Source organism: Mycobacterium sp. NGS17 (genome assembly GCF_059813205.1).
Genome location: NZ_JCALED010000004.1, coordinates 447,661 through 492,748 on the forward strand (window position 1 = coordinate 447,661; position 45,088 = coordinate 492,748).

Annotated in this window: 44 protein-coding genes and 2 pseudogenes (1 of these 46 cut by a window edge); 12 read left to right on the top strand and 34 right to left on the bottom strand. The window is 68.7% G+C overall.

The window, feature by feature from the left end:
* Positions 1 to 585 carry the 5' portion of a carboxyl transferase domain-containing protein gene (locus AC5Y7E_RS12310; RefSeq protein WP_499949131.1) on the bottom strand. It extends 2,652 nt beyond the left edge of the window, so the window shows 585 of its 3,237 coding nt (coding positions 1-585); the start codon lies at positions 583 to 585; its stop codon lies off the left edge, out of view.
* Positions 582 to 2,114: a class I adenylate-forming enzyme family protein gene (locus AC5Y7E_RS12315; protein WP_499949133.1), complete on the bottom strand. Its 1,533-nt coding sequence runs from the start codon at positions 2,112 to 2,114 to the stop codon at positions 582 to 584. The genes AC5Y7E_RS12310 and AC5Y7E_RS12315 overlap by 4 nt, the downstream gene beginning before the upstream one ends.
* 44 nt (positions 2,115 to 2,158) lie before the next feature.
* On the opposite strand from AC5Y7E_RS12315, the gene AC5Y7E_RS12320 reads away from it, so the two are divergent.
* Both AC5Y7E_RS12320 and AC5Y7E_RS12325 read left to right on the top strand, forming a co-directional pair.
* Entirely contained in the window at positions 2,159 to 2,992 is an 834-nt protein-coding gene (locus tag AC5Y7E_RS12320) for an acyl-CoA thioesterase domain-containing protein (protein ID WP_499919305.1), read from the top strand.
* 45 nt (positions 2,993 to 3,037) lie between these two features.
* Positions 3,038 to 3,529 carry a hypothetical protein gene (locus AC5Y7E_RS12325; protein WP_499949135.1) on the top strand — a complete coding sequence of 164 codons (492 nt, stop codon included), beginning with the start codon at positions 3,038 to 3,040 and terminating at the stop codon, positions 3,527 to 3,529.
* On the opposite strand, the gene AC5Y7E_RS12330 is transcribed toward AC5Y7E_RS12325, so the two are convergent.
* The 4 genes from AC5Y7E_RS12330 to AC5Y7E_RS12345 all read right to left on the bottom strand — a co-directional run bounded on the left by AC5Y7E_RS12330 (position 3,526) and on the right by AC5Y7E_RS12345 (position 5,815).
* Positions 3,526 to 3,981 (bottom strand): flavodoxin family protein, encoded by a 456-nt coding sequence (locus AC5Y7E_RS12330; RefSeq protein ID WP_499949136.1) that lies wholly within the window; start codon positions 3,979 to 3,981, stop codon positions 3,526 to 3,528. The genes AC5Y7E_RS12325 and AC5Y7E_RS12330 overlap by 4 nt on opposite strands.
* Positions 3,978 to 4,442: a tetratricopeptide repeat protein gene (locus AC5Y7E_RS12335; RefSeq protein WP_499949138.1), complete on the bottom strand. Its 465-nt coding sequence runs from the start codon at positions 4,440 to 4,442 to the stop codon at positions 3,978 to 3,980. The genes AC5Y7E_RS12330 and AC5Y7E_RS12335 overlap by 4 nt, the downstream gene beginning before the upstream one ends.
* The gene (gene dapB, locus AC5Y7E_RS12340; protein ID WP_499949140.1) at positions 4,439 to 5,176 is read right to left on the bottom strand and encodes a 4-hydroxy-tetrahydrodipicolinate reductase; all 738 of its coding nucleotides are present in this window, start codon (positions 5,174 to 5,176) and stop codon (positions 4,439 to 4,441) included. Before dapB ends, AC5Y7E_RS12335 begins: the two co-directional genes overlap by 4 nt.
* 81 nt (positions 5,177 to 5,257) lie before the next feature.
* A complete protein-coding gene (locus AC5Y7E_RS12345) occupies positions 5,258 to 5,815 on the bottom strand; it encodes a hypothetical protein (RefSeq protein WP_499949142.1) in 558 nt (185 codons plus the stop codon).
* Between AC5Y7E_RS12345 and AC5Y7E_RS12350 the strand changes: the two genes are divergently transcribed.
* Positions 5,769 to 5,915: a hypothetical protein gene (locus tag AC5Y7E_RS12350; protein WP_499949201.1), complete on the top strand. Its 147-nt coding sequence runs from the start codon at positions 5,769 to 5,771 to the stop codon at positions 5,913 to 5,915. The genes AC5Y7E_RS12345 and AC5Y7E_RS12350 overlap by 47 nt on opposite strands.
* 128 nt (positions 5,916 to 6,043) lie before the next feature.
* On the top strand, positions 6,044 to 7,408 hold the full coding sequence (locus tag AC5Y7E_RS12355; RefSeq protein ID WP_499949144.1) for an HNH endonuclease signature motif containing protein: 1,365 nt from the start codon (positions 6,044 to 6,046) through the stop codon (positions 7,406 to 7,408).
* On the opposite strand, the gene AC5Y7E_RS12360 is transcribed toward AC5Y7E_RS12355, so the two are convergent.
* Positions 7,376 to 8,458, bottom strand: coding sequence for an NAD(P)H-dependent amine dehydrogenase family protein (locus tag AC5Y7E_RS12360; protein WP_499919296.1), 1,083 nt, complete (start codon positions 8,456 to 8,458; stop codon positions 7,376 to 7,378). The two genes, AC5Y7E_RS12355 and AC5Y7E_RS12360, sit on opposite strands and share 33 nt — an antisense overlap.
* Positions 8,455 to 9,462 (bottom strand): aromatic ring-hydroxylating dioxygenase subunit alpha, encoded by a 1,008-nt coding sequence (locus tag AC5Y7E_RS12365; RefSeq protein WP_499949146.1) that lies wholly within the window; start codon positions 9,460 to 9,462, stop codon positions 8,455 to 8,457. Before AC5Y7E_RS12365 ends, AC5Y7E_RS12360 begins: the two co-directional genes overlap by 4 nt.
* Positions 9,463 to 9,579: 117 nt before the next feature.
* Between AC5Y7E_RS12365 and AC5Y7E_RS12370 the strand changes: the two genes are divergently transcribed.
* Positions 9,580 to 10,230, top strand: coding sequence for a TetR/AcrR family transcriptional regulator (locus AC5Y7E_RS12370; RefSeq protein ID WP_499919294.1), 651 nt, complete (start codon positions 9,580 to 9,582; stop codon positions 10,228 to 10,230).
* A 2-nt stretch (positions 10,231 to 10,232) separates the two neighbouring features.
* On the opposite strand, the pseudogene AC5Y7E_RS12375 reads toward AC5Y7E_RS12370, so the two are convergent.
* The 5 genes and pseudogenes from AC5Y7E_RS12375 to AC5Y7E_RS12395 form a co-directional block, all read right to left on the bottom strand.
* Positions 10,233 to 11,308: pseudogene (locus AC5Y7E_RS12375) on the bottom strand (PDR/VanB family oxidoreductase).
* A 12-nt stretch (positions 11,309 to 11,320) separates the two neighbouring features.
* Positions 11,321 to 13,078 carry an SDR family oxidoreductase gene (locus AC5Y7E_RS12380; protein ID WP_499949147.1) on the bottom strand — a complete coding sequence of 586 codons (1,758 nt, stop codon included), beginning with the start codon at positions 13,076 to 13,078 and terminating at the stop codon, positions 11,321 to 11,323.
* Complete coding sequence (locus AC5Y7E_RS12385) at positions 13,078 to 13,986, bottom strand: metal-dependent hydrolase (protein ID WP_499919291.1); 909 nt, start codon at positions 13,984 to 13,986, stop codon at positions 13,078 to 13,080. The genes AC5Y7E_RS12380 and AC5Y7E_RS12385 overlap by 1 nt, the downstream gene beginning before the upstream one ends.
* A gap of 139 nt (positions 13,987 to 14,125) precedes the next feature.
* On the bottom strand, positions 14,126 to 15,589 hold the full coding sequence (locus AC5Y7E_RS12390) for a flavin-containing monooxygenase (protein WP_499919290.1): 1,464 nt from the start codon (positions 15,587 to 15,589) through the stop codon (positions 14,126 to 14,128).
* Positions 15,590 to 15,611: 22 nt separating this feature from the next.
* Positions 15,612 to 16,073, bottom strand: coding sequence for an SRPBCC family protein (locus AC5Y7E_RS12395; RefSeq protein ID WP_499919288.1), 462 nt, complete (start codon positions 16,071 to 16,073; stop codon positions 15,612 to 15,614).
* A 90-nt stretch (positions 16,074 to 16,163) separates the two neighbouring features.
* Between AC5Y7E_RS12395 and ald the strand changes: the two genes are divergently transcribed.
* Positions 16,164 to 17,279, top strand: coding sequence for an alanine dehydrogenase (gene ald, locus AC5Y7E_RS12400; protein WP_499949149.1), 1,116 nt, complete (start codon positions 16,164 to 16,166; stop codon positions 17,277 to 17,279).
* An 8-nt stretch (positions 17,280 to 17,287) separates the two neighbouring features.
* On the opposite strand, the gene AC5Y7E_RS12405 is transcribed toward ald, so the two are convergent.
* The 5 genes from AC5Y7E_RS12405 to AC5Y7E_RS12425 form a co-directional block, all read right to left on the bottom strand.
* On the bottom strand, positions 17,288 to 18,313 hold the full coding sequence (locus AC5Y7E_RS12405) for a nitronate monooxygenase (protein ID WP_499919818.1): 1,026 nt from the start codon (positions 18,311 to 18,313) through the stop codon (positions 17,288 to 17,290).
* A gap of 75 nt (positions 18,314 to 18,388) precedes the next feature.
* On the bottom strand, positions 18,389 to 19,771 hold the full coding sequence (locus AC5Y7E_RS12410; protein WP_499949150.1) for a M16 family metallopeptidase: 1,383 nt from the start codon (positions 19,769 to 19,771) through the stop codon (positions 18,389 to 18,391).
* Entirely contained in the window at positions 19,749 to 22,013 is a 2,265-nt protein-coding gene (locus AC5Y7E_RS12415) for a polyribonucleotide nucleotidyltransferase (protein ID WP_499919285.1), read from the bottom strand. The genes AC5Y7E_RS12410 and AC5Y7E_RS12415 overlap by 23 nt, the downstream gene beginning before the upstream one ends.
* Positions 22,014 to 22,368: 355 nt before the next feature.
* Entirely contained in the window at positions 22,369 to 22,638 is a 270-nt protein-coding gene (gene rpsO, locus AC5Y7E_RS12420) for a 30S ribosomal protein S15 (protein WP_007775081.1), read from the bottom strand.
* A 144-nt stretch (positions 22,639 to 22,782) separates the two neighbouring features.
* Positions 22,783 to 23,757, bottom strand: a complete 975-nt coding sequence (locus AC5Y7E_RS12425; protein WP_499919283.1) for a bifunctional riboflavin kinase/FAD synthetase — start codon at positions 23,755 to 23,757, stop codon at positions 22,783 to 22,785.
* Positions 23,758 to 23,871: 114 nt separating this feature from the next.
* On the opposite strand from AC5Y7E_RS12425, the gene mntR reads away from it, so the two are divergent.
* Entirely contained in the window at positions 23,872 to 24,564 is a 693-nt protein-coding gene (gene mntR, locus AC5Y7E_RS12430; protein ID WP_067127210.1) for a manganese-binding transcriptional regulator MntR, read from the top strand.
* An 81-nt stretch (positions 24,565 to 24,645) separates the two neighbouring features.
* Here mntR and AC5Y7E_RS12435 read toward each other — a convergent pair whose 3' ends face one another.
* The 5 genes from AC5Y7E_RS12435 to pptH form a co-directional block, all read right to left on the bottom strand.
* A complete protein-coding gene (locus tag AC5Y7E_RS12435; RefSeq protein WP_499949151.1) occupies positions 24,646 to 25,893 on the bottom strand; it encodes an acyl-CoA dehydrogenase family protein in 1,248 nt (415 codons plus the stop codon).
* A gap of 7 nt (positions 25,894 to 25,900) precedes the next feature.
* On the bottom strand, positions 25,901 to 27,091 hold the full coding sequence (locus AC5Y7E_RS12440) for a lipid-transfer protein (RefSeq protein WP_499949153.1): 1,191 nt from the start codon (positions 27,089 to 27,091) through the stop codon (positions 25,901 to 25,903).
* Positions 27,092 to 27,165: 74 nt separating this feature from the next.
* Positions 27,166 to 28,062 (bottom strand): tRNA pseudouridine(55) synthase TruB, encoded by an 897-nt coding sequence (gene truB, locus AC5Y7E_RS12445; RefSeq protein WP_499949154.1) that lies wholly within the window; start codon positions 28,060 to 28,062, stop codon positions 27,166 to 27,168.
* Positions 28,059 to 28,739: a 4'-phosphopantetheinyl transferase PptT gene (gene pptT, locus AC5Y7E_RS12450; RefSeq protein ID WP_499949156.1), complete on the bottom strand. Its 681-nt coding sequence runs from the start codon at positions 28,737 to 28,739 to the stop codon at positions 28,059 to 28,061. The genes truB and pptT overlap by 4 nt, the downstream gene beginning before the upstream one ends.
* The gene (pptH, locus tag AC5Y7E_RS12455; RefSeq protein ID WP_499919278.1) at positions 28,736 to 29,713 is read right to left on the bottom strand and encodes an ACP phosphodiesterase PptH; all 978 of its coding nucleotides are present in this window, start codon (positions 29,711 to 29,713) and stop codon (positions 28,736 to 28,738) included. Before pptH ends, pptT begins: the two co-directional genes overlap by 4 nt.
* Positions 29,714 to 29,873: 160 nt before the next feature.
* Here pptH and AC5Y7E_RS12460 point away from each other — a divergent pair, with 160 nt between their 5' ends.
* Positions 29,874 to 30,461, top strand: a complete 588-nt coding sequence (locus AC5Y7E_RS12460; RefSeq protein ID WP_499949158.1) for a DUF3558 domain-containing protein — start codon at positions 29,874 to 29,876, stop codon at positions 30,459 to 30,461.
* 28 nt (positions 30,462 to 30,489) lie between these two features.
* Here the strand turns inward: AC5Y7E_RS12460 and AC5Y7E_RS12465 are convergent, their stop codons facing one another.
* Positions 30,490 to 31,050 carry a DUF1802 family protein gene (locus tag AC5Y7E_RS12465; RefSeq protein ID WP_499949160.1) on the bottom strand — a complete coding sequence of 187 codons (561 nt, stop codon included), beginning with the start codon at positions 31,048 to 31,050 and terminating at the stop codon, positions 30,490 to 30,492.
* The gene (locus tag AC5Y7E_RS12470; RefSeq protein ID WP_499949161.1) at positions 31,047 to 31,316 is read right to left on the bottom strand and encodes a DUF2277 domain-containing protein; all 270 of its coding nucleotides are present in this window, start codon (positions 31,314 to 31,316) and stop codon (positions 31,047 to 31,049) included. Before AC5Y7E_RS12470 ends, AC5Y7E_RS12465 begins: the two co-directional genes overlap by 4 nt.
* Positions 31,317 to 31,418: 102 nt before the next feature.
* Here AC5Y7E_RS12470 and AC5Y7E_RS12475 point away from each other — a divergent pair, with 102 nt between their 5' ends.
* Together AC5Y7E_RS12475 and AC5Y7E_RS12480 are read left to right on the top strand one after the other, a co-directional pair.
* Positions 31,419 to 32,168 (top strand): enoyl-CoA hydratase, encoded by a 750-nt coding sequence (locus AC5Y7E_RS12475; protein WP_499949163.1) that lies wholly within the window; start codon positions 31,419 to 31,421, stop codon positions 32,166 to 32,168.
* A 57-nt stretch (positions 32,169 to 32,225) separates the two neighbouring features.
* Positions 32,226 to 32,807, top strand: a complete 582-nt coding sequence (locus AC5Y7E_RS12480; RefSeq protein WP_499949165.1) for a hypothetical protein — start codon at positions 32,226 to 32,228, stop codon at positions 32,805 to 32,807.
* Here the strand turns inward: AC5Y7E_RS12480 and AC5Y7E_RS12485 are convergent.
* The 6 genes and pseudogenes from AC5Y7E_RS12485 to rimP all read right to left on the bottom strand — a co-directional run bounded on the left by AC5Y7E_RS12485 (position 32,804) and on the right by rimP (position 39,112).
* Positions 32,804 to 33,769, bottom strand: a complete 966-nt coding sequence (locus AC5Y7E_RS12485; protein WP_499919817.1) for a DHH family phosphoesterase — start codon at positions 33,767 to 33,769, stop codon at positions 32,804 to 32,806. The two genes, AC5Y7E_RS12480 and AC5Y7E_RS12485, sit on opposite strands and share 4 nt — an antisense overlap.
* A gap of 27 nt (positions 33,770 to 33,796) precedes the next feature.
* A pseudogene (gene rbfA / locus AC5Y7E_RS12490) lies at positions 33,797 to 34,274 on the bottom strand (30S ribosome-binding factor RbfA); the annotation flags it as partial.
* A gap of 12 nt (positions 34,275 to 34,286) precedes the next feature.
* Positions 34,287 to 37,028: a translation initiation factor IF-2 gene (infB, locus tag AC5Y7E_RS12495; RefSeq protein WP_499949167.1), complete on the bottom strand. Its 2,742-nt coding sequence runs from the start codon at positions 37,026 to 37,028 to the stop codon at positions 34,287 to 34,289.
* A gap of 75 nt (positions 37,029 to 37,103) precedes the next feature.
* Positions 37,104 to 37,463 (bottom strand): YlxR family protein, encoded by a 360-nt coding sequence (locus AC5Y7E_RS12500; RefSeq protein WP_499949168.1) that lies wholly within the window; start codon positions 37,461 to 37,463, stop codon positions 37,104 to 37,106.
* A gap of 69 nt (positions 37,464 to 37,532) precedes the next feature.
* Positions 37,533 to 38,579 (bottom strand): transcription termination factor NusA, encoded by a 1,047-nt coding sequence (nusA, locus tag AC5Y7E_RS12505; protein ID WP_499949169.1) that lies wholly within the window; start codon positions 38,577 to 38,579, stop codon positions 37,533 to 37,535.
* Positions 38,576 to 39,112: a ribosome maturation factor RimP gene (rimP, locus tag AC5Y7E_RS12510; RefSeq protein ID WP_499949171.1), complete on the bottom strand. Its 537-nt coding sequence runs from the start codon at positions 39,110 to 39,112 to the stop codon at positions 38,576 to 38,578. Before rimP ends, nusA begins: the two co-directional genes overlap by 4 nt.
* Positions 39,113 to 39,340: 228 nt before the next feature.
* Here rimP and AC5Y7E_RS12515 point away from each other — a divergent pair, with 228 nt between their 5' ends.
* Both AC5Y7E_RS12515 and AC5Y7E_RS12520 read left to right on the top strand, forming a co-directional pair.
* Positions 39,341 to 39,871: a twin-arginine translocation signal domain-containing protein gene (locus AC5Y7E_RS12515; protein ID WP_499949173.1), complete on the top strand. Its 531-nt coding sequence runs from the start codon at positions 39,341 to 39,343 to the stop codon at positions 39,869 to 39,871.
* Complete coding sequence (locus AC5Y7E_RS12520) at positions 39,868 to 40,314, top strand: ferritin-like domain-containing protein (protein ID WP_067130971.1); 447 nt, start codon at positions 39,868 to 39,870, stop codon at positions 40,312 to 40,314. Before AC5Y7E_RS12515 ends, AC5Y7E_RS12520 begins: the two co-directional genes overlap by 4 nt.
* On the opposite strand, the gene AC5Y7E_RS12525 is transcribed toward AC5Y7E_RS12520, so the two are convergent.
* The 3 genes from AC5Y7E_RS12525 to cobA form a co-directional block, all read right to left on the bottom strand.
* Positions 40,311 to 42,056 carry a proline--tRNA ligase gene (locus AC5Y7E_RS12525; RefSeq protein ID WP_499949175.1) on the bottom strand — a complete coding sequence of 582 codons (1,746 nt, stop codon included), beginning with the start codon at positions 42,054 to 42,056 and terminating at the stop codon, positions 40,311 to 40,313. The genes AC5Y7E_RS12520 and AC5Y7E_RS12525 overlap by 4 nt on opposite strands.
* Positions 42,057 to 42,182: 126 nt before the next feature.
* Complete coding sequence (locus AC5Y7E_RS12530; protein ID WP_499949177.1) at positions 42,183 to 43,799, bottom strand: MFS transporter; 1,617 nt, start codon at positions 43,797 to 43,799, stop codon at positions 42,183 to 42,185.
* A 33-nt stretch (positions 43,800 to 43,832) separates the two neighbouring features.
* A complete protein-coding gene (cobA, locus tag AC5Y7E_RS12535; protein WP_499949179.1) occupies positions 43,833 to 45,038 on the bottom strand; it encodes a uroporphyrinogen-III C-methyltransferase in 1,206 nt (401 codons plus the stop codon).
* Positions 45,039 to 45,088 lie beyond the last annotated feature (50 nt).

Here is a 45,088-nt window from a genome sequence, read left to right on the forward strand (position 1 = left end):
CAGCGCGGGATCGCCGAAGCCCAGCTGCGCCTCGGCGGCGCACCGCCGATAGGCCTCGTCGATCTGATCGGCGTTGCGCACCTTGCGCATTCCGCGCCCTCCGCCGCCGGCGAGGGCCTTGATCATGACGCCACCGCCGTGGGCGGCAAAGAATGCCCTGATGTCCTCGACGCTGCTCGGCCCCTCGGTCGCCGGCAGCACCGGCACCCCGGCGGCGATCGCGGCGCCGCGGGCCGACGTCTTGTTGCCGAGCAGCTCGAGCACCCCGGCGTCGGGACCTACGAACGTGTAGCCGCCCGTCACGCAGGCATCGGCGAATGTGGCGTTCTCGCTGAGGAATCCGTAACCCGGATGGATCAGATCCGCACCGGAGTTCTTCGCCGCGGCCAGCACGGCGGACTGGTCCAGGTAGGCGCGCGGCCCGGCGCCCGGCAGGCCGATCGCCTCGTCGGCCGCGTGCACATGCGGGCTATCCGCATCGTCCTCGGCATAGACCGCGATCGTGCGGATCCCCAGTTCGGTTGCCGTGCGGATGATTCGAAGGGCGATCTCGCCGCGGTTGGCGACCAGCAGGCTCGGGCTCATCGCAGCGGGTCTCCCCACTGGACCTGCTCGCGGAGTCTGGCCTTGAGCAGTTTGCCGCCGGCATTGCGCGGCAGCGCACTGTCTACCACCGTGACGTATTGCGGCACTTTGAAGTCGGCCAGCTGGCTGCGGCAGTGGTCGAGCACCGCCGGCACGTCGATTTCGTCGTCGCCGCCGAACAACACCGCCCCCACCTTCTCGCCCATGACCTCGTCGGAGACCCCGAGCACGCAGGCGTCGGCCACGTGCGGCGCCGCCAGCAGCACGGCCTCCACCTCGACGCTGGAGACGTTCTCACCACCGCGGTTGATGATGTCCTTGAGCCGGTCCACGATGTGCACCCGGCCCGCATCGTCGACGCGCACCACGTCGCCGGTGTGCAGCCAGCCGTCCGCAAACGTCGCGGCGGTGGCCGCGGAGGTCCTAGCCCGATTCCAGTAGCCGGTGGTCACATTGGCGCCCCGCGCCACCAACTCCCCCACACCCGGGTCGTCCCCGAACGGGATCACCCCCAGGTCCACCGATGGAACCGCGTAGCCGACGGAGTCGGCGTGCTCGACGGCCTCGCTGTCGGGCAGCACGGTCATCAGTGACGCCGTCTCCGTCATGCCATAGCCGTTGAACACCGTGGCGCAGGGGAACGCGTTCTTCACCGACCGCACCAGCGACGGGGCGATCGGTGCGCCGCCGTAGCCCACCCACCGCACGTTCGACACGTCGGGGTCGGCAAAACCGCTGTGCCGCAACAACAGCGAATATATTGCCGGGACGGTGACCATGACCGAGATGCGTTCGGCGGTCAGCGTGGCGAGCAACGCGTCCAGATTGAGCGTGGGCATGATCACCGAGGCTCCCCCGAGCCGGGCGGCGGCCAGCAGCTGGGTATTGCAACCCGTCACATGAAACAGCGGCACGGAGATGAGCGTGCGCATCGCTTCGCCGAGGTCCCGCGGCTGTTGCAGACAGCGGATCGCGTTCTCGGTGTTGGTCAGGAACGCCTCGTGCGTGGTCGGAACGCCCTTGGGGTGGCCGGTGGTGCCCGACGTGTAGAACAGGGCCGCCGTGTCGGCGCGGCCGCGTTGCTCGGTGACGTAGGGCCGCCCGTCGGGCAGCGCGGCGTCCGGCGCCAGATCCACTCGCGCACCGGAGTCCGACAGGACGAACTCGACCTCGGGCCGTGCCGATCGCGTATTGACCGCCACCACAACGCCACCGGCCATCACGGTGCCCCAGAACGCCAGCGCCCAGTCGATTCCGGCGGGGTAACGCACCGCGACGCGGTCGCCCGGCTTCAGGCCGTCCGCGCGCAGCCCCCCGGCGACCCGCGCTGCGCGATCCCAGAGCTGCCGGTATGTGAGACGCCCGGCCCCCAGCTCGACCAGGGCTTCTGCGCCCGGACGGGCGTCGACCTGTTCGGCGAGCATGTCCAGCAGGGACGCGGGCAGCTCGTCGAAGCGCGGAATACCATCGCGACCCCGGGACACGCCGGTCAGCGGGAACGGGTTACGGTCGCGCGGAATTTCGATCACAGCATGCCCGGTCCTTGCTAATCCGGTGTCCTATCGTGATAGCGGTGACGATCGACGATTCCGCCATCATGCCCGAGGCGTTCTTCACTGTAGACGGCGACTCCTATGTTCCGGGCCCGATGACGCAGGGCCCGTGGGGCTCGGCGATGGGCGGCCAGATCGTCGGGGGTCTGTTGGGTTGGGGCATAGAGCAATCCGGCATCGATCCGGACCTGCAGCCCGCCCGCTTCACGGTTGACCTGTTGCGCCCGGCCCTGATGGAGCCGGTGCAGATCCGGACCGCGGTGCAGCGCGAGGGCCGGCGCATCAAACTGGTCGACGGCAGCCTGGTCCAGAACGGCACCGTCGTCGCCCGGGCCAGCGCGCTGTTTTTGCGCCGCGGCGATCATCCCGAGGGTCAGGTGTGGTCGTCGCCGGCGCAGATGCCGCCGCTCCCGACATCCTCGGACGGCTTCGGAGACGGGATGCCGTTTCTCATCTGGGGGTATGGTGCGACGCTGCAAGGCAGTCCGGGAATCGCGGCCGGCGAATGGGAGCAGACCCACTCCCAGAAGTTCGCCTGGGCGCGGCTGTTTCGCCCGATGGTGCACGGACATCCGCTCACACCGTTCACCCGCCTGGCCTTCGTCGGTGACATCACGAGTTCGCTCACCCATTGGGGCACCGGTGGATTGCGCTACATCAACGCCGACTACACCGTGACGGCGAGCCGATTGCCCGACGGCGAATTCCTCGGTCTGGCCGCCCAGAGCCACTACGGCGCGGCCGGTGTCGCCACCGGCGCCGCGACCCTGTTCGACCAGCACGGGCCGATCGGCACCAGCTCGGCGCTGGCCCTGGCTCAACCGGCCGACGCCTTCAAACCGACCTACGCCTAGGCGGCCGGCCTGGACTCCCGAGCCGTTCCACGGGAACCTTGAGTGGTGAGCCAGCGCCTAACGGACAATCGCCTCGCGGCCGCCGCCGTCGCCTTCCTCGGCTACACGGCGCTGATGCTCGTGCTGGAACGTCGCATGCGCCGCAGCGGCGGGCCCGGGATCATCGCATTCGAGTTGGCCGGCAATGCATCTCGGGCTGAAGACATCATGACGCGGTGGGGCAGCGACGGCCGGCGGGCCGCGCGCCTGTCCCTGTGGCTCGATTTCGGCTACATGGCCACCTATGGCGTGCTGACGGCACTGCTCGTCGACCGCGCGCGCCGGCGGCATGGCCACCCGGCAGGTCTGCCCGCCGCCGTGCTCGTCGCCGTCGCCGGTGATGCGGCGGAGGGGGTTTCACTGCTGAGGGTGCTGCGCGGGACACGGATCGGCGTCCATGCCCGGCGCGCACAGGTCGCCGCGCTGATCAAGTTCGCGGTCCTCGTGGGGGCACTGGCATACGCCGTTACCGGATCGGGCCGTCCGGTCGCCGGTTAGTCCATCAGCTGCGCGGCGACCGTCGCCCCGAGCTCCCAGCACGCCTGCAGCTCGTCCTTGCCGGGTTTGCCCGAGACGATCACGGTCTCCGCTGCTTTGACCCAGCCCAGCCCGGTGGTGATGGTGTCGACGGCGCGTTCGGCTCCCTCCGTGCCCTCGTTGCCGTGTAGGTAGACGCCGAAAGGTCGCCCACGGGTCGAGTCGAGAAGCTGGTAGTAGGCGCAGTCGAACGCGTGCTTGAGAGCGCCCGAGATGTAGCCGAGATTCGCCGGGGTGCCCAGCAGGTAGCCGTCGGCGGCCAGCATCTCGGCCGGCGAGACCGTCAGCGCCGGGCGCCGCAGCACCTCGACGCCCTCGATGTCGGGGTCGGTGGCGCCGGAGACCACGGCCTCGAACATCTCCTGGGTATGCGGTGACGGCGTGTGGTGCACGATCAGCAGCGTCTTGCTCATGGGCTGCTCTGCAGCTCGACCGCCGTCTTCATGGCCTCGCGGGCGCGGCGGCGATCGCCCGCGTAGTCATAGGCGCGGGCCAGCCGGTACCAGCGCCGCCAGTCTTCCGGGTGGTCCTCCACCTCGGTTCGGACCGCGGCGAACAGTTCGTCGGCCGCGTCGCGCCGGATGCGGCCCGACGGGCGGCGCGGCAGCGCGCTCGTGTCCAGCTCCATTCCGTCGGCCGCGATCAGCCGGGCCAGCTTCTGGTGCGCGAACCCGGCGCGCAGGGTGGCGATCATGGCCCACAGCCCGATCACCGGCAGGATCAGCACCGCGAGTCCGAGGCCGACGGCGGCGGCCCGGCCGGAGCCGATCATCGCGACGGCCACGCGCCCCAGCAGCACGAAGTACACCAGCAGCGCGACGCACATGAGGGCGACGAGCAACTGGGTGCGCACCACCCGCGCGGTGTCGCTCATTGCAGATTGAGCAGGGCCTCGAGACCCACCGTCAGGCCGGGGTATTCCTTGATCCTCCGCACGGCCAGCAGCACGCCGGGGACGAACGAGGTCCGGTCGATGCTGTCGTGGCGGATGGTCAGCGTCTCCCCCTCGGTGCCGAACAGGATCTCCTGATGGGCGACCAGCCCGGCCAGCCGCACCGAGTGCACCGGGATGCCGTCGACGTCGGCGCCGCGCGCGCCCGCCAGGCTGGTGCTGGTGGCATCGGGGTTGGGCGGCAAGCCCTTTCGCGACTCGGCGATCAGTTTCGCGGTGCGGGTCGCGGTTCCCGACGGGGCGTCGGCCTTGTGCGGGTGATGCAGCTCGATCACCTCGGCCGAGTCGAAGAAGGGCGCGGCCTGCTTGGCGAAGTGCATCGAAAGCACCGCCCCGATGGCGAAGTTCGGCGCGATCAACACCGACGTGCCGGGGCCGTCGGCGAGCCAATCCTGCACCTGCCGCAGCCGCTCGGCGGTGAAGCCCGTGGTCCCCACGACCGCGTGAATTCCGTTGCCTATCACGTACTTCAGATTGTCCATCACCACGTCGGGGTGGGTGAAGTCGATGACGACCTCGGTGTCGCCCTCGGTCAGCAGGCTCATCGGATCGCCGGCGTCCACTTCGGCCGACAGGGTCAAATCCTCGGCGGCCTGCACGCCCGCCACCATCGCCGATCCGACCTTGCCCTTGGCTCCCAGCACTCCTACCCGCATGGCCTTCACCCTAGACCGGGTCGATTCCGCGCCGCGCGTGCGTCTTTCCACGACAACTCGGATGGCGCTGATTCGCCCCGATCAGGTGTGGACGATCCAGCCCGCTTCGGTATAGGGAGCGGGTTGCTTGGGATCGTTGATTGTGATGTACAGGTCGCCTGGCGTCGGCATAGCGAAGCCGACGAATCCGTGGGCGGTCTGCCCGTCGTGAAGGCCGCCCGATTGCAGCGCGGGCAGCTTGTCGAGCCGCCGGTAGTCGACCGCCAACGTTGACGGCTCGGGCGCGTCGTCGGGATGAGTCCAAGGCTGAGCGCCGCCGCCGTATCCGGCGAACATGTAGCGCTGGTCGAACTGGAAGAACTGGTGGGACGTCGCGGTGACAGTCATTTCCACTACGTTGCATCCGGGGCCACTCGGAGCCGCGAAATGAGAGGCGCACCCTGGCGGAAACCACGTGGCACTGTTGACCGTGATGTCGGCGGTCGCACCGCTAGCCGTCTGCACATGCACGGGCACGCCCATCTGACCGATCGGGAACGGTGGACTCTCCGGCGTGGAGTCGGCCGAACCGGAGGGACAAGACCATCCGGCGATGACGACGGTGACCGCCGTTGCCGCACTGACGAATCCCGCGCGCACCAGAACAGGCTACCGCAGCGCTGCCACGAAAAACGCGGAATCGTTTCGATCCAGCGCGTTTGCTGTTCCCCTTGCGGCTGAGGTCGAATCGTCAAAATGACCCGGCAGGGTGACCACCGTCTGCGTGCCGCGCGGGCGTGGCGGGTTGGCTTGTCCACAGTTCGGGGTTCATCCCCAGCTGCCGCGCGGTCCGCTTTCTTCGCTGTTCCCCGGGCATAAAATTCGAACATGCATTCGATCGCGTTCCCGGCCGAGGTATCCGCCGCCCTGGCCGCGCAGGATGCCGCCGACGCGGCCATCCGCGAGCTGAACTTCGATGCGCTGCGCCCCGCCGTCCGGCTGCGTGTCCTCGAACGGATCGAGGCGTCGCGGCGCCGACAGGTGGCGGTGAGCCATGACGTCATTGCCGGCCTGGCGGCGGAGGATCCCGCCGACATCGGCGGCCCGGTGCACAAAGTAGTCGCCGACTGGCTGCGCATCAGCTACGCCGAGGCGTGCCGCCGGGTTCGCGACGCCAAAGAGCTATCGCCGCGCTCAACCCTCACCGGCGCGGAGCTGCCACCGCAGTTGCCGGCCACGGCCGTCGCGTGGCGTGAAGGCGCTCTCGACGGTCACCACCTACGAGTCATTCAAACGTTCGTCCGGGATCTTCCGGAGTCCATACCCGCTGCCACAGTGGAGAACGCCGAACGATTCCTGGCCCGGCAGGCGCGGACGCTACGGCCGGATCAGCTGCAGAAGCTCGCGCACCAGTGCGCGCTACGGATCAATCCCGACGGCAAGTTCTCCGACGTCGACCGGGCCCGCCGACGCGGCTTCACCTGGTGCCGTCAACGGCCCGACGGGATGAGCGTGGGGAAGCTGATCGCCTCGCCGGAGCTGCGGGCCAACCTCGACGCCTGGCTGGCCCGGTTCGCGGCCCCCGGGATGTGCAATCCCGGTGACCAAAACCCTTGCATCGCAGATGAACCCGACGGCGAGCGCGTGCGCAGCGATCTGCGCGGCCCCGCGCAACGCCGGCACGACGCACTCAACGCCCTGGTGCGCGGCCAGCTCGGCGACCCGAAGCTCGGCCAGCACAACGGACTGCCGGTCACGGTCATCGTGTCGACCACACTGCAGGAGCTGACCTCGGGCACCGGGCGGGCGGTGACCGGTGGCGGGACGCTGCTACCGATGCGCGATGTGATCCGGATGGCCCGCCACGCCTACCACTATCTCGCTGTGTTCGACGAACACTCCAGCCGCCCACTGTATCTCGGACGGTCGCGACGCATTGCCACACCGGATCAGCGCATCGTGTTGTACGCCCACGACCGCGGCTGCACCCACCCCGGCTGCGACGCACCAGGCTACTGGTGCGAGGCGCACCACCTCGCCGAGTGGGTGGCCGGCGGCACGACCGACGCGGACAATCTCACGTTCGCCTGCGTGCCACACCACAAGCTCGCCGAAAAGGGCTGGCGGACAACGAAAACACGCCGGGGTGACACCGAGTGGATACCGCCGCCCGAGCTAGACCGCGGTGCGCGCACCAACGAGTTTCACTATCCCGAACGCCTACTTCCGGAACCGCCCGGCGAATCCGCGTAGCGGGAGGTCGGCGCTGGTGATCAGCCCCGGTGGCGCCGCCACCACCGACTTGATGGAAGCCAGCGCCGGCATGCCGGTGACGGTCATGCCGATCGAGGCGAAGTTGTCCGGGTTGGACAGGTCTACGCCGGGCTTGGGGAAGATCATGTGCTTGTTGTAGATGCAGGGGTCGCCTTGAATCTGAGTGATGTAGCAGCCCTTGATGTTCCAGCTCGGGTCGGTGTGCGGGGTCATCTGCCATTCGAGGTGCGTCTCGACCCGCGGCACGCCGTCGACCATGCCCTGGTACTTGATGTAGTTACCGCCCAGCGAACCTTTGGGCAGCGTGTACCAGCCCAGGTCGACGTCCTTGGTGCACGCACCCAGCTCGTAGCTGAACTTGACCTCGTCGAGCCGCAGGTCGAAGCAGTCGGCCATCATGTAGACGCTGTCGGCGAACACCCGCGTGTACTTCTCCAGCTTCGAGGGAATCTCGGGGTCGTCGACCGGCTGGCCGTAGCCCACCTCGATCCAGGTGTCTTTGGAGTGGTGGCACGACACGTCGACCGATTCGATCGTGGTGACGTTTTCGATGTCGGCGACGTCGGCCGAGCACACCACGCCGAGGATCTGGTTCAGACCCGGGTTCATCCCGGTGCCGTAGAACGTCGCGCCACCCAACTCAGCGGCCTCGGCCAATAGCTGGCTGACCGGCTTGCCCGACGGATGTGGGTGGTTCGTGTCGCGGTGCCAGCCGGTGATCCAGTCGGCGGTAGTGACGATATTGATGCCCGCCTCGAGCACCTGTAAGTAGAGGTCCTCGTCGGGAAACACCCCGTGGAACGTCAGCACGTCCGGCTTGGCGGCGATGATCTCCTCGATCGTACCGGTGAACGCCACCCCGTTAGGCGCCAGGCCCGCGAACTCTCCGGTATCCTTGCCCACCTTCTCCGGCGAATAGCAATGCACGCCAACGAGTTCGATGTCGGGCTGGGTGGCGATCCGCTTGATCATCTCGGTGCCGACGTTTCCGCTTCCGACCTGAAAGACGCGAACCGGTGCTGTACTCACTGCCTTGAGCCTTCCTGCGCTACCAACGCTTCGGGATAGAATTGCTTGGCCCACTTGCGAATTGCGGTGAAGCCTTCGTACTCGTCGGTGGCCAGGGCCGGCGGATCCGAATAGCGCTGGTGCTGCCAGATCTCGATGTCCTGCTCGAACTGGCGGATGACCTCGCGCCCGAATTCGTCCGCCTTGAGTTCGGCACGGGCCGAATCGTTTCCGGGCACCCGGCCGATGTAGACCATGAAGCGCACATCGGAGGTGAACTCGTCGATCGGCGTGATCGCCGAGATGGTGCGGTTGTCGATCATGCCCCAGCTCTTGGTCACGGCGATGCCCAGTCCACCGTTGATGGCCTGCACGCCGCTGTTGACGTCCTCGATCAACTGGGCGTCGTCGCCCTCGAAGGTGATGGTGAAGTCGACGTAGGACACCGGCTCGTCGAAATCGTGGCGGGTGAACACCGGCACGATCGGGGTGTTGTGCACGTACTTGAAGTGCGCGAAGTCCACCCCGTTCTCCAGCACGTATTGCGGGTGCATCTCCAAACCCTCGCGGTACAACCGCTGTTGCGGGTAATAGTCGTCAGCGCAGCTGCCGTCCTCGAACGCGGCGAACACGTCCGGCGCATCGAAATAGGGCTCGCGGCGGTGCAGGTCGTGCCAGATGTACACCGATGCGTTGCGCTCGACCACCGGGTAGGTGCGAATGCGGCGGCCGCGGTTGGGCCGATCCTGGTACGGGATGCAGACGTTGCGGCCCTCGCGACTCCACTGCCACCCGTGGAAGGGACACTGCAGCACCTCGCCGACGACCTTTCCGCCATATCCCAGGTGCGCGCCCAGGTGCTCGCAGTAGGCGTTCATCACCGTGAGCTCGCCGGATTCGGCGCGCCAGGCGACCATCTCCTGGCCGAAGTACTTCATCTTGTGCACGTCGCCGACGCCGATCTCGTCGGACCACGCGACCTGGAACCAGCCGGTCGGTGTCATCGACAACGGTGGCTTAGCCATCGATCCCTGCCATGTGAGCCGCCCTCCCGGATGAATGATAGGCCGCGCCGCGACAAAATCAAAGTACCCTCTATGAAACCCTGCGGTGCAACCGGCGTCAGTGGATAAGATCGGCGAATGACCCGCGCACGCACCGGCGCCGGCGTGGACGGCCGGCGGCCGAACCGGCGGGGCAATGCGACTCGCGAAAGCATGCTCGAGGCGGCGTTGCGCTCGCTGGCGTCCGGCGAGCCGGGCTCGGTCTCGGCCAACCGCATCGCCAAGGACATCGGCGCCACCTGGGGCGCGGTGCAGTACCAGTTCGGCGACACCGACGGGTTCTGGGCCGCCGTGCTGCACCGCACCGCCGAACGTCGCGCGGCGACGTTCTCGACGCTGTCGACGCCGATCTCGCCAGACGCTCCGCTGCGCGAGCGTGTCGGCGCCATCATCGATACCCTCTACCGCGGCCTCGCGTCCCCGGATTCACGTGCGATCGAAAACCTGCGGGCCGCGTTGCCGCGCGACCCCGAGGAGCTCGAGCGGCTCTACCCGCGCACCGCCGCCGAGATGTTTTCCTGGGGCAAAAGCTGGCTGGAGACCTGCCAGCACGCCTTCTCAGGTCTGGCGGTCGACCCCGATCGGGTTCGCGAGGTCGCCGCCCTGATTCCCGGCGCGATGCGCGGCCTGGTGTCGGAGCGTCAGCTGGGTTCCTATGCCGACCTCGATATGGCGCGGCGGGGTCTGACCAACGCCCTGGCCGCCTACCTGGAGCAGTCCCGGCCTTAACCTCAGGCGTCGATGACGACGCGGTCGCCGTCGGCCCGCGAGACGCACACGAGCATGCCGTCGTCGCCCGGGTCGGTGCGGCCACGGTGATCCACTTGTCCGGCAAGCACTTTGACCCGGCACGTCCCGCAGAATCCCTGCCGGCACGAGTACGGGGTGGTCGGGTCCCTGTCGAGCATGACCTCGAGCGCGGTCCGATTCGCCGGTATCGCGAGCACCTGCCGTGATCGCGCGAGCTCCAACTCGAACGGCACCCCATCGACGACGGGCGCCGGCTGAACCGCTCGTAATGCAATGGCGCACCGGCATGCTCGTTGCGGGCGACGCGGACCGCCTCCAGCATGGCGCTCGGCCCGCACACGTAAACAGCGGTCGCCGGTCCCGCTCCGTCCAGCAGCTCCGCCACGGTGGCGAAGCGGCCGCGCTCGTCGTCGGCCCAGACCGTCACCCGGTCCGGCCCGAGCGACACGACCTCGTCGAGCAGCGGCATGTACTCGCGGCTGCGGCCGGTATAGATTGCGCGCCAATCGATCCCGCGCTGCGCGGCCACCTGGAGCATCGGCAGGATGGGCGTCACCCCGATGCCCCCGATGACGAACAGCGCCTGCTGCTCGGCGGTGCCGAGGTAGAACGCGTTGCGCGGACCTTCGAACGACAGCGTGTCACCGACGTCGAAAGTCTCATGCATCTCGATGGATCCGCCTCCGCCGTCGGCGATCCGCCGAATGGCGATGCGGTAGTCGGTGCGCCGCCCGGGCGCGCCGCACAACGAGTACTGCCGGCGCCGGCCCGAGGGCAACAGGACGTCGATGTGGCCACCCGGTGTCCAGGACGGAAGCAAACCGCCGTCGGGGTCGGCCAGGGTCAACGCGACGACGTCCGGCGCGACGACCTCGCGCTTGGTCACCACCGCGGTCAGCTTGCGCTGCACCGGCTGCACCCGCGACGGCGACCACCGTGACACCGTGGCGAAGCCCTCGAACACCGCCCGCACGCCCCACAGCAACGACCCGAAGCGATCGCGCTCGCGCCGTCCGTACAGGTCGGCGGGTCTGCTGGACCAAATGCTCTCCGGCACCGAAACCGCCCCTTACTTCTGCCGAATGTCGAAGCGCGCGAACAGCCGGATCGCTCCCGGGCTGATGCGCCGCATCGCGTAGCCGATCCGCGACTCCGCGGCGATCGGCAACACGGCCGGAGCGGTCTTGACGGACTTGACGATTGCCTTGGCGGTCGCTTCGGGGGTGAAGTTGCGGCGCCGATAGGCGGCGTCGGCCTTGCCCCGCGCCCGCTCCTGCTGGTCCGCGCTCATGCCCGCGTAGATCGTGTTCTTTGCGATGTTGGTGTTGACGAATCCCGGGCACACCGCCGTGACGCTGATCCCCTCGTCGGCGAAGTCGGCGCGCAACGATTCGCTCAGTGCCAGCACCGCCGCCTTGGTGGTGCTGTAGGCGACCATGGACTTCGAGGGCAGGTAAGCCGCCGCCGACGCCACGTTGATGATCGTGCCGCCCTCGCCACGTTCGACCATCTGCGCCCCGAACGCCCTGCTGCCCGAGATGACGCCGTGGACGTTGACGCCCATGATGTTCTCCCAGTTCGCCGAGCTCGTCTCCAGGAACCGGCCCGCCATCCCGATGCCGGCGTTGTTCACCAGGATGTCGACCACCCCGTGCTCGTTGCGCACTTGGGCCGCAAGCTCATTCATGGCGGCCTCGTCGCTGACGTCGACCTGGTACACCGCTGCCTCGGCGCACGCGGCGCGTACGGCGTCGGCGGTTTCCTTGGCGGCGGCCAGATCACGGTCGACGAGGACGATCTTTCGGGCGCCGTTTCGGGCCAGCTCCACCGCCGTGGCCCGGCCGATTCCGGCTCCGGCGCCGGTGACCAGGGCGAGTTTTCCGCGCACGTCACGCCGCTCGCCGCGCACCTCGGCCGGCCCGGCGGCGGGGGCGCCATCGACGTTGCGGTCGACCCACTCGGCGGTCAACCGGGCGATGACGTCCGGACGCGACGTCACCACCCAGTGGCCGCCCTCGATCTCGATCACCCTGCCGCCTAACGGAATCGCTCCGGTGAATCGTTGCAGCGCGGGCGTGACGAACATGTCGCGGCGCGGCACCAGCGTCTGGACGGGAACCTTGGTCTCGGGCAGCCGGCGACCCGGCGCCAGCATCGGCGCCGGCATGTTCTGCCGGTACAGGTTGAGCCCGTGCACATAATCGGTGACCGAGCGCAGCGTGTCGTGGTGCTGGCTGCGCGTGCTCGATCGGCCGATGCGCTCAAGCGCCTCAATGACTTTCACGCCGACGCGCGAGCGAAACGACAGTTCCGGCACGCCCGGGCACAAGAAGAAGCCGATATAGCCCGACGCGATCAGTTGCCTGAGCACCTGGGCCACGGCTCGCGGCGTGCGCCCCGAGCGCAGAAATGCGCCGGCATAGTTCAGGTGCGGGCCCGAGATCGAGGTGAAGGACGCGACTTTGCCCATCACCGAGTCGTCGGTGACCGCCGCCCACGCCTGGATCGACCCCCAGTCGTGGGCCAGCAGGTGCACCCGCCCCACACCCAGGCTGTCGATCACCGCACCGATGTCGGAGATCAGTTGCGCGAACAGGTATCCGGATCTCTTTGCGGGACACGATGATTCACCGGCGCCCCGCACGTCGTAGGCCACCACGTTGTAGGGCTTGCCGGTCAGTTCGTGGGCCACGCCGTCCCAGACGTGGTGGTTGTCCGGAAATCCGTGAATTGCCAGGATGGTTGGCCGCGCCGGGTCGATGTCGGTGTACCGGTGCACGGCCAGCGTGACGCCGTCGCCGGTGGTGAAGGTCGATGTGCCGGTCATCAGTGCGAGGCGCGCGCGGCCGGTGAGATGGCCAGGTAGTCGACGGCCAGCCCCAGCCCACCGAGCTGCGAGGGGTGAAAGCCCGGCCGGTAGTAGTTGGCGACCGCCCGGACGAAGCGCATCGGCCCGGGCACCAGGCCGCGGCGCGCCGCCGAGAAGTAGTTCCGCCAGCGCGGCTTGGTGCCCGGTGGCAGCTGGGGATCCAGCGAGTACATGAACCGCACGCCGCGGATCCACAACAGCAGCATGGCGGGCGTCACGACCAGCTGGGCGCGCGCCTGGCGCCAGTAACCGGCCCGCAGATGCTTCATGGTGTCGAACGCCACCGCCTTGTGCTCGACCTCCTCGGCGCCATGCCAGCGCAGCATGTCCAGCATCACCGGATCGGTGCCGATCTGGTCGTGGGCCGGCGAGTCGAGGATCCACTCGCCCAGGATGGCGGTGTAGTGCTCGATGGCCGAGACCAGCGAAACCTGCTCGAGCAGCCAGCTCTGCCGGCGACGCTGGCTCCAGGTGGGCCGGGGCCCCAGCAGCTTGTCGAACAGCCACTTGATCTGGCCGGTGTAGGGGGTCAGGTCGATGCCGCGCGCGGCAAAGTGCGCCAGCACGTTCGCGTGCGCCTGCGAATGCACGGCCTCCTGGCCGATGAAGCCCTGCACGTCGAGCCGCAGCTGGTCGTCCTTGATCAGCGGCAGCGTCTGCTTGAAGACCTCGACGAAGAACTCTTCCCCGGCGGGCAGCAGCAGGTGCAGCACGTTGAGGACGTGGGTGGCAAACGGTTCGCCGGGCACGTAGTGGAACGGCAGCTGAGTCCAGTCGAAGTCCACGTCGCGGGCTTCCAGCACCAGGCGCTCGTGATCCAGGGAGGCATCGTGGGGACCCGCTGCTTGGTTGTCGACGGTCAGCATCGTGCCCCCTACCTCGGCTTTTAGCCCTCGATCACGGTCTTGTGGTGGACGTCGCGCGTCCCAAGTATAAGTACGCGGCGCAGATATGCGAAACCGCCGGTACTGGGTTCTTCCGCGATGAATTCTTGCGTGATCGTCTTCAGCCGGCCGCGACGTGGCGGCGCAGTTCGTACTGGCCGGGGTCGGGGTTGGCCAGCATCCGGCGGTGTTCGGCCGGCGTCAGGGGCCACACCTCGGGCACACCGTCGTTGTTGAGGTACCAGCTGTTACAGCCGGTGGTCCACACCGTGTCCGGCATCGCGGCGCGCAGCTTCGCGTTGAAACGCTCGGTCGCGGCGGCCGTCGGCTCGACCGTGTCGAATTCGCGTCGGCGCCAGCGCTCGATCCAGCCCAGGATGTGCTCGGCCTGCGATTCGGCCACGGTCGTCAGCGCGAGGTTTCCCACGGGGCTGTGCGGCCCCAGCATCATGAAGAAGTTGGGAAAGCCCGACAGCGCCACGGTTTGGTAGGCCCGAGGCCCGTCGCGCCAGACGTCATTGGCGTGGATGCCGTCGCGGCCGATCAGCTCCATCGGCCGGAAAAACGCGTGGGTGTCGAATCCGGTGGCGAGCACGATGATGTCCACCTCGTGCAGGACGCCGTCGGCGGTGACGATGCCGCGCCGTTCCACGTGGTCGATGCTCGCCGTCACCAGCTCGACGTCGTCGCGCTGCATCGCCCGGTAGAAACCGTTCGACATCACCAGGCGCTTGCAGGCCGGCGTGTAGTCGGGCGTCAGCGACCGCCGCAACTCGGGATCGCGGATCTCCCAGAGGCTGGCGCGGCACAGCGCCGCCATGATCTTTCGGCGCAGGCCCGGCTTGGTCAGCCCGACCGCGAAGAAGTCGAACGCGAGGCTGTAGAGGCGGTACGCCACCTTATCCAGCCACGGCATCTTGCGCCGGGTGATCCCAGTGAAGCCGCTGTAGCGCGGATTCGCCAGGCGCAGCACCCATTGCGCGGTCCGCTGGAACAGCGCGACGTGGCCGGCCACCCCGGCCAGACCGCACACCAGCTGCACGCCCGTCGACCCGTTGCCGACGATCGCGACGCGCCGACCCCGCACGTCCACGCCGTGATCCCACCGCGCGGAGTGAAAAACATTGCCGCCGAAGTCATCCAAGCCCGAAATCGACGGCAGTCGCGGGTGATGCAGGACGCCGGTGGCCGAGATCAAGAAGTCGACCGTTAATTCCTCGCCGGCGTCGGTGCGCAGCACCCAGCGGCCGTCGTCGAAACGCGCGTGGGTGACTTCGGCGCCGAACCGGATGCGTTTCCGCAACCCGTAGCGGTCGGCGACGTCCCGGAAGTAGGCCTGGATTTCGCCGCCGGGTGAGAACAGGTGCGACCAGTCGGGATTCCTGGCGAAGCTGTACTGGTAGATGCGCGACGGGATGTCACAGACCAGACCCGGGTAGGTGTTCTCCCGCCAGGTGCCGCCCACCTCGTCGGCCTTCTCGTAGATGGTCACGTCGGTGATACCGCTGCGCAGCAAGGCAATTGCGACGCACAGCCCCGACATGCCTGCTCCGACGACGGCTACGGCGGGATCGCGTCGCGTCATCGGTACTCCCGTGGGGTTCTGGCTACTCGGCCTCGGCGCGCTGCTTGAGGCGCTGCAACGTGAGCCGGATGTGCTCGGTGTTGGCGGCCGCGCGATCGGCGACGCCGGTGGCCCTGCCGGCGACCTTGCGAAACCACCCAGGCCTGCGGTCCCAGGTGCGTTCGGTCACCTCACACCCGTCGCCGGCCGCGGCGATGTCGTATTGCCAGCGGGCGATCGGAAAGACCGTATGGCTCACGTCGAACGCAAAGCGGCGGCCCGGTTCCGCGTCGGTGACCGTGCACTTGGTGCTCCAGCTGCGGCTGCCGCTCTTGTTCTGGCCGGTGAACACCGCGCCGGGCGTCACCGCGTCGCCCTTGCGCCATTCCATCGCGACCGCCTCCTCGGCCAGCTCGGCCAGCGTGGGCAGGTCGGTGATGAGCCGGTACACCACGTCGGGCTGGGCGTCGATCTGCACGGTGGCCTGCACGCACGGGTCCGTCATTCGCCGATCATAGCCAGCAAACAGCCAGCCTTTGCGGCTCCCGCGAAGTTTCTTCACACTTGAACGTGAACCGGCAATCTAGGGGCGATCATGCGAGTCGGCGTACCGACCGAGACCAAGACCAATGAGTTTCGGGTCGCCCTCACCCCCGCCGGTGTCGCCGAGCTGACCCGCCGCGGCCACGACGTACTTGTGCAGGCCGGCGCCGGAGAAGGGTCGGCGATCCCCGACTCGGAGTTCAAGGCGGCGGGCGCCCAGCTGACCGAGACGGCCGACCAGGTCTGGGCCGACGCGGACCTGCTGCTCAAGGTCAAGGAGCCGGTGCCGGCCGAGTATGACCTGTTGCGGCGCAACCAGATCCTGTTCACCTTTCTGCACCTGGCGGCCTCGCGGGCGTGCACCCAGGCGCTGTTGGCATCCGCAACGACGTCGATCGCCTACGAGACGGTTCAGACGGCAGACGGCACACTGCCGCTGCTGGCCCCGATGAGTGAGGTCGCCGGCCGGTTGTCCGCTCAGGTGGGGGCCTATCACCTGATGCGCACCCACGGTGGGCGCGGCGTGTTGATGGGCGGTGTGCCCGGCGTCAAGCCCGCCGACGTCGTGGTGGTGGGCGCGGGGACGGCCGGGTACAACGCGGCGCGGGTCGCCGGCGGCATGGGGGCGTCGGTCACGGTGCTCGACGTCAACATCAACAAGCTTCGGCTGCTCGACGCGGAGTTCGGTGGCCAGGTCCGCACCCGCTACTCGTCGGCCTACGACCTGGAGGGCACCGTCAAGCGCGCCGACCTGGTCATCGGCGCCGTGCTGCTGCCCGGCGCGAAGGCCCCCAATTTGATTCCGAATTCCCTTGTCTCACAGATGAAATCGGGCGCCGTGCTGGTCGACATCTCGATCGATCAGGGGGGATGCTTCGAGGACTCCCGGCCCACCACGCACGACGACCCCACCTTCGGCGTGCACGACACGCTGTTCTACTGCGTGACGAACATGCCCAGCGCGGTGCCCAAGACGTCGACGGTGGCGCTGACCAACGCGACCATGCCGTACGTGCTCGCGCTCGCCGATCGCGGCTGGCGGACGGCCTGCCGCTCGGATCATGCTCTGGCCAAAGGCCTTTCGACCCACGACGGCTGGCTGCTGTCGGAACAGGTGGCCACCGACCTCGGCCTGCCGTTCACCGACCCGGCGGCCGTTCTGGGCTGAGCGGGGCGTTAACTTGTCGCCGCGAGACTGGCGATGATGTCGGCCGCGGGGCCCGCGCACGCGTTCTTGAACGACGTTCCGGCCCACAGCGGCATCCCGTTGGGATCCTCCATGGCGGCGGCCGCTTCCCGTATCGGCGAGGTCATCTGGTTGACCTCGGGGTAGCCCAACGGCGCGACGTGATCGAGCATGCGGGTGAAATCGTTTTCCAGGCCGCGCGCGTAGCGGCCCGAGAACGCCCGCGTGACAACGGTCGTGGCGAACAGCGGGTTCTTCAGGGCGACCCGGTGCGCGGCGTTGGTGCCCGCCTCGTCGGCGAGCAGTAGCGCGGTGCCGACCTGCGCCGCCACCGCTCCCCTGCGCAGCGCGGCCCCCACTTCATCGGCGGTGCCCAGTCCGCCCGCCGCGATGATCGGCACGTCGTGCGCGTTGCGGATGCGGTCGATGAGCTGATGCAGCGACTCGTTGGCCGGTTCCATGTCCGGTGCGAAGGTGCCGCGGTGCCCGCCGGCCGCAGGCCCCTGAACCACGAGGCTGTCCGCGCCGGCGGCGACCGCGATTCCCGCCTCGTAGGCCGACGTCACGGTGACCATCACCAGCAGGCCCAGGGCGCCTAGCCGCCGGATCACGTCGGGTGGCGGCACGCCGAACGTGAAGGACACCAGCTCGGGCCGAAGGTCGGCGACCACCTCGAGCTTCTGCTCCCACTCGTCGTCGTCGCCGTGCTGCGGCTGACCGACCTCCACCTGGTAGTGCTCGGCGATTTCTTCGAGTTCGGCCGCGTAGTAGTGCAGGGCCACCCAGTCGGCGACGCTGGGTTGGGGCACGAACAAGTTCACCCCGAGCGGGCCGGTGGTGGCCTTGCGCGCCGCGGCGATGTCGTCGGCGAGTTGCTCGGCGCTGCGATGCCCGCCGGGCACGAAACCGAGCCCACCGGCATTGGTCACCGCGGCCGCCAACGCGGGAGTCCCGGGCCCGCCGGCCATGGGCGCGCCCACGATGGGCACGGGGATGTCCCAAAAGCCCAGCACCATCTGGCCCAGTACCATTCGGCTAGTCCGTCGACGGCGAGCGCCGGCCCGGCGCGAGTGTGGAGGCGGACATGCGAGCTACGTTACCATCGCCCGAAGTTGTTGGGGCAGTGACCGTTTGGCGGCATAGGGACCAAGAACCGCGGCGCCGTAGCGCTGCCCGAGCAGCTTGTGCGCCACCGCGTTGACCTCCTCGACGGTCACCTGGTCGATCTGGCGCAAGGTGTGCTCGATGCTGCGGTGTTTGCCGTAGTTGAGTTCGTTGCGGCCCAACCGGCTCATCCGCGAGCTGGAATCCTCCAGGCCGAGCACCAGACCGCCGCGCAAGGATCCCTTGGCGATGCGGCATTCCGATTCGGTGATGCCGTCGCGTGTCACCGAGTCGAGCACGTCGCGCGTCACCGCCATCACTTCGGCGAAGCGTTCGGGTTGGCAGGCCGCATAGACGGACAGCGCGCCGCTGTCGGCGAAGACGTCCACCGTCGAGTACACCGAGTAGGCCAGCCCGCGCAGCTCTCGAACCTGCTGGAACAACCGCGAGCTCAGGCCGCCGCCCAGCGCGGTGTTGAGCACCGACAGCGCCCAGCGATGCTCCCAGCCACGCCCGGGCGTGCGGACGCCCAACGACACGTGAGCCTGCTCGGCGTCCCGGTTGCCCAGCAGCAGAACGGGGCGACCTGTGACCCGTCCGGCACCTTTGCGCGGCGCGATGGGTTCGCGGCCGCGAACCAGATGCGGCCCAAAATGCCTGCGCACCAACGCGACCACCTCGTCGTGGTCGACATTGCCGGCCACCGCCACCACCATCCGCTCAGGCGTGTAGCGCCGGACGTGAAACGAGTGCAGCTGATTTCGGGTCATCGACGCCACCGACCGTGCGGTGCCGATGACGGGACGGCCCACCGGGTGGTCGCCGAAGAGCGCGCTCAGGAACATGTCACCGAGCGCGTCCTCGGGGTCGTCGTCGCGCATCGCGATCTCTTCGAGGACCACGTCGCGTTCCAGCTCGACATCGCCTGCCGCACAGCACCCGTTGAGCACCACGTCGGCGACCAGGTCGACGGCCAGCGCCAGGTCGCTGTCGAGCACGTGCGCGTAGTAGCAGGTGTGTTCCTTGGCGGTGAACGCGTTCAGCTCTCCCCCGACGGCGTCCATCGCCTGGGCGATGTCCACCGCGGTGCGGCTGGGAGTGGACTTGAACAGCAGGTGCTCGAGGAAGTGCGCGGCCCCGGCGACCGTGGCACCCTCGTCGCGCGAGCCGACACCGACCCACACCCCGACCGATGCGGATCGCACCGAGGGCAGGTACTCGGTGACCACCCGCAAGCCACCCGGCAGCGTGGTACGCCGCAGCGCGGCCTGGGGTGCCGATTCCGCCTCGGCGGCCTTGCCCCGGCGCAGGGCGCCGGCCCGACCGGGACGCGTCCCGGCCGGCGAGTCAGCTGCTCGCCGTTGCGGCATCGGCAGGGGCGGCCGCCGGAGCGTCGGCGGAAGCCGCGTTGTCTTCCTCCACCAGGACCAGCGAGATCTTGCCACGCTTGTCGATGTCGGCGATTTCGACGCGCAGCTTGTCGCCGACGTTCACCACGTCCTCGACCTTGGCGATCCGCTTGCCCTTACCGAGCTTGGAGATGTGCACCAGGCCGTCACGCCCGGGCAGCAGCGACACGAACGCACCGAAATCCGTTGTCTTGACCACGGTTCCGAGGAACCGTTCGCCGACCGTGGGCAGCTGCGGGTTCGCGATGGCATTGATGCGGTCGATCGCGGCCTGCGCCGAGGGCCCGTCGGTGGCGCCGACGAACACGGTGCCGTCGTCCTCGATGGAGATCTGCGCGCCGGTCTCCTCGGTGATGCCGTTGATCACCTTGCCCTTGGGCCCGATGACCTCACCGATCTTGTCCACCGGAACCTTGATGGTGGTGACCCGCGGTGCGTACGGGCTCATCTCGTCGGGCTGGTCGATCGCCTCGGCCATGACCTCCAGGATGGTCAGCCGCGCATCCTTGGCCTGCCCCAGCGCGCCCGCCAGCACCTGCGACGGAATGCCGTCGAGCTTGGTGTCCAGCTGCAGCGCGGTGACGAAGTCCTTGGTGCCGGCGCACTTGAAGTCCATGTCGCCGAACGCGTCCTCGGCGCCCAGGATGTCGGTCAAGGTGACGAAGCGACGCTCGGTCTTGCCGTCGACCTCGACGTCATCGGAGACCAGACCCATCGCGATGCCGGCCACCGGAGCCTTCAGCGGCACACCGGCATTCAGCAGCGACAGGGTGGACGCACAGACCGACCCCATCGACGTCGAGCCGTTGGAGCCCAACGCCTCCGACACCTGACGGATGGCGTACGGGAACTCCTCGACGCCGGGCAACACCGGGATCAGGGCACGCTCGGCCAGCGCGCCGTGCCCGATCTCGCGCCGCTTGGGCGAGCCCACGCGGCCGGTCTCGCCGGTGGAAAACGGCGGGAAGTTGTAGTGATGCATGTAGCGCTTCGCGGTTTCCGGTCCCAGCGAGTCGATCTGCTGAGCCATCTTGACCATGTCGAGCGTGGTCACACCCAGGATCTGGGTCTCCCCGCGCTGGAACAGGGCGCTGCCGTGCGCCCGCGGCACCACGGCGACCTCGGCCGACAACGCGCGGATGTCGGTGATGCCGCGGCCGTCGATGCGGAAATGGTCGGTCAGGATGCGCTGGCGCACCAGCTTCTTGGTCAGTGACCGGTAGGCGGCGCTGACCTCCTTCTCGCGACCCTCGTAGGTCCCAGAGTCTCCAGTGAGCCGCGCCAGCACCTCGGCCTTGAGCTCGTCGGTGCGCGCGTCGCGCTCGGCCTTGCCGCCGATCGTCAGCGCCTTGGCCAGCTCGTCGGTGGCCACCGAGGCCACCGAGTAGTAGACGTCTTCCTGGTAGTCCGGGAACGTCGGGTACTCGCCGACGGGCTTGGCGGCTGCCCCGGCCAACTCCTCCTGCGCGGTGCACAACACCGCGATGAACGGCTTGGCCGCCTCGAGTCCCTCGGCCACAACGGTTTCCGTCGGCGCCTGGGCACCACCCTCGACGAGCTCGATGACCTTGTCGGTGGCCTCGGCCTCGACCATCATGATCGCGACGTCACCGTCGACCTTGCGGCCGGCCACCACCATGTCGAACACCGCCCGCTCGAGTTGCTCGACCGTCGGGAACGCCACCCAGGTGCCGTCGATCAGCGCGACCCGCACGCCCCCGATCGGACCCGAGAACGGCAGGCCGCTCAGCTGGGTCGAGGCCGACGCGGCGTTGATCGCCAGCACGTCGTACAGGTCATTGGGGTCCAGGCTCATGACCGTGACCACGACCTGGATCTCGTTGCGCAGGCCGGAGACGAACGACGGGCGCAGCGGCCGGTCGATGAGCCGGCAGGTCAGGATCGCGTCGGTGGAGGGACGGCCCTCGCGACGGAAGAACGAACCGGGGATGCGACCGGCGGCATACATCCGCTCCTCGACATCGACGGTCAGCGGGAAGAAGTCGAAGTGCTCCTTGGGGCTCTTGCTGGCGGTGGTCGCCGACAACAGCATGTTCTCCTCATCGAGGTACGCGACCACGGCGCCAGCTGCCTGCTGGGCCAACCGGCCGGTCTCGAAACGGATGGTGCGGGTGCCGAAGCTCCCGTTGTCGATGGTGGCGGTCGCCTCGAACACGCCCTCTTCAATTTCAGCGACAGACATAGACGTCCGTACGGCCTCTCTTGTATTCAGCTTTTTCGCGTGACCACGCGCGAACCGCAGGCCGACGGCCACGGGTCACCCGCGGGAGGCGCTGAGTCTGAATACGGCTACGGCCATCGATCGAAGCGGCCGACCTGCCCCAGATCCGGAGAGCCCGGCAGCCACTACCGAAGACCGCCCGATGCAGACTGGGCTGCTCCCTCGGGGGTGCGTAGTGACACGCTGGAACGGCACACGCGGATCTGCGTGACCGCACCGTTTGCTCGGGCCGAACCGGCCCAGAACGTCCTTACTCTACACGGGCGACCTCTGCCCGCGATATTGCTCGATTGCGCCGGCGCTGGCGCCGCCTGCCTCAGCGACGCAGGCCCAGCCGCTCGACCAGCGAGCGGTACCGCTCGACGTCGATCTGCGCGACGTACTTGAGCAGCCGGCGCCGGCGTCCGACCAGCAGCAGCAGCCCGCGCCGCGAGTGGTGATCGTGCTTGTGCACCTTCAGGTGCTCGGTCAGGTCGGCGATCCGCTTGGTCAGCAGCGCGACCTGCGCCTCGGGCGACCCGGTGTCGGTTCCGTGCAGGCCGTAGTTGCCCAGGATTTCTTTTTTCTGCTCGGCTGTAAGCGCCACGAACTATCTCCATCAATCGGTCCGCGAAAGGTAAATGTTCAAGGCGCGGCCACCGCGAACCGCAGCACGCGCCGATGTCGTCCGGCAGTTTAGCAGCGGTGCCGGTGCCGGGCACAAACCGCGGGGCACCCCTGCCGCAGCGCCTCAACCCGCCGACAGCAAGCCCCGGGCCCGCTCCGTGTCCTTGCCCATCGCAACCACGAGCTCCTCGATGGAGTCGAACTTCTGCTGGCCGCGGATGCGGGCGACGAAATCCAGGGCGACATGCTGACCGTAGAGATCGGCGGTGGTGTCCAGGACGAAGGCCTCGACCGTCCGGGTGCGCCCGGAGAACGTCGGATTGGTGCCGACGGAGACCGCCGCTTGGTAACGCTCACCGGGGACGACGGTGCCGGTGGCCGGTCCGTGGCCGAGCACGGTGAACCACGCGGCGTACACGCCGTCGGCCGGAATCGCCGAGTACATCGGCGGCGCCACGTTGGCGGTCGGGTAACCCAGCTCGACGCCGCGTCCGTGGCCGCGGACCACGACACCTTCGACGCGGTGCGGGCGGCCCAGCGCCTCGGTGGCCGCCACCATGTCGCCGGCGTCCACGCAGGACCGGATGTAGGTGGACGAGAAGGTCACGGTCTCGTTGCTGTGATGCTCGGACAGCAGCGACATCGACTCGACGGCGAACCCGAAGCGGTCGCCGGCGCGCCGCAGGGTCTCGACGTTGCCGGCCGCCTTCTTTCCGAAGGTGAAGTTCTCCCCCACCACGACCTCCACGACGTGCAGGTGCTCCACCAGCAGCTCGTGCACGTAACGCTCCGGGGTGAGCTTCATGAAATCGGTCGTGAACGGCATCACCAGGAAGACGTCGATGCCCAGCTCTTCGACCAGTTCGGCGCGCCGGGTCAGCGTCGTCAACTGCGCGGGATGGCTGCCGGGGTAGACGACTTCCATGGGATGCGGGTCGAACGTCATCAACACGGTCGGGACGTTGCGGGCCCGCGCCGCCTTCACCGCATGGGCGATTAGCTCGGCGTGGCCGCGATGCACGCCATCGAACACACCGATGGTGAGCACACACCTGCCCCAGTCCGTGGGTATCTCGTCTTGGCCGCGCCACCGCTGCACGCCCGCAAGCCTACGGCGCCGGGTCGTCCGCCGGGAGATGGGAGAGGGGCTAAGCCCGGCCACGGTTTCGGGGAACGCGCCGGATCAGGCGTGGGTTGCCTAAACTTTCTGGTTGTGAGGGCTGACGAAGAGCGTGGCGGTATCACCGCGGTCGGCCAGGACTACCTCAAGGTCATCTGGAATGCCCAGGAGTGGTCGCTGGAGAAGGTCAGCACCAAGATGCTGGCCGAGAAGATCGGGGTGTCGGCCAGCACGGCCTCGGAGTCCATCCGCAAGCTCGCCGAGCAGGGCCTCGTCGACCACGAGAAATACGGTGCGGTGACGCTGACGGAGGCGGGGCGGCGGGCGGCGCTGGAGATGGTGCGCCGGCACCGGTTGTTGGAGACCTTCCTGGTCAACGAGCTCGGTTACGCCTGGGACGAGGTGCACGACGAGGCCGAGGTGCTCGAGCACGCGGTGTCCGATCGCCTGGTGGCCCGCATCGACGCGAAGCTGGGCTTCCCGCGCCGCGACCCGCACGGTGACCCGATCCCGGCCTCCGACGGGCAGGTGCCGACCCCGCCGGCCCGCCAGCTGTGGGCGTGCGACGACGGTGATTCCGGCACGGTGGCGCGAATCTCCGACGCCGACCCCGAGATGCTGCGCTACTTCACCGACGTCGGCATCAATCTCGACTCCCGGCTGCGGGTCCTGACCCGGCGCGAATTCGCCGGCATGATCTCGGTCGCGATCGACTCCGGCGACGGCGCCGAGACGACGGTCGACCTGGGCAGCCCCGCCGCCCGGGCCATCTGGGTGACGGCCTAGCCATTTCGGTTCGCCGAGCGTGACGTCACGGCGAAATTCCGCGACTTTTCCCGCCCTCAGTGCACGTTCGGCGAACGAAGGTCAGGTGCTCAAGAGCCCCTTGGCGATGTGGGTGACCTGCACCTCGTTGCTGCCCGCGTAGATCATCAGCGACTTGGCGTCGCGGGCCAGCTGCTCCACCCGGTACTCGGCCATGTACCCGTTGCCGCCGAACAGCTGTACGGCCTCCATCGCCACCTCGGTGGCGGCCTCCGACGAATACAACTTGATCGCCGAGGCCTCGGCCAGTGTCAGCGGCTTGCCGGCCTGTTGGCGCTCGATGGTGTGAAAGACCATGTTCTGCACGTTCATTCGGGCGATCTCCATCTTGGCAAGCTTCAGCTGGATCAGTTGAAATTGCCCGATGTTCTTGCCCCACAACGTCCGGCTCTTGGCGTAGTCCACGCACAGCCGGTGGCATTCGTCGATGATGCCCAGCGCCATCATCGCGATGCCGATCCGCTCGGCGGCGAAGTTGGCGCGCGCGCTGTCGCGGCCGTCGCCGTCGGCGTGCTGTTCGCTCTCGCCGAGCAGCCGGTCCGGGCTCAGCCGCACGTTGTCGAAGAACAGCTCGCCGGTCGGCGAGGACATCATGCCCATCTTCTTGAACGGCTTGCCTTGGGTCAGGCCCGGCATGCCGGCATCGAGCACGAACACCAGCACCGGCCGGTTGCGCTTGTCGTCGGTCGAGCCGTCGTCGAGCTTGGCGTACACGACCAGGACGTCGGCGCAGGGTCCGTTGGTGATGAACGTCTTCTGCCCGTTGAGGATGTAGTCCTCGCCGTCGCGCTTGACGTAGGTCTTCATGCCGCCGAACGCGTCCGAGCCCGAGTCGGGCTCGGTAATCGCCCACGCCGCAATCTTTTCCAGCGTCATCAGCTCGGGCAGCCAGCGTTCCTTCTGTGCCAGCGTCCCCCGGCTCATGATGGTCGCCGCGCCCAGGCCCAGGCTCACCGACGCGGTGCTGAGCAGACCGATGCTGACCCGGGCGATCTCGGACACCAACACCGCGATCATCGACCCCTGCGCGCCGCCCCCGAAACCGCTTGAGTCATCCGGATTTTCGTCGAGCTGCTCGCCGTTCTGCTTGGCGTGCTCGCGGTCCAGCATCTTCTTGACCGACTCGGCGGCCATGGCGTCGAGACCGAACTGGCTGAACAGCTTGCGCACGATCGGATACGGCGACATTTCGCCGGTTTCCAATTCGTCCAGATGCGGGCGAATCTCTTTGTCCACGAACTGCCGAACGGCGTTCTGGACCATCAGGTCGGTGTCGGACCACTCGATCACGGCACCCCTACCGCTCGGCGCGCTGGTAGGCGGTGACGACGGCGGCGCCGCCCAGCCCGATGTTGTGTTGCAGTGCGGCGCTGACGTTGTCGACCTGACGCTTGTCGGCCGTCCCGCGCAGCTGCCAGGTCAGCTCCGCGCACTGCGCCAGCCCGGTCGCGCCCAGCGGGTGTCCCTTCGAGATCAGGCCGCCGGACGGGTTGACCACCCAGCGGCCGCCGTAGGTGGTGTCGTTGTTGTCGATCAGCTTGGGCGCCTCACCGGGACCGCACAGGCCGAGGGCCTCATAGAGCAGCAGTTCGTTGGCCGAGAAGCAGTCGTGCAGCTCGATCACCTGGAAGTCCTGCGGCCCGAGTCCGGATTGCTCGTAAACCTGTTGTGCGGCTTGAACATTCATGTCATAGCCGATGAGATTCTTCGCGCTGCCGTCGAACGTCGACGCGGAGTCGGTGGTCATGGCCTGGCCGACGATCTGGACCGCCTGGCCGGCCAGCCCGTGGCTTTCGACGAAGCTTTCCGAGGCCAGGATGGCCGCGCCCGAACCGTCCGAGGTCGGCGAGCACTGCAGCTTGGTCAGTGGATCGGAGATCATCCGCGCCGCCAGGATGTCGTCGAGCGTGTAGGACTCCTGGAACTGGGCGAACGGATTGTTGACCGAGTGCTTGTGGTTCTTGTAACCGATCTTGGCGAAATGCTCTGCGGTGCTGCCGTATTGCCTCATGTGCTCGCGCCCGGCGGCGCCGAACATCCATGGGGCGACGGGCATCGCGAACTCGTCGATCGCGGCCATCGCCTTGACGTGCTTGCCCATCGGCGATTCGCGGTCCTGGGCGCCCCCGCTCAGCGAGCCGGGCTGCATCTTCTCGAAGCCGAGCGCGATCGCGCAGTCGACGATCCCGCCGCGGATGGCCTGCGCCGCCAGGAACAGCGCCGTCGAGCCGGTGGAGCAGTTGTTGTTGACGTTGACGACCGGGATGCCGGTCATCCCCAGCTCGTAGAGCGCCCGCTGCCCCGACGTCGAATCACCCGCGACGTAGCCGACGTAGCCCTGCTGAACCTCGCGGTAGTCGATGCCGGCGTCGTTGAGGGCATTGGTTCCCGATTCCCGGGCCATGTCGGGATAGTCCCAGCCTTCACGGCGGCCCGGCTTCTCGAACTTGGTCATGCCAACGCCGACGACGTAAACCTTGTTGGACATCCTTGTCCCCTTCCGTAGGCCGCCTAGACACCTCAGTGTGCAACCTAGCCCAACCAACCGTTCGGCCGGGGCGGTTACAGCGTCGCCGGGCGGATGACCACCACCGGCTTCGTGCGCGCGCCCTCGTCGCGCAGCAGCGCCATCACCCGGCCGTCGGGGTCACAGGCGGCATAGACGCCCTCGATCCCCGCCGCCTCGAGGGCCCGCCCGTTGCCGGTCGCCTCGGCTTGTTCGGTCGACAGGTCGCGGCGCGGGAAGATCAACAGGCAGGCTTCGTCCAGGGTGTAGCTGAGCCGCGGGCGCTCCGCCAGTTCGTCGAGCGGGCAGGCCTGATCGAGCCCGAAGCGCCCGACGCGGGTGCGCCGCAACGCCGTCAGGTGCCCGCCCACCCCGAGGGCGGCGCCGACATCGCGGGCCAGGGCCCGGATGTAGGTTCCCGACGAGCAGTCGACCTCGACATCCAGGTCGACGAAATCGTCGCCGCCGGTCCGGATGTCGCACACCTCGAACCGGTCGATGCGCACCGGCCGGGCGTTGAGCTCGACGGTGCGGCCCTCGCGGGCCAGCCGGTAGGCGCGCTTGCCGTCGACCTTGATAGCGCTGACCGTCGACGGAACCTGTGCGATGTCGCCACGCAGGCCGCCCACGGCGGATTCGATCGCCTCACTCGTCAGGTGCCGCGCCGAGACGCTGCGCACCAAGTCACCCTCGGCGTCGTCGGTCGACGTGCTCTGGCCCAGCCGGATGGTGGCGGTGTACGACTTGGCGGCCGCGGTCAACAGGCCGAGGATCTTGGTGGCGCGCTCGACGCCGATCACCAGCACGCCGGTGGCCATCGGGTCCAGCGTCCCCGCATGCCCCACCCGGCGGGTGGAGAAGATCCGGCGGCAGCGGCCGACCACGTCATGACTGGTCATCCCGGGCGGCTTGTCGACGACGACTATGCCGGGCCCGCTGGGGCTTTCGCTCATAGCACGATCGCGGTGAGCACCAGCCCGCGCTCGACCGACCACCGGCCCCGCAGCGCGGTCAGCGGCGGGCCCGACAGCGCCTCCGGATCGATCAGGATCTTGGAGACGAACACGCCGGTGGTTGCCCCGTCGGGCGGGTCGAGGTCGAACACGACATGCGCGTCCTCGAAACCCAGCCACCGCTTGGTCAGCGGGAACCAGGCCTTATACGTTGCCTCCTTGGCGCAGAACAGGATTCGGTCCCAATGCAGCCCCGCGGGCAAGGCGGAGAGTTCGTGTCGCTCCTCGTCGAGCGCGATCGCGTTCAGCACGCCATCGGGCAGCACGTCGTGCGGTTCGGCGTCGATGCCCACTGAGCGCACCGCGTCGGTGCGGCCCACCACCGCACCCCGATAACCCGTGCAGTGGGTGAGGCTGCCCACCACGCCGTCGGGCCAGCACGGTTCGCCCTTGTCGCCCTTGAGGATCGGCACCGGCGGCAGCCCGAGCTCACCCAGCGCGACCCGGGCGCAGTGCCGCACGGTGATGAACTCGTTGCGCCGTTTGGCCACCGACTTGGCGATCAGCGGCTCCTCTTCGGGCAGCGGCGCGAGATCGGGCGGGTCGGAATACACCTCCGAGTAGGCCAGGCCGTCCGCCTCGGGCAGTACAGCGGAAACCAGCGAGTCGACAGTCATCGTGATTGCCTCTGCCGCAACCGTTCCCGGAACTGCGCGGCCTGACGCCGCATCTCGGGGGTGATCTCGAAGTGGCCGCCGAAGTCGTTGAGGTCGCCCGGCGCGTACTGCGGATCCGGCAGCACCTGTCGCAGCCAGCTGGGCGGCCTGCGCCGCCGCCACTCCCGCGGATAGCCGACGGACACTTCCTCGAAGCGCACGTCGTCATACCAGGTGGTCCGCGGGATGTGCAGGTGACCGTAGACCGAGCAGACGGCGTTGTAACGGGTGTGCCAGTCGGCGGTCTTGGTGGTGCCGCACCACAGCGAGAACTCGGGATAGAACAGCGCGTCGCAGGGTTCGCGGACCAGCGGGAAGTGATTCACCAGGACGGTCGGTGTCATCCAGTCCAGCTCTTCGAGGCGGGCACGGGTGATCTCGAGACGCTCTCGGCACCACGCCTCACGGGTGGCGTACGGCTCCGGGGAGAGCAGGAACTCGTCGGTGGCCACCACGTTGCGCTCGCGCGCGATGGTCAGGCCTTCGGCTTTGCTCGTGGCCCCGTCGGGCAAGAAGCTGTAGTCGTAGAGCAGGAACATCGGCACGATCGTGGCCGGACCACCGCGCTCGGTCCACACCGGGAACGGGTGCTCGGGCGTGACCACACCCATCTCGTCGCACATGTTGACCAGGTACTCGTAGCGCGCCTTGCCGAAGACCTGCACCGGGTCGCGGGTGGTGGTCCACAGCTCGTGGTTGCCCGGCACCCAAATCACCTTGGCGAAGCGCCGTCGCAGCAGGTCAAGGGCCCACCGAATCTCGTCGGTGCGTTCGGCGACATCGCCGGCGACGATCAGCCAGTCGTCCGGATGGGACGGATGCAGCGATTCGGTGACCGGCTTGTTGCCGAGGTGACCGGTGTGCAGGTCGGACACCGCCCACAGCGTCGGTTGCCCACCGTTGGTCGATTCCTGCCCCGATGTATGCCCAGCCACGAATAACCACCCTAACGACCCGAACCGGGCAAGCCCGTTTCGCGGGCGTCGTTTCGGGCGGCGGGCGGGTGAGTTGGAACAAGTTCAGGTTTGCCTGTGGCGTCGCCCGCGGGACTTGTACACTCCCCCAAAAAGGACCGCTGGGGCGTCAGGGGGTGTCGTGTTCGCCAATGTTCGTCTGGTGGGGGCGCTGGGGGCGCTGCTCACAGCGGCCATCGGGGGCACGGTGGGTGTGTTGACCGCCCCGGCCGGGCCGGACGCCGGCGGTGGGTCCGTCGAGCTGAGGTCGACCGCCCAGCCGATGGAAACCACCATGAAGAGCCCGATCGTGGCGACCACCGATCCGCGCCCGTTCGACGCGTGCGAGGACATTCCGTTCGATGTGATCCAGCGGCTCGGGCTGGGCTTCACGCCGCCCGAACACGAAGACGGGCTGCGCTGCCACTTCGACGCCGGCAACTATCAGGTGGCCGTCGAGCCGATCATCTGGCGCACCTACGAGGCCTCACTGCCCGCCGACGCCGTCGAGACGACGATCGCGGGTCACCGCGCCGCGCAGTACTGGGTGCTCAAGCCGACCTACCACAACAGCTACTGGTTCTACTCCTGCATGGTCGTGTTCAAGACCAGCTACGGGGTGCTGCAACAGGCGCTGTACTACTCGACCGTCTATTCCAATCCCGAGGTCGATTGCATGCAGACCAACGTGCAGCGCGCCAACGACCTCGCGCCGTATTACAAGTTCTGATTCCAGTCGCGCGGCACCGGCCGAGTTGTCAGCCCACCGCGGCGCGGACCCGGGCGGCGACTGCGGCCAGCGCTGCGTCATCGTGCACCGGCGCCCCCAACGGCGCCTGCACCGGCAGCTCCACCCAGCTCTTGCAGCCGCCGTATTCCGCGGCCCGCATCATGCGCACCGGCTCGACCAGTGGGCTCACCGACACCACCAGGACGGCCAGCCTGTGCTTGGGGCGGAAATCGAGCCGGCCGGCGCGCACCGAATCGGCGGTCCAGATGTGCAGGTCCTCGATCGCCGAAAGGCCATCCGGGCGCTCAACCGGCACCGCCGCAACAACTTTCGCGGCGGCCCGGATCACCAATTGCTCGTCGGTGCTGTCGGCGGCGGCGGGCGCCAGCAGGTCTTGATGCTCGGCGCGCACGCGCTCGGCGTGGCTGTGCGCGACCGTCGGGAACAGCAGGAATTCGCGAGCGGCCAGTTCGAATCGCTTCTCCCCGATGCCGCCCTTGCGCAGCAACACCCGCTGGCGGCCGTCCAGCAGGGCGTGCACCGCGGCGCTCCACTCCTTGAGCGCGGGAACTGTTGTGGTGACGGTCATTTGGCCCCCGCCATCCGCGCCACCACCTCGGGGCGACGCAACGGCGGAACCGTCTTGGGCGGCTGGCGCCGCGGCGGCAGCTGCCCCAGCAACCGCGTCGTCGTCTCGGTGACCTCGACGACCGCCGCCTCGAACGCATCGACGTTGGCGGCCGAGGGGTGGGTGATGCCGCTGACCTTGCGCACATATTGGCGGGCCGCCGCCGCGATTTCCTCGGCGGTGGCCGCTGGCTGCAGGCCGCGCAGTTCGGTGATGTTTCGGCACATCTTGTCCACGATAAGCGTTGCTCGGTGCCGCCGCTCCCCGGCGAAATTGGCCGCGGTGAGGCGCCCGCCCGACCGTGCCGGGCGACTGGCTACGGTGAGCTGATGACCGACGAGATCCTGCTGATCGACACCGACGAGCGAGTGCGCACCCTGACCCTCAACCGGCCCCAGTCGCGCAACGCGCTGTCGTCGGCGTTGCGGGACCGCTTCTTCGGCGCGCTGGCCGACGCCGAAACCGACGACGACGTCGACGTCGTCATCGTCACCGGCGCCGACCCCGTGTTCTGCGCGGGACTGGATCTCAAGGAACTGGGTGGCTCTTCGGCGCTACCAGACATCTCGCCGCGCTGGCCGGCGCTGACCAAGCCGGTGATCGGCGCGATCAACGGCGCGGCGGTGACCGGCGGGCTGGAGCTGGCGTTGTACTGCGACATCCTGATCGCCTCGGAGAACGCCCGGTTCGCCGACACGCACGCACGGGTGGGGCTGCTGCCCACCTGGGGCCTGAGCGTGCGGTTGCCGCAGAAGGTGGGCGTCGGGCTGGCCCGGCGGATGAGCATGACCGGGGACTACCTGTCCGCCGCCGACGCGCTGCGCGCCGGCCTGGTGACCGAAGTGGTGGCGCACGACCAGCTGCTTCCCGCCGCCCGGGCCGTGGCGGCATCGATCGTCGGAAACAACCAGGACGCGGTGCGGGCGCTGCTGGCGTCCTATCACCGCATTGACGACGCGCAGACCAGCGCGGGGCTGTGGCAAGAGGCGACGGCGGCCCGGCAGTTCCGGACCAGCGGGGACGACATCGCCGCCAACCGGGAGGCCGTGCTGCAACGCGGGCGCTCGCAGGTGCGCTGACGTGGCGATCTGCACCAGTCCGGCCCGGCGATCCGGCCCAGCCCATACGATCAGTTGATGCACGCCGTCGTCGGGATCGCCGTGAGGCTGCTGGTCGGCCTGGCGCTGGCGGCCGTGTCGGCGATCGCGGTGTTCGCGTCGCCGGCGGGCGCGCTGCCGCCACCGGGATTTCCCAACCTCGACGCCTTCACCGCGGTGCCTGCCGACGGCTACCTGGGCACCGGCGCGCCGGGAAGCCCGCCGCGGGTCAGCTTCTCCGCCGGTCCCGCCCTGGTCTGTGATTTCTACGGCGGGCCGCCGCCCGTGCCGCAACCGTCGCAGGACATCAAGTGCAAGGGCGACATGCCGGGAATGGACGACGTCCCCATTCCCGGGGGGCGCTCACGACCGGGCGACTGCGTGGTCGGATCGGTGGATTTCAAGGGACCCGGCTACCAATTGAGCCGGATGTCCTACAGCGGATGCGACGGTAACCCGGCGCCGCTGCCGGCCGGCGGCAAGGCGCTGGCGCCCGGCCAGAAGTTGACCTACCTCAACGTCACCTGCGCGGTGGGGGCCGACGACCTCGTCGCCTGCCTGGACACCACCAGCGGCGACCACGGGTTCGTGGTGCAGCGCTCGGGCAGCTGGGCGTTCTAGCCGAGCGCGTTGCGCAGCGACGCCACCGCGTCCTCGATCGTGCCGCTGGTCGAATAACCGGCCGCCAGCCGGTGCCCGCCACCGCCGAACCCGGACGCCACCGACGCCAGGTCCACCGCGGCCTTGGCCCGCATCGACACCGACCACTGCCGCGGCGCGACCTCCTTGAACACCGCGGCGACCTCCGCCTGCTGCGTGGTCCGCACGATGTCGACGATGCTCTCGACTTCCTCGGGGCGTGAACCGGCCCAATCCTGGTGGGCGACAACGGCGTACACCAGTCCGAGGCCGCCCGCGGCGTCGGGGAGCAGCTGGGCCGAGGCCAACACCCGCGACAGCAGCGGCAGCCAGCCGAACGGGTGGCTGTCCATCAGGGTGCGGCTGATCGCGGCGTTGTCGACGCCGCCGTCGACCAGCCGGGCGGCCAGCCGTAGGGCGCGCCCGCTGGCCCAGCGGAATGAGCCGGTGTCGGTGGTCAGCCCGGCGTAGATGCAGTGCGCGACATCGGAATCGATGGGCTTGCCCCAGGCGTCGAGAATGTCGGCGATCATCATCGTGGTCGAATCGGCTGACACATCGATGAAGTTGGCGGTGCCGAACACGTCGTTGGAGGCGTGGTGGTCGATCACCAACACCTCGTCGGCCGCTACCGCCAGGTCGCTCAACGCGCCGAGCCGCTTGACGCTCGGAACGTCAACGGTGACAACCAAATCGGCGTCGCGACGCATCGCGTCCGGACTGACCAGCAGGCGGCGGCCGGGCAGCGTTGCCAGCGACTCGGGCAGCCCCGCCGGCTCGGCGAAACTGACCTCGACCCGCTTGCCGCACTTGTCCAGCACCAGCCCCAGCGCCAGCCCGGCGCCGATGGTGTCGGCGTCGGGATGCACGTGTGCGATCACCGCGACGGAGTCGGCCCCCGACAGCAATTCGACCGCACCCGCGGCATCGACGCGCGCCCCCATCCTGGAGCCGCCCAGTTCAGTGTTCGCGTTGGTCGTCGTCACGGATACTCCCGTCGAAGCCGGGCTCCACGCCCGATCCGCTGTCCCGGTATGGATCGGCCTCCCCAGCCGGCTTGGCGCCGGAACGAACCCGCGCCAGATCAGCGTCCGCAGCACGCGCACGCGCCAACAACTCGTCCATCCGCTGCACGTTGTCCGACGTGGTGTCGCGGGCGAACGTCAGCGTGGGCGTGAAGCGCACGCCGGTGCCGGCCCCGACCATGGTGCGCAGCGCGCCCTTGGCCCGTTCCAGGGCGGCCGCGGCGGCCGCGTAATCCGGCTCGTCGTCCAGCGTGCGCCCCATGACCGTGTAGAACACCGTCGCATCGTGCAGATCGGCGGTCACCTTCGTGTCGACGATGGTGACACCCTCGAGCCCGGGATCCTTGATCTCGAACTCGATCGCCGAGGCGACGATCGTGTTGATCCGCTTGGCCAACCGGCGCGCCCTGGCCGGGTCAGCCATGCCGGCCGCCCATCAGGTGCGCTCTTTCTGGACCAACTCGTAGGACTCGATGATGTCGCCTTCCTTGAGGTCGGAGTACCCCAGCGTCATACCGCACTCGAAGCCCTCGCGAACCTCGGTCACGTCGTCCTTCTCCCGTCGCAGCGAGGTGATCGAGAGGTTGTCGGTGACCACGATGTTGTCCCGCAGCAACCGCGCCTTGGCGTTGCGGCGCACGATGCCGCTGCTGATCATGCAGCCGGCGATGATGCCGACCTTGGAGGACCGGAAGATCGCCCGGATCTCGGCGCGGCCCAGCTGGTTCTCCTCGTAGATCGGCTTGAGCATGCCGCGCAGGGCCTTCTCGATCTCGTCGATCGCCTGGTAGATCACCGAGTAGTAGCGGATCTCCACACCCTCGCGGTTGGCCAGCTCGGTGGCCTTGCCCTCGGCGCGCACGTTGAAGCCGATGATCACCGCATCCGAGGCCGATGCCAGGTTGACGTTGGTCTCGGTGATGCCACCGACACCGCGGTCGATGACGCGCAGCGCCACCTCGTCGTCGATCTGGATACCCATCAGGGCCTCTTCCAGCGCCTCGACCGTACCGGCGTTGTCGCCCTTGAGGATCAGGTTGAGCTGGCTGGTTTCCTTCAGCGCCGAGTCCAGGTCCTCCAGGCTGATCCGCTTGCGGGAACGCGCCGCCAGCGCATTGCGCTTGCGGGCGCTGCGCTTGTCGGCGATCTGGCGGGCGATGCGGTCCTCGTCGACGACCAACAGGTTGTCACCCGCGCCGGGCACCGACGTGAAACCGATGACCTGCACCGGCCGCGACGGCAGCGCCTCTTCAACGTCGTCGCCGTGCTCGTCGACCATGCGGCGAACCCGGCCGTACGCGTCGCCGGCGACCACCGAGTCGCCGACCCGCAGCGTGCCGCGCTGCACCAGCACCGTGGCGACCGGACCGCGACCGCGGTCCAGGTGCGCCTCGATCGCGACACCCTGGGCCTCCATGTCGGGGTTGGCCCGCAGGTCCAGGGCCGCGTCCGCGGTCAGCAGCACCGCCTCGAGCAGCTGCTCGATGTTGGTGCCCTGCTTGGCCGAGATGTCGACGAACATCGTGTCGCCACCGAAATCCTCTGCCACCAAACCGTATTCGGTGAGCTGCCCGCGGATCTTGGCCGGGTCGGCGCCCTCGACGTCGATCTTGTTGACCGCCACCACAATCGGCACGTCGGCCGCCTGGGCATGGTTGATGGCCTCCACCGTCTGCGGCATGACGCCGTCGTCGGCGGCGACCACCAGGATGGCGATGTCGGTGGCTTTGGCACCGCGGGCACGCATCGCGGTGAACGCCTCGTGACCCGGGGTGTCGATGAAGGTGATCGGCCGTTCGACGCCGTCGTGCTCGACGGCCACCTGGTAGGCGCCGATGTGCTGGGTGATGCCACCGGCCTCGGCCTCGCGCACGCTGGCGTTCCGGATGGTGTCCAGCAGTCGGGTCTTACCGTGGTCGACGTGACCCATTACGGTCACCACCGGTGGCCGGGTCTGCAGGTCTTCCTCGCCGCCCTCGTCCTCGCCGTAGCTCAGGTCGAAGGACTCCAGCAGCTCGCGGTCCTCGTCCTCCGGGCTGACGACCTGCACGACGTAATTCATCTCGCTGCCCAGCAGCTCGAGCGTCTCGTCGCCGACCGACTGGGTGGCCGTGACCATCTCGCCGAGGTTGAACAGCGCCTGCACCAGCGAGGCCGGGTTGGCGTTGATCTTGTCGGCGAAGTCGGACAGCGACGCGCCGCGGGCCAGCCGGATCGTCTCGCCGTTGCCGTGCGGCAACCGCACACCACCGACGACGGGCGCCTGCATGTTCTCGTACTCGGCGCGTTTCGCCCGCTTCGACTTGCGGCCCCGTCGCGGCGCACCGCCGGGACGGCCGAAAGCGCCGGCGGCACCGCCGCGCTGGCCGGGACGGCCACCGCCGCCACCGCCACCGGGGCGGCCACGGAAACCGCCGCCACCGCCGGGCGGGGCGCCGACTCCGCCGCCTCCGCCGCCGCGGTAGTTGCCGCCACCTCCGTCACGGCCGCCGGGACCACCGGGACGGCCACCGCCGGGACGCGGGGCGCCGGGGCGGGCCGGACGGCCCGGTCCGCCGGCACCGGCGGGCCGGGGCGGCATGTTGCCCGGCGACGCGCCACCGGGCCGGGGCGCACCCGGCCGGGGCGCCCCGGGACGCGGCGCCTGCGGGCGCGGAATGGGCCGGTCGACGGGTTGCGCCGACGAGAAGGGGTTGTTGCCGACGCGCGGGGCGCGGGGCTTGGGCATCGGGCCCGGTCGCGGCGCCGGAGTCATGCCTGGGCGCGGCGCCTGGCCCGGCGGCTGCCCGGGCACGGGCGGTTTCGGCTGCCCCGGAGACGGCGCCGACGGCCGTGCGGGGGCCGGGCCCGGGCGGGCCGGGGCCTCGGCGGAGGCCGAAGGGGCGGCGGGCTTGGCGGGGGTCGCCGTCGCTTCGCCGTTGCCGATGGCATTGTCGAGGGCCTGGTCGAGCGACTTGTCGGGGGCCTTGGCGGCGGGCGCCTTGGCCGCTTTCGCGGGGGCCTTCTCGGCGGCCTTGCCGCCGCCGAAGGATTCGCGCAGCCGGCGAGCCACCGGGGCTTCTACCGTCGACGACGCTGATTTAACGAATTCGCCCTGATCATTCAGCCGGGCGAGGACTTCCTTGCTGGTGACACCGAGTTCCTTAGCCAACTCGTGTACGCGGGCCTTACCTGCCACTACATCTCCTGTCTATGAGGCGACAGTCGTGGGGCCGCGCCTCGGGTTTAGCTATGACACATGGTCATCGGGACTTCACGGTGTGCTCATGTTCTTTGCTACCTGTTCTGTTGCCGGGCGATCGGGCGCACAGAGGAACTCTATGTGCTCGACCACCGCGGATGTATCCGGTGAACCGGTGATGCGCAGCGCTTTGGTGAAAGCCCGCCGCCGGATTGCCTGTTGCACGCACCGCGGCCCGGGGTGCAGCCACGCACCCCGCCCCGGCAGGCTCCTGCCTGTGTCAACGATCACGGCGAAGTCGCCGTTCCCGTTCGGCACAGCCACCACTCGAAGCAACTCGACGGCCAGCTCTCGCTTCCGGCACCCGACGCATGTCCGTACGGGTCCACCCGCATGACGGTGCGCCAAGGCCGAAGGTTCGCGCTGGATCACGGCTCAGTCTAGCGTCACCGAATCGATGGTCAGAACCGCCCGAGGCTGCGCAGCCGCCGCCCGCCGGGCCTAGCGGTCGTGGGCCATTCCGTGGGTGGCGCCGTGTTCTGACTGGCTCTCCGGATGCCCGCCGGGCGAGTCCCCGCGGATGTCGATGCGCCAGCCGGTCAGCCGGGCCGCCAGGCGCGCGTTCTGGCCCTCCTTGCCGATGGCCAGCGACAGCTGGAAGTCGGGTACCACCACGCGGGCGGCGCGGGCCGCCTGGTCGATGATCGACACCGACACCACCTTCGCCGGCGACAGCGCGTTGGCGACGAAGCGCGCGGGATCGTCGTCGTAGTCGATGATGTCGATCTTCTCGCCGGACAGCTCGCTCATCACGTTGCGGACCCGCTGCCCCATCGGACCGATGCAGGCGCCCTTGGCGTTCAGGCCGGGAAGGTTGGACTTCACCGCGATCTTGGAGCGATGCCCGGCCTCCCGGGCCACGGCGACGATCTCCACCGACTCGTCGGCGATCTCGGGGACCTCCAGCGAGAACAACCTGCGGACCAGGTTCGGGTGGGTCCGCGACAGGGTGATCAGCGGCTCCCGGGCCCCGCGGGTCACCCCGATCACGTAGCACCGCACGCGGTTGCCGTGCTCGTAGCTTTCGCCGGGAACCTGCTCGGCCGCCGGGATCACGCCCTCGGAGGCCTTCGTCTCGGTGCCCATCCGGACCACGACCAGGCCGCGGGCATTGGCCCGGCTGTCACGCTGAATCACGCCCGCGACGATCTCCCCCTCGCGGGTGGAGAACTCGCCGTAGGTCCGCTCGTTTTCGGCGTCGCGGAAACGCTGCAACATGACCTGGCGGGCGGTGGTGGCGGCGATGCGCCCGAAACCTTCGGGGGTGTCGTCCCATTCACTGATGACGTTGTCGTCTTCGTCGGTCTCCCGGGCGATCACCCGGACGACACCGGTCTTGCGGTCGATTTCGATGCGCGCGTCGTTCTGGTGGCCTTCGGTGTGCCGGTAGGCGGTGAGCAGCGCCGACTTGATCGTCTCGAGCAGCTCGTTGACCGAGATGCCCCGGTCCACCTCGATGGCGTGCAGCGCGGCCATGTCGATGTTCATAGGCGCCGCTCCTCCGTCCTCCCGGCCTGACCCATACCCGCCAGTTCCAGCTCCGCTTGGCTAGGGGGCGAAAATTCCACCTGGACAACGGCTTTCGCAATGTCGACCAGCGGGATCTCGCGCACCGCCCAGTCCCGGCCGGCGCGGACCACCAGCGCGACCGCGCCGTCGGTCGTCGCACCGACCCGGCCGGTCAGCGTCGATCCGTCCGACAGCACGACGTCGACCTTGCGACCGCGGGCCCGGCGGAAGTGTTTCGCGCTCGTCAGCGGGCGATCCACGCCGGGCGAGGAGACCTCGAGCACGTAGTGGTCGGAGATGGTGTCCAGCCCGTCGAGCAATGCCGACGCCGAGTGGGACAGCGTGGCCGCCGTGTCCAGATCGAGGCCGTCGTCGCTGTCGGCGATCACCATGATTCGCGGGGGGCGGGTCCGGGCGTTGATGACCACGTCTTCGATCTCGAAGCCGGCGCGCGCAAACTCTCCACCGAGTAGCTCGATCACCTGCGTCTGCGACGGTAGCCCGGTGGTCACGGCGAGCTCCTCATCTTGAGTTGTCCGGTCATCTGGCGGATGTCGGCGCCCCGATGGCTTCCAGGCGGCTTCCGGTGTCCCGGCGGAGGAGCATCCGTGCCGACGGTTTGCTGTCGGTGGCTGTCCTCTGCGAGAACCAGCTATCCACGATACGCCAGGATTCGAGGTTGACGGCGTGATCGCGTCCTGGCATCTTGTCCGCCTTCGCCCCGATGGCAGGATGTCCTTGTGCCTAGCGCAGTTCCGTTCCTCACCAGACGAGATGTCCTCGCCGGCGGTGCGGCTTTGGCTGCGCTCGGGGCGGTGGTGAGCGCCTGCGGCAAGCCCGCGCCCAAGCCCCCGCCCGTCGAGCAACTGCTGGGGCCGCTCGATCAGGCCCGGCACGACAGCGAGCTCGCGGGTGCCGCCGCCGCGGCGGTCGGGAATCCGCCGCAGGTCGCCGCCGCGCTGAGCGTGGTGTCCAGCCAGCGCGCCGCGCATGCCCGCGCGTTGTCGGCCGAGATCTCGCGGGCGGCCGGCAAGCTGGCCACGTCGTCCTCGAGCGGAACGCCCAGCCCGAGCCAGACCCAACCGGCCGGGCCGCCCCCGCCCCCGCCGCCGGTGTCCGACGTGATCGACGCGTTGCGCGCCTCGGCCGACAGTGCGAGTCGCCTGGTGGGCACCGAATCCGGCTACCGGGCGGGGCTGCTCGCCTCGATCGCCGCATCCTGCACGGCGTCGTACACGGTTGCGCTGGTGCCCGGGGGTCCGTCGATATGACCTCGGGCAAGGACGCCGACAACACGGCGCTGTGCGACGCGCTGGCCATCGAGCATTCGACGATCTACGGCTACGGCATCGTGTCCGCGCTGTCGCCGCCCAGCGTGAACGACATGGTGGTGGAGGCGCTCGCGCAGCACCGCCAGCGCCGCGACGACGTCATCGCGATCCTGAACGCCCGCAAGGTGACCGCACCCGTCGCCGCGGCCGGCTACCAGCTGCCAATGGTGGTGGGCGGTCCGGCCGACGCCGCGCGGCTGGCCGCGCGGATGGAGAACGACGGGGCCGGCGCATGGCGCGTGGTCGCCGAGCACGCGGAGACCGGCGCCGATCGCGCGTTCGCCGCGACCGCCCTGGTGCAGAGCGCGGTCATGGGCGCCCGGTGGAGCCGCGTGCTGGGCGCCTGGCCCATCACGACGAGCTTCCCCGGCGGCAACGACTAACCCAAGGCCGCCGCGATGTCGGCGGCCAGCGACGGGCCGGTCGACAGTTCGCGGGTCTGGCCGCCGAAGCGGTCGCGCAGCTCCACCACGCCGTCCGCCCAGCCCCGTCCCACCACGACGATCCACGGCACGCCAAGCAGTTCGGCGTCCTTGAACTTCACCCCGGGCGAGGCCTGGCGGTCATCGAGCAGCACTTCGATGCCCAACCCGTCCAGCTCGCCGGCCAGCTCGGTGGCCCCGGCGCGGGCCTGCTCGTCCTTGTTGGCGATCACCAGGTGCACGTCGAAGGGCGCGACCGCCGGCGGCCAGCGCAGGCCCAGCTCGTCGTGGTGCTGTTCGGCGATGACGGCCACCATCCGCGATACCCCGAGGCCGTAGGAGCCCATCGTCAGGCGCACCGGCTTGCCGTCCTCACCGAGCACGTCGGCGGTGAAGGCGTCGGTGTACTTGCGGCCGAGCTGGAAGATGTGGGCCACCTCGATACCGCGCGCCGAGACCAGCGGGCCCGCGCCGTCCGGCGAGGGGTCACCGTCGCGCACCTCGGCGGCCTCGATGGTGCCGTCGGCGGTGAAGTCGCGGCCGGCGACCAGCCCGACGACGTGCCGCCCGGCCTCGTCGGCGCCGGTGATCCAGCTGGTGCCGTCCACCACCCGCGGGTCGACCAGGTAGCGAACGCCCTTGTCCTGCAACGCCTTCGGTCCGATATACCCCTTCACCAGGAAGGGATACTTGGCGAAGTCGGCGTCGTCGAGCAGCGCGTACTCGGCCGGTTCCAGCGCCGCGCCCAGCCGCTTGTCGTCGACCTCACGGTCCCCCGGCACCCCGATGGCCAGTAGCTCCCACTCGCCGCCGGGCTGGCGGACCTTGAGCAGGACGTTCTTCAACGTGTCGGCCGCGGTGACCGGGCGGCCCAGGTCCGCCTGGTTGGCCCAGTCCACCAGGGTGGCGATGGTCGGGGTGTCCCCGGTGTCGTGGACTACCGCCTCGGGCAGCCCGTCGATGGGCTGCGCCTCCGGGCGCGCGGTGACGACGGCCTCGACGTTGGCCGCATACCCGGACTCCAGGCATCGCACGAAGGTGTCCTCACCGACGGCGCTCTCGGCCAAAAACTCCTCCGAGGCGCTGCCGCCCATCGCGCCCGACACGGCGGAGACGATGACGTAGCGCACCTGCAGGCGCGAGAAGATGCGCTGATAGGCCTCGCGGTGCGCGTGGTAGGCGGCCTTGAGCCCGGCGTCGTCGATGTCGAACGAGTAGGAGTCCTTCATCAGGAACTCGCGGACCCGCAGGATTCCGGCCCGCGGCCGCGCCTCGTCACGATATTTGTTCTGGATCTGATACAGCAGGACCGGAAAGTCTTTGTACGAGCTGTATTCGCCCTTGACGGTCAGGGTGAACAGCTCTTCGTGGGTGGGGCCCAACAGGTAATCGTTGCCGCGGCGGTCCTGCAGCCGGAATACCGAGTCGCCGTATTCGGTCCACCGGTTCGTCGCCTCATACGGTGCGCGCGGCAGCAGGGCGGGGAACAAGATCTCTTGCCCGCCAATGGCGTTCATCTCGTCGCGGACGATGCGCTCGATGCGGCGCAGCACGCGCAATCCCAGCGGCAGCCAGCTGTACAGGCCGGGCGCGACGGGCCGGATGTAGCCCGCCCGGATCAACAGCTTGTGGCTGGCGACTTCGGCGTCGGCGGGATCGTCGCGCAGGGTGCGCAAAAACAACTGGGACATCCGGGTGATCACAGCGGGCCAGCCTAGCGTGCTGGTAGCTGCGTCGAACGTCACGCCAGCGCAACGCCCAGACCCTCACGCCACTCTGGCGTGACACGCAACGGCAAGGCGGTCGCGAGCAGCGCCCGTGCGGGTGAGCTACAGCTCCCCGGCCTCCATCGCTTCCTTGACTTCTTGCGCGTGCGCGACCTGGTCGGGGGTGTAGCCGATCATCAGCGCGGCGGCGCCGACGATCACGGCCACGCCGGCCACCCACAGCAGCCCGTAGGTGTAGCCATGGTCCAACGCGGACAACTGCGCGTCGCTCATGAACTTCACCGGTCCGGTGGTGCCGCCCAGATACAGCGTCCGCGAGGTGATCACCGCCTGGATGACGGCCAGCACCAGCGGCCCGCCCAGGCTTTGCAGCATCAACGTGACCGCCGAGACCGGACCGATCTGATCGAATCCCACGCCGGCGATGGCCGACAACGTCAGCGGGACGACGGCCATCCCGATGCCGATCCCGCCGACCACGATGGGCAGCACCAGGTTGGGGAAGTAGGCGACCCCGCGGTGCATGAACGCCCAGCCGTACAACATCGCCCAGAACAGCAGGATCCCGCCGCCGATGGTCAGCACCCGCGGCGAGAACCGCGACACCAGCTGCGAGGAGACGCCGAGGCCGATGCCCATCGCGATGACGAACGGGATGAAGCCGATGCCGGCGCGCAGCGCGCTGTAACCGAGGATGTCCTGCACGTACAGGCCGATGCACACGGTCAGGCTGAACATGAGCCCACCGGCCAGGAAGATGGCGGTGAAGGTGACCAGCCGGTTGCGGTCACGGAACAGGTTGAACGGGACGACGGGATTCTCCGCCGTGCGTTCGACGATGACGAAGGCGAGGGCGGCACCGAGCGCCACGACGCCCGACCCGATGGTGGTGATCGACACCCAGCCCTTTTCCGGACCCATCGAGAAGGCGAACACGGCCGCGGTGCACGTCAGGGTGGCCAGCATGGCGCCGGTGGCGTCGAGCTTCATCCGCTCGCGGTTGGTCTCGCGCAGCGCGGTGCGGGCCAGGTAGATCATCACCAGACCGATCGGCACGTTCACCAGGAACGCCAGCCGCCACGACACCTCGGTGAGCGCGCCGCCGACCACCAGGCCCATCACCGAACCGATCGCCGTCATCGCGGCGAACACGGCCGTCGCGAAGTTGCGGGCCGGGCCCTTGGGGAAGGTGGTCGCCACCAGAGCCAGACCCGTCGGCGAGGCGATCGCCGATCCGACGCCCTGCGACAGCCGGGCGATGACCATGGTCGCCTCGTCCCAGGCGACCGCGCACAGCACAGAAGAGATGGTGAACAGCGCGACACCGACGATGAAGGTGCGCTTGCGCCCGATGGTGTCGCCGAGGCGGCCACCCAGCAGCATCAACCCACCGAACGTCAGCACGTAGGCGGTGATCACCCAGCTGCGGCCGGCGTCGGACAGGCTGAGCTCGTTTTGAATCTTGGGGAGCGCCACGATGGCGACGGTGCTGTCCATCGTCGCGAGCAGCTGCATGCCGCCGATGGCGATAACGGCCGCGATGAAACGCCGAGAGGGCAGCCACGCCGGGTAGTACTTGCCGATGCGCTTCAAGGCGGTCTCCGCCGGGGGCTTGGAGGCGGTCTCCGCCGGCTGCGTTGCGCTCGCCGGGGCCGGACGATCGGGGCGCGCCGACGCAGTTTTCTGCATCGCGCGCTCTGCATCGTTGAGAGCCGTCATAAAGGGTTACCTTACAGTAATCTTAAGAATCGTTTAAAGCCCGAAGGCCGCCACGGCGCCGATCACGATGATCGCGGGAGGTCGGATACCCTCGGCGCGGACCTTCTCGGGCGTGTCGGCCAGGGTGGCCCGCAAAGTGTGCTGGGCGGCGGTCGTTCCATGTTGAACCACCAGCACCGGCGTATCCGCAGGTCGTCCGCCTTTGAGCAGGGCGTCGGCGAAGAGTTCGATGCGTTCCACCGCCATCAGCAAAACGATCGTGCCCGACATTGCGGCCAGCGCATCCCAATTCACTAACGATTCGGGATGCCCGGGCGGCAAATGCCCGCTGACCACCACAAACTCGTGATTTATCGCCCGATGAGTGACCGGAACGCCCGCCAGAGCGGGCACTCCTATGGCACTCGTCACACCCGGCACCACCGTCACCGGAATTCCGGCCTCGACGCACGCCAGTACCTCTTCGTAGCCGCGGGCGAACACGAAAGGGTCGCCGCCTTTGAGGCGCACCACGAAGCTGCCGGAGCGGGCCCGTTCGATCATGACGTCGTTGATGGCGTCCTGGGCCATGGCGCGCCCGTACGGGATCTTGGCCGCGTCGATGACCTCGACGTGCGGGGGCAGCTCGGCGAGGAGCTCCGGCGGCGCGAGACGGTCGGCGACCACGACGTCGGCGTGGGCCAGCAGGCGCCGGCCGCGCACGGTGATCAGTTCGGGGTCACCGGGCCCGCCACCGACCAGCGCGACGCCGCCCTTGACGACGTCGGAGCTCACCGGGCTGTCGGGCGTGATGAGCCCGGTCTGCAGCGCCTCGCGGATGGCCGAGCGGATCGCCGCCGAGCGGCGGTGGTCGCCGCCGGCCAAAACCCCGACGGACAGCCCCGCATAGTCGAAAGACGCTGGGGTGACTGCGGTCCCCTCGACGGCGATGTCGGCGCGGACGCAGAAGATGCGGCGGCTTTCGGCCTCGGCGACCACTGCCTCGTTGACTTGCGCGTCATCGGTGGCCGCGATCGCGTACCAGGCTCCGTCGAGGTCGCCGTCGCGGTATTCGCGCAATGCCAGGGTGATTCCCGTCATCGCCTCCACGGACCTGGTGGCGCTGCGGGAGATGACGTGCACGTCGGCGCCGCTGGCGATGAGCAAGGGCAGCCGGCGCTGGGCGACGGTGCCGCCGCCGACCACGACGACCTTTTTGCCGTTCAGTCGCAGCCCAGCGAGGTAGGCGCTCTCGGTCACCCGGCAAGCCTAGTGGCGATCGCGAGTGCGGCGAAGCCGGGCGCTGCGGG

Excerpts from the sequence above, each read along its gene's own strand:
- AC5Y7E_RS12330 (WP_499949136.1), bottom strand. The coding sequence starts at position 3,981 with ATGAGCAAGACGCTGCTGATCGTGCACCACACGCCGTCACCGCATACC.
- AC5Y7E_RS12335 (WP_499949138.1), bottom strand. The coding sequence starts at position 4,442 with ATGAGCGACACCGCGCGGGTGGTGCGCACCCAGTTGCTCGTCGCCCTC.
- dapB (WP_499949140.1), bottom strand. The coding sequence starts at position 5,176 with ATGCGGGTAGGAGTGCTGGGAGCCAAGGGCAAGGTCGGATCGGCGATG.
- AC5Y7E_RS12350 (WP_499949201.1), top strand. The coding sequence starts at position 5,769 with ATGACGACGGTGACCGCCGTTGCCGCACTGACGAATCCCGCGCGCACC.
- AC5Y7E_RS12355 (WP_499949144.1), top strand. The coding sequence starts at position 6,044 with ATGCATTCGATCGCGTTCCCGGCCGAGGTATCCGCCGCCCTGGCCGCG.
- AC5Y7E_RS12365 (WP_499949146.1), bottom strand. The coding sequence starts at position 9,462 with ATGGCTAAGCCACCGTTGTCGATGACACCGACCGGCTGGTTCCAGGTC.
- AC5Y7E_RS12370 (WP_499919294.1), top strand. The coding sequence starts at position 9,580 with ATGACCCGCGCACGCACCGGCGCCGGCGTGGACGGCCGGCGGCCGAAC.
- AC5Y7E_RS12380 (WP_499949147.1), bottom strand. The coding sequence starts at position 13,078 with ATGACCGGCACATCGACCTTCACCACCGGCGACGGCGTCACGCTGGCC.
- AC5Y7E_RS12385 (WP_499919291.1), bottom strand. The coding sequence starts at position 13,986 with ATGCTGACCGTCGACAACCAAGCAGCGGGTCCCCACGATGCCTCCCTG.
- AC5Y7E_RS12390 (WP_499919290.1), bottom strand. The coding sequence starts at position 15,589 with ATGACGCGACGCGATCCCGCCGTAGCCGTCGTCGGAGCAGGCATGTCG.
- AC5Y7E_RS12395 (WP_499919288.1), bottom strand. The coding sequence starts at position 16,073 with ATGACGGACCCGTGCGTGCAGGCCACCGTGCAGATCGACGCCCAGCCC.
- ald (WP_499949149.1), top strand. The coding sequence starts at position 16,164 with ATGCGAGTCGGCGTACCGACCGAGACCAAGACCAATGAGTTTCGGGTC.
- AC5Y7E_RS12405 (WP_499919818.1), bottom strand. The coding sequence starts at position 18,313 with ATGGTGCTGGGCTTTTGGGACATCCCCGTGCCCATCGTGGGCGCGCCC.
- AC5Y7E_RS12410 (WP_499949150.1), bottom strand. The coding sequence starts at position 19,771 with ATGCCGCAACGGCGAGCAGCTGACTCGCCGGCCGGGACGCGTCCCGGT.
- AC5Y7E_RS12415 (WP_499919285.1), bottom strand. The coding sequence starts at position 22,013 with ATGTCTGTCGCTGAAATTGAAGAGGGCGTGTTCGAGGCGACCGCCACC.
- AC5Y7E_RS12440 (WP_499949153.1), bottom strand. The coding sequence starts at position 27,091 with ATGTCCAACAAGGTTTACGTCGTCGGCGTTGGCATGACCAAGTTCGAG.
- truB (WP_499949154.1), bottom strand. The coding sequence starts at position 28,062 with ATGAGCGAAAGCCCCAGCGGGCCCGGCATAGTCGTCGTCGACAAGCCG.
- pptT (WP_499949156.1), bottom strand. The coding sequence starts at position 28,739 with ATGACTGTCGACTCGCTGGTTTCCGCTGTACTGCCCGAGGCGGACGGC.
- AC5Y7E_RS12465 (WP_499949160.1), bottom strand. The coding sequence starts at position 31,050 with ATGACCGTCACCACAACAGTTCCCGCGCTCAAGGAGTGGAGCGCCGCG.
- AC5Y7E_RS12470 (WP_499949161.1), bottom strand. The coding sequence starts at position 31,316 with ATGTGCCGAAACATCACCGAACTGCGCGGCCTGCAGCCAGCGGCCACC.
- AC5Y7E_RS12475 (WP_499949163.1), top strand. The coding sequence starts at position 31,419 with ATGACCGACGAGATCCTGCTGATCGACACCGACGAGCGAGTGCGCACC.
- AC5Y7E_RS12480 (WP_499949165.1), top strand. The coding sequence starts at position 32,226 with ATGCACGCCGTCGTCGGGATCGCCGTGAGGCTGCTGGTCGGCCTGGCG.
- AC5Y7E_RS12485 (WP_499919817.1), bottom strand. The coding sequence starts at position 33,769 with ATGGGGGCGCGCGTCGATGCCGCGGGTGCGGTCGAATTGCTGTCGGGG.
- nusA (WP_499949169.1), bottom strand. The coding sequence starts at position 38,579 with ATGAACATCGACATGGCCGCGCTGCACGCCATCGAGGTGGACCGGGGC.
- AC5Y7E_RS12520 (WP_067130971.1), top strand. The coding sequence starts at position 39,868 with ATGACCTCGGGCAAGGACGCCGACAACACGGCGCTGTGCGACGCGCTG.
- AC5Y7E_RS12530 (WP_499949177.1), bottom strand. The coding sequence starts at position 43,799 with ATGACGGCTCTCAACGATGCAGAGCGCGCGATGCAGAAAACTGCGTCG.